Origin of the sequence: Pantoea sp. BAV 3049 (assembly GCF_009765445.1) — a bacterium.
Taxonomy (GTDB): domain Bacteria; phylum Pseudomonadota; class Gammaproteobacteria; order Enterobacterales; family Enterobacteriaceae; genus Erwinia.
In genome coordinates this window covers 1,402,675-1,444,996 of record NZ_WHOY01000031.1, presented here as the reverse complement: position 1 = coordinate 1,444,996, position 42,322 = coordinate 1,402,675, and the positions used below count along the sequence as shown (strand labels likewise).

The following is a 42,322-nucleotide window of genomic DNA, read 5'->3' as shown; positions in this document are numbered from 1 at the left end:
GCAGGGCGAAGTGGTCTGGCGCGGGCGCTTCTCCACGTGGGGAGAAACAGAGCGGGAAACTTCAACAGGCTTCCGGTCGGTACAGCAGAACCTGCGGTTTCAGGGCCAGTACCTGGACAGGGAGACCGGGCTTCACTACAATCTGTTCCGGTATTATGACCCGGTGGCGGGCAGGTTTACCCAGCTTGATCCTATTGGGTTGGCGGGGGGATTAAATGAGTATGCTTATGCACCGAACCCGTTAAACTGGGTTGATCCGCTGGGGTTGAGTAAGTGTTCCAGTTCTGAAACTCAGAAGTTATATCGTGGAGTTAGTGCAAAACATCCTGAATTAGAAAATGCAAGAAAGGGTATTGTTAAACCAGCAAACCCGCACGCCGATTTAACACCTGAACAGCATGCCGAAGGTGGATTAACAGGTGAAAGCCAATTTGTATCATGGACTCCCGATAAAGAAATGGCTTTAGGACATGCTAATAAAGACGGTCCGGGAGGCGTTCTTTTAAGCGTTCCTGTCGGTGCCCCTCCTCAGGGAGCTTCATGGTCTTGGGGATGGACTCATATGAATGATTGGGGCGAAGTCGAAATGTTACAATTAGGTACGCGGACAGGTGCAGTTGTTACTGTGTTATGAGGTGTAACTATATGAATCATCTAGGTTACCTAAAATCTGCTTTGCCAAAAAAAAGAGAGAGATGGTCTCAGGATTTAAATAAGATTCTCATGTCTGATAGCTTGAAAATTGGTATTCCTTATGATGAAGATTTGAATTTATTATTGCTTAAATACAAAAAAAGAAGTCTTTCAAATGAAAGTTTTGGAAGTGATATTTTTGGTCTTAATGCTTTAATAAAAAATCTATCCTCTTGCTCTGGAAATCATAAAGCTAAAATATATCCTTTGAAGAATGATTTTTTTTCTGGCGAGTGCGTGATTATGGAGAATGAAATTATTGGTTGTGCTTTTATTAAACGAGGCCGTTCTTCTTCTAAAGAAGGGCTTTGGATAAATGGAAATAAGATCGATTAGGAATAGTCATTTTTTGAAATATGCCGGAAGTGATCCCTATGATCCTTCCGACTTTATTTTTATCCGCTGACCTGACTCAGCAGTGCCTGCACCTTCAGCCGGGTCTGCTCAATCTCCCGCCGCTGCTGTTCAAGCCGCGCCTGCTCGTGTCTCAGTCGCGTCTCCTCGCGGCTGTCGGGGATCAGCTCCAGACAGCCGTCCAGCACCTTCAGGCTCACGCCGGTGCCCACCTTAAATCCCGCCTCGGCCAGCCATTTACTCTCAGAAGAGATTTAAGGGTTTCACAAGGAAATGGAAAATGGGCTTCATCATTACAAAGTGAACTTGGTAACATAAGAGATGACTTGGAAATCGCTGATTTTGATAATAAAACTATTGCCGAAGTATTAGAGCAACAATACAGTATGTTTGATAAGTTTGGTGTTCCCTACAATAAGATATAGAAGATATGAAAATTGACATTGTGAAATTTCATGCGGATTTTAAATTAGAAGCTAACAACCCTGGTTCTTCGAATGAAGAAATTATTGATTTGAAAACTCATTTCAATGGTATCGCTATCCCCAATGATTATATAGATTTTATATCTGAAGTTTCTGATGCCGAGATATTAGTGCAGGGGGGATCATATATAAGAATATGGGGTGCATCAGGATGCATTGAGATGAATGATTCTTATTTTATTTAAAAATACATACCTGATGCATTAGCGATAGGTGATGATGAAGGAGGGCAGGCCATATTCTATGCTAAAGGAAATAATGGCTATGGTCTTTACAGAGTGGGTTTTGGCAATCTGGATATTGCTGATGCTGTTTTTATTTCTGATTCACTTTACAGTCTATTAATTGAAGGGAAAGGTGCGGATGAATTGATTTAAAATCTCTCAATACAGTCAGAAAAATTTCAACATCGGCCCAGCACAGCAGGATGATATTAAAGCGGTTGTAAATTGAACTTATTTTATGCTTCGCACTGCGTTTTAAAAGTGAGAAATTGGTTAAGTAGATCCTGCATCGCCACGGCAAAGAAGCGGAAACCGTCTCGTTCCTGTGGAGCGGGCTGCGGATGGTGGGCGAAAGCAGCAGCGCAACCCCGGAACGTAACACGCAGTACCTCTACAGTGAGGGAAGCTGGGAACCGCTGGCACGTGTCGACAGCATCGGTGAACAGTCTGATATATTCTGGTATCACACCGGGCTGAACGGCCTGCCGCAGCGCATGACCAACGAGCAGGGCGAAGTGGTCTGGCGCGGGCGCTTCTCCACGTGGGGAGAAACAGAGCGGGAAACCTCAACAGGCTTCCGGTCGGTATAGCAGAACCTGCGCTTGCAGGGGCAATACCTGAACAGAGACTAATTTGCTTTAGCGAATTTGAACATCGCTTCAGCAATGGCCCCGAAGGGGTGAGGCACCGCAGGTGCCGAATCAACCGGGCTTCACTACAATCTGTTCCGGTATTACGACCCTGTGGCGGGCAGGTTTACCCAGCTTGATCCTATTGGGTTGGCGGGGGGATTAAACCCGTATGCTTATGCGCCGAATCCGTTGAACTGGGTTGATCCGCTGGGGTTGAGTAAGTGTTCCTCTGGCACATCATTAACGGTTAATAAGCCTAATATTCTGAAAAATCCAAACTTAACGAATGCTGAGAGGAATTACCTTGAAAGACAGTTTATGAAAAAGCAAAATGCTCTAACCCGTGCAGCCCATCGCGGAGAGTTGATTTGGTCACCGGGTACTCATGATGTAAGGATATCTTCAGTACAAAGCTCTTACAGACAAGCAGTTTCTGCGCGATACGAAAGAATTTTTGGTAAGTCTCCGGATTTAACGACGTTGAAAGCTGATCATCCTGTCGATCTAATTGTTGGTGGTTAGCCAACTCCAATGACCTACCCCCAGAATTCGATACAACCATCAGTTAGTAATGTCGGTTGATTGACCCGCTCCCCGTGATAGTAAAATATGATGATATCATGGCGGAACGGCTCTCTTATAATAAGCCCTGCTTATTGTACTCATTGTCGCGGCCAAAATAACTCATAGAATAAACTGCTGCACCCGTCGCAATTCTTCGATCATAAATTCCACCGCTGGTGATACCGGGTAAGCGGCATGGGTAACGACATAATGTTGTACCGTCCAGACCGGTGAATGTGGAATACGCACCAGCGGGAAACGCGCCAGCATCAGTTCAGCATAATGATTAGGTAAAATGCCCACCACATCACCTGAGGCAACCAGCATCGCTACAGCTTCAATGCCTACCGCTTCCGGGCCTCTGGCAAAGTGAAACTGGGCGAGCGCCTGTTCGACAAAAGGCTGCTGCGCTCTCCATACCAGCGGAAGCTGTCGGAAACGCACTTCGTTGCCTGCCAGGGTGTAAATACTGTGGATCTCCTCGTATAGCTCGACATAGCGCAGCGACGGGCTTTTCTGATACTCCATAACGCCTTTCACCGCCATATCCAGCCTGCGATCCAGCAGCGCCTGAATCAGTTGCGTTCCCGCCATAATGCTTAGCGTCAGATGGACATCCGGCGCCAGCGCCTGCATGTTGCGCAGCGCCTGCGGCAGATGCGACTGCGTATGACCAATCACATTATCGGTAATCCCCATCACCAGCGAGCCTGAGATCACGCCGCGGCTGGCATCCAGCGCTGGGAAAATGCGATCCAGTGCATTGAGCGCCTCTCTGGCGTAGAGCAGGGTTGACTGCCCGGCTTGGGTGAGTTCGAACCCTTTTGGCCCGCGCGTACATAAGGACGTGCCGAGCGTCTCTTCAATCGCTTTGATCTGGCGGCTAATAGTGGATTTGGTCATATTGAGACTCTTTTCAGCAGCAGAAAATCCGCCAGACTGGGCCACTGCACAGAATATTCTCAGGGCGCGTAAATCTTTTTCATTTAAGGTTCGTGATTTCATTGTTGTTATTTCCGTAACCGTGGTTGCAAAGATGATCGGTTTTTTCCGCAGCGGGAGTCTAATAGGCTGCTATCTGTACCACACATTGCCAATACCGGGGAACTACCATGTCTTTGCCACTGACCGTTGCACCGCAAACTAATCATAAATCTTTATTGTTTTCAGAACTTGCGCTCGATCTTGATAACCTCAGCGCCCATTTTGCCGTACTTGGCATGCCTTACGGCGCAGCTTATACCCCGCAGGATTATAACAACGACCAGGTACGGGCGCCGACGGCGATCCGCCAGGCTTCCGATCGGGTGATCCGGGGCCCTGAACGTTTCGATTTTGATATTGATGGCCCTCTGCTACAGGGGCGCGACGACATTCGCTTCGTCGACTGTGGCGATGTGCCAGCCGATTTGACCGAGCCGCGCGGCCATTTTGTCAGGGCGGAACAGGCGGTGCGTAAGATCCTGGCGGCGGGCGCGATCCCCATCGTGCTCGGCGGCGATCACGGCATTACCAATCCGATTCTGCGGGCGTTTGACGAGCAGGGACCGATCACCATCGTCCATCTCGATGCGCACCTGGACTGGCGTGATGAGGTCAACGGCGTGAACGATGGTCTGTCCAGCCCGATGCGTCGTGCTTCTGAGCTCCCCTTCGTGAAAGACATTATCCAGATTGGCATGCGAGCTTCAGGCAGTGCCCGTCAGGAAGAGGCCGATTACGCCCGTACCTGGGGCGCACGCATTATTACCGCCTATGAACTGCACGATCGCGGAATGGATGCCGTCCTGGAGCAAATCCCTGCTGGCGGCCGCTATTACCTGACTATTGATGCCGATGGTTTCGATCCGTCAGTGATGCCCGCCGTAGCCGGACCTGCGCCGGGGGGCGTGACTTTTGTTCAGGCCCGAAAACTGATTCATGGGTTAGTGAAGAAAGGACGGGTTGTCGGCATGGATATCGTTGAGATCCAGCCGGAAAAAGATGTTCACCAGATCTCCTGTATGACTGCAGGCCGTCTGGTACTGAATTTCATCGGTGCGGCAATTCGCGCCGGTTACTGTGACAGCAATGGTTAATTTTTCGGAGGATGTATGACATTTCGTTCGCTGTTGTTAGGTACGTCTCTAACCCTGGCGCTGTTTTCCGGCGCTACTCAGGCTGCCGATCCCATTCGCGTGGCGATCGATCCAACATTTCCTCCTATGGAGTATATGAACAACAACCAGCGCACCGGTTTTGATATCGACCTGGCCGAAGCGTTGGCGAAGAAAATCGGACGCCCGCTGGTTTATACCGATATGGACTTCAAAGCGATGATCCCATCGGTGCTGTCGGGGCGTCAGGACATCGTGTTGTCCGCCATCTATATCACCGACGACCGCAAAAAAGTGGTGGATTTCACCGATCCTTACTTCACCGCCGGACTGGTGGTGATGGTGAAAAAAGGGGATAAGCGGATTACATCACCGAAGGATATAGCCGGCAAGCGGGTTGCGGTACAGGTTGGCACGAAATCGGTGAATCTGCTCACTGAGCAGTACCCCACCGTGCAGCGAGTTGAGGTTGAGAAGAATGAAGAGATGTTTAACTCGCTCGAAGCGGGGCGCGCCGATGCCGTGGTCTCTGGCAAGCCAGCGGCGCTGCTCTACAGCAAAACGCGCGGCACCACTGAAGTGCTCTCCAAACCGCTGACGAAGGAAGATTACGGTATTGCGGTCAGTAAAAATGAACCAGAGCTGCGTCAGCAGCTGAATACGGCTCTGAAGGCGATTCGCGCCGACGGCACTTATGATGCGTTGATGAAAAAGTGGTTCGGCGCTGGCGCTAAATAATCAGAGGTGACGATGCTTTCGCTTGATTTCACCCCGGCGTTGGCCAGCCTGCCTGAACTGCTCTCCGGCGCGTGGGTCACGATAGAAGTGACCCTCTGCGCCCTGGCGATCAGCTGCTGCCTCGGCACGTTAATTGGTCTTGGAAGGATCTCTTCCCGCCATAAAGCGGTGTGGTGGTTCTGCAACGCCTATGTGGTTCTGGTTCGCGGAACGCCGCTGCTGGTTCAGCTATTTATCCTCTATTTCGGGCTGCCCTATTTCAATATCGTCATTCCGGCTTTTGTCTGCGGCATTATCGGCCTCGGCTGTTATTCCGCAGCTTATGTCTCGGAACTGGTGCGCGGGGCGATCCTCTCGATCGACAGTGGGCAAAGTGAAGCGGCGCGTTCGATGGGGATGTCATCAGGCCAGGCGATGCGGCTGATTATTTTACCGCAGGCGCTGGTGCGCATGGTGCCGCCGTTGGCTAATGAGTTTATCGCCCTGACGAAAAACTCGGCGCTGGTTTCCCTGGTGACCATTCACGATTTGATGCACGAAGGGCAGAAAGTGATCAGCGTTTCTTACCGCTCGCTGGAGGTCTATATCGTGATTGCCTTTATTTATCTGCTGATGACCAGCAGCACCATGTTGCTGCTACGCGCGGTGGAGAAAAAACTTCGGGCGGGAGGCATGGTGCAATGAGTACGGCGATTGTTGAGGCCGTGGCGCTGGAGAAACGCTTCGGCGACCATCAGGTATTGCACGGTGTTTCAATTTCGGTACAGCGCGGCGAAGTGGTGGTGATCATCGGTCCAAGCGGATCGGGGAAAAGTACCTTCCTGCGATGCTGCAACGGTCTGGAGGTGGCGGAAAAAGGCAGCATCCGCCTGTGCGGCCAGATGCTGATGCAGCAGGGAGAACTGCTGGATGAAAATGCCCTGAATCTCTTACGCCGTCAGGTTGGCATGGTTTTTCAGTCGTTTAACCTGTTTCCCCACCTGCGTATTCTCGACAACGTCGCGATTGGGCCGCACAAAATTCTTAAGCAGAGTCGTCAGTACGCCGAAACGCGCGCGCGCGAACTGTTACAGAAAGTCGGCCTGCTGCACAAGGCGGATTCGATGCCGAATAGTTTGTCTGGCGGACAGAAACAGCGTATTGCCATTGCGCGCGCGTTGGCCTTGCAGCCGGAAGTGATGCTGTTTGATGAGCCGACTTCCGCGCTCGATCCTGAGCTGACCGGCGAGGTGTTGCAGGTGATGAAACAGCTGGCTCAGGAAGGCATGACGATGATTATCGTCACGCATGAAATGAGCTTCGCTCGTGAGGTTGCCGATCGGCTGATCGTGATGGAGGAGGGAAGGATTGTTGAACAAGGGGCGACCGCCGATATTTTCCGCCATCCCTGCCATCCGCGTACCCGGGCGCTGTTGCAGCCCATTCTGAATAATGAGGCTTTTTATGAGCAGTAATATGCGCGGTAGTGAGCGCCTTAACCGCGCCTTTAGCGGTATTCCCACCTTTTTACGCGCAGATTATTGCGATGTGCTCAGTGAACTGCGGGCCGATGTGGCGGTTTTTGGCGTGCCCTTTGATGAGGGATCGCCCTGGCAGCCGGGTACGCGCTTTGCGCCGCGCTCGCTGCGCGAGCACTCAATGCGTTTTGCCAGTACCGGCTTTTACGACATCCAGCGCGACCAGCATTTCCTGACGGATGTGATCTCGCAAGGTCGCCTGGTGGATGTCGGCGATGTTGATGTGCTGCCTACCAATGTGATCGGCACCCATGACAATATCAGTACCCTGGTGCAGATGATTCGACAGCGCGGGGCTATTCCTCTGGCGCTGGGCGGCGATCACTCCGTCTCCTATCCGCTAATCCGTGGGGTTCAGGAGCCGGTACATGTGGTGCAGTTCGATGCCCATCTCGATTTTGCGCCCTCCACTCACGGCGTGCATTTCAGTAATGGTCAGCCCTTTCACCATGTCGCGGCGCTGGAGCACGTCCGGAGCCTGACTCAGGTAGGCATTCGCAGCCTGCGGGTGCGGCCCTCGGAGGTCAGTGACGCCAGGCAGCAGGGGAGTCACATCATTCCCATGGAGGCGTTCCGGCAGCAGCCGTTTATTGAACAACTAAAGCATCTACCCGCCGGGGAAAAGTGCTACATCAGTATTGATATTGACGTGCTGGATTTTTCGCTGGTGCCGGGATGCGCTTCAGCTGAACCTAACGGCATGCGCTACGATGAACTGCGCGACGCCCTGCAAGTATTGCTACAGCGCATGGATATTATCGGTCTCGATCTGGTGGAAGTTAATCCGCAGCTGGATGTACCGACCGGCGCCACATCCTATCTGGCGGCGCATCTGCTGGTTGAAACGCTGGGAATGCTTTTCGCGTTGCATCAGCCAGGCTGAGATTGCTTAAGATCTCTCTTACTATAAGGCGACGGAAACAGAAAATGGCATCACCAATAAGCATCATCGGCGGCGGCGTGATTGGCTTAACCACAGCCTGGGCCCTGGTGAAAAAAGGGTATGATGTGCAACTGATAGAAGCCAGCGATAAACCTGGCTCGGGCGCCAGCTTCGCTAACGGCGGCCAACTCTCCTATCGTTACGTGTCACCGCTGGCCGATGCCGGCATCCCGATGCAGGCGCTCGGCTGGCTGATGCAGAATGATGCGCCTTTGCGGCTGAGGCTGCGGATGGAACCGCATCAGTGGCGTTGGCTGTATGACTTTCTTCGGGCCTGTCGCGCTTCGGTTAATCAGCGAAATACCCAACGGTTGCTGGGGCTGGCGATGCACAGCCGGGAAGTGTTGACCGGCTGGCGTGAGCAGGATCGCCTGGCGGATTTCTCCTGGCGGCAAAACGGCAAGCTTGTGGCGTTTCGCCGCCAGGCCATCTTTGACCATGCGCGCCAGCACCTTGCCGATACGCAGGCGCAGCAGGTTCTGGCGGCAGATCAACTGGCGATGCTCGATCCGGCGCTGGCGAATACGCCGTTTGTCGGTGGCATCTACACTGCCGGTGAAGAAGTGGGCGACTGTTATCATTTTTGCCTGGTGCTGGAAGCCCGGTTGCGGGCATCGGGACAGTGCCATTTTATCACTGGCCATCCGGTTAGCCAGATTATCCATCGTGAGAAACAGGTCACGGCGCTACGGATTGCAGGAAGTGAGCTGCCGGTGGATAAGCTGATTATTTGTGCGGGCTATCAGTCTCCGTCCCTGGCGCTGCCTGGTATCCGGCTGGCCGTTTATCCGCTTAAAGGTTACAGCCTAAGTGTGCCGTCGGAGGCAACCAGCATCACTCCGTCCATCAGCCTGACCGATTATGACAAAAAAATTGTTTATGCCCGGCTGGGCCGACAGCTGCGCATTGCCGCCAAGGTGGATATTAATGGTTTTGATAACACCGTTGATGAAAAGCGTATCGCCTCCATTCGTACCGCCGCGAAAGAACTTTTTCCTCACGGCGGCAATTATGAGAATGCCACTGTATGGACGGGGATGCGTCCGGCTACGCCGACCAGCGTGCCGGTTATCAGCGCCACGCCCTACCGAAATTTATGGCTGAATGTCGGCCATGGCGCGCTAGGATTTACTCTCGCCTGCGGCAGCGCGAGTCTGGTTAGCACAATGATTGACAGCGGTGAGACTCCGCTTGATATCAACGATTTTCGCTATAAGTAAGCGCCGCCAGCCACTGCCCGACATCCGTCATAACGGCGAACCTGAAGCGGAGACAACAGATAAAAGCGGTGCCAATACCGCTGCTCTGGTAACTTAAGCGCGTGAACCATGATCGCACGAACGCCAATATTCTCGGCCACCCGATAATAACGCAGAACTGCATCGTGAAGTAAATCCAGATTATCCGTGGCGATTAAAACATTAGCAAATCTTTGTTGATCATTAAGTTAAGCCCATAATAATTAAATGTCTATTCAATTCGTTGGATTAGAGTGCTTAATATTAATTTAAAAGCTTCATTATTATTATCTTTTCGCCAGATGTAATATAGGTCATTATGTAGCTCTGGCGCAGCTTCAATTGGTAAATATGTTATATTCCCCAATTTGAAAATAGAGGCGCTTTGTGGGATAAGTGCAATGCCTAATCCTGCATTGACCAGAGATTGAATATTCACAGTATTCCCTTCAAACATGACATAATTGGGTTTAACATCCGCTAGTTCAAGAGTCTGTGTCAGCAAATCATAAAATGGTTTCCATGCAATTGAATACATTATCATTGGTTGATTATCAAGATGTTGTAAGCGAATTGATGACTGCGACGCGAGCAGATGCTGTGACGGGATCGCCGCAATAAAGGGCTCTCTTAGACAGCGCAAACTTTCGATATTAGAGTGATTAGGGATAATACGGGATATGCCTAAATCAAGTTGCTGCATATACATCGACTCGATTAATTCATAGGTAGGCAATTGCTGCTGTGACACTTTAATAAAAGGGAAGTCATCTTTTAGCCGAGATAATATCTCAGGTACCAGCTGATAGTAAGCATTTGCCACAAATCCCAACGATACTGAACCTTGCTCGCCGTTAGCCATTTTTTTTGTGAACTGCTCAACCTGATGAATATGCTCAAGCAACTTGCTGGCTTCACGATAAAAGCTCTTTCCTGCAGTTGTCAGGGCAACAGAGCGTGTACTACGGTCAATCAGCTTGACATTGAGTTGATACTCCAGCAACTGAATCTGACGGGTCAGTGGCGGCTGACTCATATTCAGAGAATGCGCCGCACGACGAAAATTGAGTTCGGACGCTACCGCGACAAAGTATTTAAGCTGATTAATCGACATCATTTTTATTACCCTGTGATTGGTTTTATTCTTGAAGCGACAAAATCCTTTGATATAGCCATTCTTTATGTCGGATCGATGGGCATTATCGGTGCGCTTTCATATCTGTTTATTGTTGGACCACTGCAACGTCAGGCACTGCCTGCTAGCGACGATGTACCGCGACCCGCCATTCAGCTTAGATAGAGCGTTCCGGCGGCATAAACGTCCGGTGGGTCACCGCTGGGCGCATGGATGAGACCTGGATCAAAATCAGAGGACAGTGGAGATATCTTGTACCGGGCGGCCGATACCGAAGGCCAGACAGTCGACTTTCTGCTGACGGCGAAGCGGGATGCCCCAGCGGCCCTTCGCTTCTTACGTAAGGCCATTCGCCACCACGGTGCACCCGAGATGGTCACTATCGATCAAAGTGGTGACAACACCGCAGCGTTAACCACACTCAATACCGATTAACCTGATGAAGGAACCATCGCCTTCAGGCAGAGTAAATATCTGAACAATCTGATTGAGCACGACCACCGAAACATCACAAGACGAACAAGGCTGATGCTGGGATTCAAATCGTTCCGGCGGGCACAGGTCATTCTGGCAGGAATTGAACTGGAGCACATGATCGCAATATAAACATCCGGGTGGAGACGAGGTGTCTCCTGCAGAGCAGTTTTACCAGTTGACTGTATGAAAACAGGCAACAAAGTTTTGTCAGCCTGCTACCGTTAATGCGACAGTACCCGTTACTTTGATGCTTCCTGTTCAAGCCATTCCAGAAACAGATTTAATGCTGATGACTTATCAACATCGGGTGCGATTAGAGCCACGTATTTGCTTCCTTTAACCTCAACCGGAAAAGGGGCCTGAAGCCTTTTCTCTTTTACATCATGCCCAAGTGTTGGCAATCCACCGATACCTACTCCAACACCATCAATGACCGCCTGAAGACTTATATAATTGTGTTCAAAGCGCTGAAATCGCAGTGGGCGCAAAGCTTCGATTCTGGCTATTTTCATCCATCTTTCCCATTCTCCCACTCGCGTATTTGATGTGACGAACACGTGTGTGGAAAGGTCTTCAGGTTCCGCTAAAGGCTGTCTGGATAAAAGCTTCGGCGAAGCAAGTAAAGTGAGTTGTTCTTCGAATAAAGGTCGCTTGTCAAAATAACGCCATTCTGACTTATCCAGTGGATCTCTTCGAATCAAAACATCAAAGCCAGACAGTCCTTTTATCTCTGAGCTGTTTGATATGGACACCAAGACTTCCACATCAGGATTTCGGCTATGGAATGCCGGTAAGCGCGGTATCAGCCAGTGCATAGCTAGAGTTGTTTGGGCGTTTACTCTTATGACTCTTGTATTTTGTGTTTTTCCGAAGCGAGTAGAAGCATCGCTGATAATGTCGAAAGCGGCACTGATTTCCGCTGCAAATGCACGGGCATGTTCGGCTGCAACACTGCGTTGCCCTTGACGTTCAAATAAAGGTTGCCCTAACCACTCTTCAAGTAATTTGATTTGGCGGCTGACGGCACCGTGGGTGATCCCTAACTCCTTAGCTGCGGCGCTCAGACTGCTTGTGTGTGCTGCCGTCTCGAATAGCCTCAAAGCATTTAACGGCGGTAAGTTTCGTTTTTTCATTGGTGACTTTTAGTCTCATAAGTGGACAGTATTAATCGATATTATGATCTAAACACACGCAGTAGGATGCATGTTTCGAAGTCAAAAATCAGGAAAGTCATGACAATCTATATGTGTGTAGCCTTAATTGCGATGCTCGCCGGAGCAGTGAGTGGGATAGTGGGTACAGGCTCTTCTTTGCTTTTACTGCCTGTCATGGTCAGCGCATTCGGGCCTAAATTGGCCATACCGATAATGGCCATCGCCGCTATTCTTGGGAACCTCTCTCGTATTGTTGCCTGGTGGGGAGAGATCGACTGGCGCGCAACTTTGGCTTATACACTACCCGGCGTGCCAGCAGCCTCGTTAGGCGCACATCTACTCCTCGCTCTGCCTACATGGACGATAGACTGTGCTTTAGGCATTTTTTTCTGGATTATGATCCTGATACGGAGGCTTGTGAAAAATAACCGATGGAGATTATCGCTAAACCAGTTGGGGTTCTGTGGCGGAATAGTCGGTTTTCTGACCGGTCTGGTGCTATCAACAGGCCCGGTGAGTGTACCGATTTTTACGGCATATGGGTTGAGTGGTGGGGCATTTATTGGTACAGAAGCCGCGAGTGCACTTTTTCTGTACATGAGTAAAGTCAGTACTTTTTCGCTTCAGAGGGCTCTTTCAATACATATTGCACTTATGGGACTATTCGTCGGTGGCGGCATTATGCTTGGAACCCTCAGCAGTAAAGCTTTGGTACGAAGATTAACTGTGACACATTTTTCATTCCTGATAGACGGCATTCTCTTGATTTCCGGGGCAGGTTTTTTGTACAGTTCCTGGCATATACAATAATTCTGACCTGCACCCCGTTGATTAATACACCGCGTTGTTGACGTTCAGGCGCTGAAGTACATTCACTAAGAGACCGCAGATTTGACCTCTGATAAAGCTGCCATCTGGCCACCGCTCTCCACAGGGAATGACAAGAACACGTTTTTCGTGACCCGGACCGCGTTAAGCAGGTCAGCGATAAACGGACATATTGGCTAAGTTGAAAAATGGACCTTTTTGAACGGTGCATTATTCAAAAGAAGTCCGGCATTAGTATCAATGCCGGATTGCCGTAACGCCTTAAGGTTCATTACCCGAGACGTTATAGTCAGACCAACAGTACTTTTGTAGCTAATGGCTTATAAGCTGGAAAATCGGTGTAACCTCGTTCGTCTCCGCCAAAAAAGGCGTCACGGTTGTACGCAGCAAGGGGAAATGCATGACGGATACGATCCGGAAGGTCTGGATTTGAGGTGAACAGACGACCAAAAGCAATCAGGTCGGCCTCATTTTTTTGCAACGTTTCCTCGGCATCCTCCGGCTTAAAGCCGCCCGCCGCAATAATTTTCCCCTGATAAAAAGCGCGTAAATCGCGGCTGGCGACCGGCTCAGCATAATGGCCCGCTTCCCTGTCATCCGGTCCCACGATGCGGGGCTCAATGATATGCAGATAGGCCAGTTCTGAATGATTCAGCTGCTCTGCAAGATAACGGAAGGTGGCCGAAGGATCGCTGTCATGCATATCACCATATATACCGCTTGGAGAGATGCGTACAGCAACACGTCCCGGACCCCAGACATCCGTCAGGACGTCAACGGACTCAAGCAGAAAGCGCGCCCTGTTTTCAAGTGAACCGCCATAGCTGTCGGTGCGCTGGTTACTGCCGTCCAGAAGAAACTGTTCGGGCAAATAACCATTCGCTGCATGGAGCTCTACACCATCAAATCCTGCGGCTTTTGCCCGAATGGCTGCCTGGCGTAATTCATCCATGAGTTGCTGAATTTCATCCAGTTCAAGCGCGCGTGGGGCCGGGAAAAGTTTACCCTCATAGGCTCCCTGCTCATTTCTGACCACACCATAGGTGTCTCTCGCGATGAGTGCGGAAGGCGCTATGGGCTGACGTCCTGATGACAGTTCAGGCAGAGACTGACGACCCGGGTGCCAGAGCTGCAGCACGATTTGACTACCGCGGGCGTGTACGGCCTCCACCAGATGCTGCCATCCCGCCTGCTGCTCATCAGTAAAGATACCCGGTGCGTCTTCATAAGCATTTGCAAAGGGTGAAACCGCCGTGGCCTCCGCGATAAGAAGCCCGCCGCGACTTGCACGCTGGCGGTAATATTCAGTCATAAGGTCCCCAGGGATGCCGCCCTGCACGGTTCTCATGCGAGTGGTGGGTGCCATGACGACACGATGATCCAGCTGCAGTTTTCCTGCGATGACAGGCGAGAATAACGTTTTCATCCTGTGTTCTCCACGGTGAGCCAGAGCCCACACAAACGAGGCTCTTTCTCTGTATTAAAATGAATTCAGTAATACTGAAATCCGGAATGTCTGTCCGGGATTTACTGCTGGGCCATGGTGTGCGCAACCTGGGCCGCACTGATGCCTTCCAGCGCCAGGCCATAACCCAGGCCTTCATCGACCAGACGCTTCAGACGCTGAGTCAGTGCAATCCGGGTATAGCGCGAGGTCAGTGGGGGAAGGGCCGCGATCCCGTCGGCAATTTCATGGGCGCGGGCCAGGAGCTTATCCGCTGGCACAATTTCGTTAACCACACCCCATTCCTTTGCCGTTTCCGCATCCAGCACCTGACGGGTCAGCAGAAAGTGGCGGCCGCGTATTGAGCCAATGACTTCCGGCCACAGAATGTGAACGCCGTCAGCGGGGACAATCCCAAATTCGAAATGCGGCTTGTCCTGGAAAACGGTTTCCGGGGTGGCCAGAATGGTATCGGTTAGCAGGGCATACTCGCTGTGAAGCAGTACCGGGCCGTTCAGCGCGGTAATCATCGGAACTTCAATATCCAGAATGTTGCTCAGCACTTTTCTGCCTTCGCGCAAAATTTTGTCGAAACCTGTTGGAGTAAAAAAATCAAATCCTTCCGGGCTGATTGCATCCATAAAGGCATCACCCGAACCGGTAAGGATAATCACACGGTTATCACGGTCTTCACCGATGGCATGGAACAACTCAACGAACTGCTCATGGGTATGCCCATCGAAAATCAGTTTTTCACCGTCAGTGTGGAGTTTCACTTCCAGTGCCCCATTTGCTTTACGGGAAAGAAGGGCGTTTGGGAAAGCAGTACGATAAGTTTCAAATGTTGACATGGTGGCGATCCTTGTTGTTACCAGTCCGGAGTGGCTGGCCATGAAACAACAATATTCCATTCCCTTAAGGTTGGGATCGCCTAAAAATCAGATAACAAATATTCCTCTGTGGAATGGCTATTTCTCCTTTTCCGCCATGACAGATTCGACAAAACCCGCAAATTGCCGCGCCTTGGCGCTGGCCAGACGGCCGCCAGGGAAAACGGCCCACAGGTCGATAGAGGGCAGTTGCCATGACCTCAGCACCTTCCGGACAGTCCCGTTCCTTAATTCGTCTGCAAACATCCAGTCGGAGGCAATGCACAACCCCATATGACTCAGTACGGCAGCTCGCTGTCCTTCAGCGGCGCTGACGCGAATGCGGCCGCTTACGGCGGCGGAAACAACCGCACCCTGGCGTGTGAATGTCCAGACGCTGGGCTGTGGGGTGTAGAGAATGGCTTCATGTTCTGCGAGCTCGGCCGGGGTTTCTGGCTCACCTTTTTTTGAGAGATAGCCCGGCGTGGCAATCACCGAGCGGGGGCCCGTTGCCAGCTTTCGCGCTACGACACCCGAGTCGGGCAAATTCCCCATGCGCAGTGAGACATCGACACCTTCAGCAATAAGATCGATCACTCTGTCATCAAGAATCACGTCGACATCCAGTTCCGGGTGCTCATTAAGGAACGCCGGGAGCTGAGGAATGATATGGAGCCGGGCAAAAGTGGTTGCGGCTGAAATCCGCAGTTTTCCGGATAACCCTTTTCCTGCGCCTCTGGCGGCCAGCTCGGCCTCGTCGGCTTCCTGCAGGGCTGCCCGTGCCCGCTCGTAATAGCGCTGTCCGGCCTCGGTGGGTGTCAGACCGTGGGTTGAACGGGTCAGCAAACGGGTCTGTAATCGTGACTCCAGCTGGGCAACCGTTTTAGATACCGAAGGCTGACCGACATTAAGTTGTCGGGCTGCAGCAGAAAAAGAGCCTGTATCGACTACCCGAATATAGGTTGCCATTGCCTGAAATCGATCCATGTTATTCCTCTTAAGAATAGATGTTATCCCACCAGCTTACCTACCATTCCTTAGAGGGGCCAGCCATCATTGTTTTCAGCTAGTCAGGGCTGGCCTGACAAAAATTCAGCAGGAAAATGACCATGATTGAAATTTATGCATTCGCCACGCCCAACAGCATCAAAGTGCCTGTCGCGCTGGAAGAACTCGGTCTGAAGTATGTTTTGCATGCGGTGAATGTGCGTAAAGGAGAACAGAAAACGGCCAAATTTCTCGCCCTGAACCCCAATGGCAAAGTCCCCGTGCTTGTCGATACCAGCGCTTCATCTGAGCCGTTGGTTCTGACAGAGTCTGCGGCAATCCTCATTTATCTGGCTGAAAAAACCGGAAAGCTTCTACCCGCTTCAGGCACGGCAAGATCCCGGGTGTTTGAGCAGCTTTTCTTTCATGCTTCAGGACTGGGGCCCGCTTTTGGGCAGGCAGGATTCTTTCAGCGTCAGGCATCTGAACCACAGCCGCTTGCGATTGAGCGCTTCACTACAGAAGCGGACCGCACCTTGCATGTACTGGACAACGTTCTGGCTAAACACCCTTTCGTTGCCGGGGAGGCGTTCACCATTGCAGATATTGCACACTTTGGCTGGATCTGGCGTCGGGAATTCGCTGGGGTAAGCCTTGAGAGCGCCCCGCATGTGGCTCGCTGGTTTAATGAGGTAGTTGATCGGCCAGCCGTTCAGCGTGCGGTTCAGCGCGTCAACGCGCTTGTTCCATAGTCAGTATTGCTTGCCTTTTACAACCAAAGCAAAAAGAGATGCCACCTTTTTTACGACGCATCCCTGACCAGCAAAACCTGTCCTGAACTCTTGCAGGATATGCCAGAAGTGATTAACCGGAGTAAATTATGAAAAGAACCTTTTTAATTACGGGTGCAAGTAAAGGTATCGGGCTGGCATTGGCTAACAGACTGACCGGTGCGGGTCATCATGTTGTAGGGATCGCTCGGGGAGCTTCGGAGTATTTCCCCGGTACTTTAATCAGCGCAGATCTTGCCGACATTCAGCAGACACAAAGAACCTTTGAGGAGTTAAGCCAGCAATACGCATTTGATGGGATCGTCAACAATGTGGGGCTGGTTAAGCCGCAGCGTCTCGGTCAGATCGATTTAACCTCTTTCGAAGAGGTTCTGCGCGTTAATCTCTACCCGGCAATACAGGGAACCCAGGCCATACTCCCCGGCATGAAAGACCGGCGCTGGGGAAGGATAGTCAATATCTCCAGCCTAACGGTACTCGGAAGTGTAGAACGCACCGCTTATGCTGCTGCAAAAGCCTCACTGATTAGCTTTACCCGTAACTGGGCACTTGAACTCGCTCAGACAGGCATAACAGTGAATGGGGTTGCGCCGGGGCCGACTGAAACGGAGCTGTTTCGGGCGAACAATCCACCGGGGAGCGTGGGTGAAGAGAGATATCTTAAAAGTGTGCCAATGAAGCGATTTGGCAAACCAGACGAAATCGCGGCAACCATTGCTTTTCTGATGTCAGAGGATGCGGCCTTTATGACCGGGCAGACCCTGTATGTGGATGGCGGCGCATCGACAGGGAACTTAATTTTCTGAAGACATGGCGTGTGTAGTTTCGCTATACGCATGGATGGGGATATGATCAAATCCTTCAGGCACAAAGGTCTTGAACAGTTTTTCTACACTGGCTCAACTGCGGGGATTCAGGAAAAGCATGCTGTAAAACTGAATCTGCAACTCACCACGCTAAATGCAGCCAAACGTTTTTGATGGCGAAGACACCGTTCTTGTCGCTTATCAGGATTACCACTGAGGTAATAAGATGACCAAAATGTTTAACCCGGCTCATCCTGGCTTAGTGGTTGGTGAGTATCTGCGTGAGGTCACAGTGACTGAGGCAGCGAAAGCACCCGGTGTTACACGCGCGATAATGCAAAAAGGGCATCCTGAGAGATGCCCTTTTATTGACGAGATCTGTAGCCCTTACTTCGCCAGCTTATCTTCGGTACGCAGATCAAAGTCAGACGCATCATGACGTTCGCGCAGCTGCTCTGAAGGCTCACCCCAGGTGCGGTTGACGATGCGGCCGCGCTGGACGGCAGGACGTTGGGCAATTTCATCGGCCCAGCGCTGCAGGTTTTTATAGGAGCCAGCATCCAGGAACTCGGCGGCGTTATACACCTGTCCTTTAATCAACGCGCCATACCATGGCCAGATTGCAATATCAGCAATGGTGTATTCTTCCCCTGCGATATAACGGTGCTCCGCCAGCTGGCGATCCAGCACGTCTAACTGACGCTTGGCTTCCATGGTGAAGCGATCGATGGCGTACTCAATTTTCTCCGGAGCGTAGTTATAGAAGTGCCCGAATCCACCGCCCAGATATGGCGCGGAACCCTGCAGCCAGAACAACCAGTTCAGCGTTTCGGTGCGGCCAGCCGGATCTTTCGGCAGGAAGTGACTATATTTTTCTGCCAGATAGAGCAGGATCGCGCCGGATTCAAACACGCGGGTCGGTGGCGTGGTCGACACATCCAGCAGTGCCGGGATCTTGGAATTAGGGTTCACATCAACGAAGCCGGACGAGAACTGATCGCCCTCGCTGATGCGGATCAGATGCGCGTCATACTCTGCACCTGCGTTCAGCGCCAGCAGCTCTTCCAGCAGGATGGTGACCTTCTGGCCGTTTGGCGTGCCCATTGAGTAGAGCTGCAAAGGGTGAATGCCTGTCGGCAGAGTCGCTTCGTGACGGGCTCCGGCGGTCGGACGGTTGATGCTGCCCCATGTACCGCCCGTGCCTTTGTTCTCTGTCCAGACTTTGGCTGGCTGATAGTCATTGTTGCTCATAACCGAAGTTTCCCTTTTTCATAGTGTGGCGCGGTACCGCAAAGGATGCCGCGCTGTGGTGGACTAAAAATAGCGTCGATCTCCGCAAAAAACCAAAAGCGGTTGTTACATTGAATGTCAGGTATAGCATTGCAGGGGCTGCCGCGTTTATCCTCAAAGAGCAATGCCGACTCAACAAACCCGGAGAAACCGCATGGACGAGCATTATCTGGCTGACCTGATGGCCGCCGGACTGATCCTGACCGACGATGGCCGTGTCTGCTGCTACTGGCAGCCCTCAATGCCGGACTATCATGATAGTGAATGGGGCAAGCCGGTGGTGGATGACCGGCGGCTGTTTGAGAAAGTGTGCCTGGAAGGGTTTCATTCCGGCATGTCCTGGCAGCTGATTTATAACAAGCGTGAGAATTTCCGCCGCGCTTTTCAGGATTTCGACTTCCATAAGGTCGCGCAGTTTACCGAAGATGATGTTGCCCGCCTGATGGAGGACAAAAGCATCGTGCGTAATCGCGCCAAAATTCTCTCCACCATCAATAACGCAAAGCGTGCCATCGAGCTGGTCGATGAAGCCGGATCGCTGGCTGCCTGGTTCTGGCAGTTTGAGCCTGCAGAGCAGGAACGTCCTGCCATTGTCGATCTGGAATACTGGAAAAATACCAAAACGTCGCCCGAAGCGGTGAAGATGTCAAAGGCGTTGAAGAAGCGGGGCTGGACGTGGGTTGGCCCGGTCACGACCTATTCACTGATGCAGGCGTTGGGGCTGATTAACGATCATATTGCAGGCTGCCAGTGCCGGGATAAATTTGAAGAAGCACGGCGCACTCTTCAGCGCCCGGTTTGACTCAAATTCTCCAGAGGCAATGCCAGTGTAGAAATGGAAACCCCGCCGCAAAATTGCTGCAAACGCCCCGGGCAAAGCATCCTGCTTTTCGGCCTGTCTTTGCTTTCTGCGTATTACACGGCGTTGCGGATTGTGTATGACGCCCGGATCGGCGAAAATGCCCGCCATTGAAGATTAATCGTCTGTGATTGCCACTACGCCAGGGCGTAACGGCGGCACAGCTCCAGATAGAGTTTGTTCATGTCTAATGCACCCTTTATGCAGGAGGTGGCTCGTCGCCGCACCTTCGCTATTATTTCCCACCCGGATGCCGGTAAAACGACGATCACCGAGAAGGTGTTACTGTTCGGACAGGCTATCCAGACTGCCGGTACGGTAAAAGGCCGCGGCTCCAGCCAGCATGCGAAATCCGACTGGATGGAGATGGAAAAGCAACGTGGTATCTCCATCACCACCTCGGTGATGCAGTTCCCGTATCGTGAATGCCTGGTTAACCTGCTGGATACTCCCGGGCACGAAGACTTCTCCGAAGATACCTACCGTACTTTGACGGCGGTCGACTGCTGTCTGATGGTGATTGATGCCGCCAAAGGCGTTGAGGATCGTACCCGCAAGCTGATGGAAGTGACCCGTCTGCGTGACACGCCGATCCTGACTTTTATGAACAAACTTGACCGCGATATCCGCGATCCGATGGAAGTGCTGGATGAAGTGGAAAGCGAGCTGAAAATTGCCTGCGCACCGATCACCTGGCCAATCGGCTGCGGCAAGTTGTTCAAAGGGGTTTACCACCTCTATAAAGATGAAACCTACCTGTATCAGTCCGGTAAAGGCCACACCATTCAGGAAGTTCGCGTGGTGAAAGGGCTGGATAACCCCGATCTGGACGCAGCCATCGGTGAAGACCTGGCTGCCCAGCTGCGTGAAGAGCTGGAGCTGGTGCAGGGTGCTTCTCATGAATTTGAGAAAGAAGCATTCCTTGCCGGTCAACTGACCCCGGTCTTCTTCGGTACCGCGCTGGGCAACTTCGGCGTTGACCATATGCTGGATGGCCTGGTGGAGTGGGCGCCGTCTCCAATGCCGCGTCAGACAGATCTGCGCACCGTGACCGCCGCCGATGAGAAATTTACCGGCTTTGTCTTCAAGATCCAGGCAAACATGGACCCGAAACACCGCGACCGCGTGGCCTTTATGCGCGTGGTATCCGGCAAGTACGAAAAAGGCATGAAGCTGCGTCAGGTCCGGCTGGGCAAAGATGTGGTGATTGCCGATGCGCTGACCTTTATGGCCGGTGACCGTTCGCACGTTGAAGAAGCCTATCCTGGCGACATCATCGGGCTGCATAACCACGGCACCATCCAGATTGGGGATACCTTCACCCAGGGCGAGAACATGAAGTTCACCGGTATTCCGAACTTCGCGCCAGAGCTTTTCCGTCGTATTCGCCTGCGTGACCCGCTGAAGCAGAAACAGCTGCTGAAAGGGCTGGTCCAGCTCTCTGAAGAGGGCGCGGTACAGGTGTTCCGTCCGGTTCACAATAACGATCTGATTGTGGGCGCGGTGGGTGTGTTGCAGTTCGACGTGGTGGTTGCCCGTCTGAAGAGCGAGTACAACGTTGAAGCCATCTATGAAGCAATTAACGTCTCCACCGCCCGCTGGGTCGAATGCAGCGACGTGAAGAAGTTCGATGAGTTCCAGCGTAAGAACGAAGTTAACCTGGCGCTGGATGGCGGCGATAACCTGACTTATATCGCACCAACCATGGTAAACCTGAACATTACCCAGGAGCGTTATCCTGACGTGGTTTTCCGGAAAACCCGCGAACATTAATGCATTAGCAAAGTTCAGCTATACTCAGAAGCGGTGCCGGTTGCACCGCTTTTTTTTTGCCATAATTCTTCATTTTTTTGCCGCTTTCCCGCTTACAGACTCCTCTTAAAAAACTTCTGGTTTGGCCATTTATCCATCATATCAACCACAAGCAGCGGTGAAATCCTGATTACCGTCTATATTTATTTTTACAGGACGCAAAATATGCGGCGCGGTAGCTGCAACGTCTTACCACTACAGTCACGCCGTTTGTGACTGAAAGCTCACAGTTGTGAGTGCATCAACATGAAGAAGGATACAAATCGATGAACAAGACTAAGATTGCAAAAACTCTGATGGCTGTACTGGTTGGTTCTGCACTGATGGGTGGCTCTGCAATGGCGGATGACTCCACGTCAACAAAAGCGCAAAACACTACCGACAGCGCGGGTTCAAAAATCGATAGTTCTATGAAAAAAGTCGGTGGATACATGGATGACAGCGGCGTGACCGCCAAGGTGAAAGCGGCCCTGGTGGACAACGACGCGATTAAAAGCACTGATATATCAGTTAAAACTCACAGCGGCGTCGTGACGCTTAGTGGTTTTGTTCCGTCGCAGGACCAGGCCGAACTGGCGGTTGCAGCGGCGAAAAAAGTTGAGGGTGTTAAATCAGTCAGCGACAAACTGCACGTTAAAGACAGCACTAAAGCCAGCGTAAGTGGTTATGCCGGAGATGCGGCTACGACCAGCGAAATTAAAGCTAAACTGTTAGCGGATGACATCGTTCCGTCACGAAATGTGAAGGTTGAAACCACCAACGGTGTGGTTCAGCTGTCCGGTACGGTGAAATCCCAGGCACAGTCTGAACGTGCCGAAGGGATCGCCAAAGCGATTGATGGCGTGAAAAGCGTTAAAAACGATCTCACTGTGAAATCTTAACGCTGATGCGGGCCGCCCGGTTGTTGACGGTGCGGCTCCGTGTTGACTGTTTAAGACTATAAAGTCAGGCCTTAAACGGCTGGAGTTAATAATACAAGCAGTTCGATTTTCACTATAGGGTAAGGAGAGGCTTATGTTTCGTTGGGGTATTATTTTTCTGATTATCGCGCTCATCGCAGCAGCGTTAGGATTTGGTGGTCTTGCTGGTACGGCCGCATGGGCAGCTAAAATTGTCTTTGTTGTGGGTATCATTATCTTCCTGATCAGCCTGTTTACCGGCAGGAAGAAATTATAGAGCCTGCCAACAGTTAAGACCCGTGTGAACGGGTATTAAGCGGCGGGCTGTATGGCCCGCCAGCAGTATCCTTCCTCCCTTGTTGTTGTTTGTAACAAAGTGACAACAATAAGAGCAACAAGCGCCAAACAGTTTTACCGCTTTAGGCGTATCCTCAGTCCATTCATTCTCCTGAGGATACCGATTTTGGGCCGACGCATTCCCATCACCCTCGGCAATATTGAGCCGCTGGCGTTAACTCCTTTTCGTCCGGGTAAACTGGCCCTGGTCTGCGAAGGCGGTGGGCAGCGCGGTATCTTCACCGCTGGCGTACTGGATGAATTTCAGCGGGCTGGTTTCAATCCCTTCGATCTGATGCTGGGCACTTCTGCCGGAGCACAAAATCTCTCTGCTTATGTCTGCGGCCAGGCCGGTTATGCCCGGCGGGTGATCACACGTTATACCACCAGTAAACTGTTCTTTGATCCTCTGCGCTTTGTGCGCGGAGGACATCTGATCGATCTGGACTGGCTGGTGGACGTGACCGCAAAAGAGTTTCCGCTGGCGATGGCGGCAGGGGAGAAGATGTTTTCCTCGGGTCGTGAATTCTACATGTGTGCCTGCCGCAGCGACGACTACTCACCGGGGTACTTCTCGCCAACGGCGGCAAACTGGCTGAATATCATTAAAGCCTCCAGCGCGATTCCTGGTATGTACCGGCCAGGTGTCGATCTGGATGGGATCAGCTATCTGGATGGCGGCATCAGCGATGCAATTCCGGTGCGTGAAGCCGCCCGGCGTGGCGCTGAAACCATCGTGGTGATCCGCACGGTGCCTTCGCAGATGACGTATACGCCGCAGTGGCTGAAGCGTATTGAGCGCTGGCTCGGTGAAAGTGCGCTGCAACCATTGGTCAACATCATGCATCTGCATGAAGATAGTTATCGCCAGACGCAGGAATTTATCGAGAAGCCGCCCGGCAAGCTGAATATTATTGAAATTTTCCCACCTCATGCGCTGGCAAGCATGGCGCTGGGCAGTCGCGTTACCTCGCTGAACCAGGATTATCATCTTGGCCGCCGCTGTGGCCGTTATTTCCTCGCCACTCTCGGCCAGTGGCTGCAGGAGAGTGACGCACTGGTCAGTCAGCAACCTGTGGTTCCTGCCGCACCGGTGGCGAATGAACCGGATCATCAGGGGATCATCCTCGACCCGCTGGCAGAAAATGACGCCGATTACGATAAAGGCTCGCTGGCATGACACCCTCTTTCGTCGACACGCACTGTCATTTTGACTTCGAGCCGTTCTGTGGCGATGAAGAACAAAGCCTGCGGCTGGCGGCGGAGGCCGGTGTGGAGAAAATCATTGTCGTGGGTGTCGCGGCGGATCGTTTTAAAGGCGTGATGGCGCTGGCTGAACGCTGGCCGCCACTGTATGCCGCGTTGGGCACTCACCCGATGGCCATAGCGCAGCATGATGACTCGCACCTCGAGCTGCTTGAACGTTTTCTGAAGCAGCAGCCGGAAAAGTTGGTGGCGATTGGCGAAATCGGTCTGGATCTCTATATCGACAACCCGCAATTTGATAAGCAGCAGGCGGTGCTGGATGCGCAGCTGCGGCTGGCCCGGGACTACAATTTGCCCGTTATCCTCCACTCCCGACGGACTCATGACAAGCTGGCAATGCATCTGCGTAAACTCGATCTTCCCCGGCGCGGCGTGGTGCATGGTTTTGCCGGTAGTGAGCAGCAGGCACTGGCCTTTATCCGTGCGGGCTATGCCATTGGCGTCGGCGGCACCATCACCTATGAGCGCGCCACTAAAACCCGCAATGCCATTGCCCGCCTGCCGCTGAGCTCGCTGCTGCTGGAAACGGATTCACCAGATATGCCGCTACAGGGCTTCCAGGGCCAGCCAAACCGCCCTGAGCGGCTCAGAAATGTCTGGCAGAGCCTGTGTGACATCCGGGAAGAATCCCCGCAGGAAATTGCTGAAACCCTTCGTGAAAATACCCGTCAGCTGTTTCGTCTCTGACTGGCTAAACTCTTAAATACCTCTTCCATCCTGAAACGGACTGCCATCGCAGGGCATACTGTAACGTGCCTCAGTTATGCTGGACGTGAAATGTTAAAATTATAACATTTTTGCCGATTTATCCTGGTTCGCCTGTCTGTCAGGAAGGAGTGATGGCCGTCGCAGAGGTCGCTTATGTGATATTGGTCACTCATAGTGTACAATTTCTGCAATTGCATATTCATGTGTGTGAAATTTATCACAGATAACAACCTGTCCGGGCTGTTATTATTTTAACATTCTTCTGTGGAGAGCATTATGACCGACTTAACCGCCGCTGCCATCCGGGCGCTGAAACTGATGGACCTGACCACGCTGAACGATGACGACACCGATGCGAAGGTGATCTCCCTCTGCCATCAGGCCAAATCTCCGGCAGGCAACACTGCCGCCATCTGCATCTATCCGCGCTTTATCCCGATTGCCCGCAAAACGCTGCGTGAGCAGGGCACGCCGGATATCCGCATCGCCACCGTGACCAACTTCCCTCATGGTAATGACGATATCGACATCGCCCTGGCAGAAACTCACGCCGCTATTGCTTACGGTGCCGATGAAGTGGACGTGGTTTTTCCTTACCGCGCTCTGATCGACGGTAACGATGAAGTGGGTTATGAGCTGGTCAGCGCCTGTAAAGAGGCCTGTGCCGATGCTGGTGTGCTGCTGAAGGTGATTATTGAAACCGGCGAGCTGAAAACTGCCGAGCTGATCCGCAAAGCTTCTGAAATTGCTATCGAAGCAGGCGCTGATTTTATCAAAACCTCCACCGGTAAGGTCGCGGTCAACGCCACGCCTGAAGTCGCAGAAATTATGATGAAGGTGATTGCTGAAATGGGCGTTAAGCACCAGGTGGGCTTCAAGCCTGCCGGTGGCGTGAAAACGGCTGAAGATGCTGCGGTGTACCTGAAGCTGGCGGATGAGATCCTCGGCAGCGAATGGGCCGATGCACGCCACTTCCGTTTCGGGGCCTCCAGCCTGTTAGCCAGCCTGTTAAATGCGGCGGGGTTCTCCGGCGCGAAAAGTGATTCAGCTTATTAAACATCGGGGGGCGACGTGTTCCTGCCACAAGAAATTATTCGAAAAAAAAGAGATGGCCAGGCGCTGAGTGAAGAGGAAATCCGTTTTTTTATCAACGGAGTCCGTGATAATTCAGTCTCAGAAGGGCAAATCGCCGCGCTGGCGATGACCATTTATTTCCACGATATGACGCTGGCTGAGCGCGTGGCGTTGACCATGGCGATGCGCGATTCAGGATTGGTGCTGAACTGGCAGAGCCTGGGACTGAACGGCCCGGTGGTGGACAAACACTCCACCGGCGGCGTAGGGGATGTGACCTCGCTGATGCTTGGCCCGATGGTGGCGGCCTGCGGTGGCTATGTTCCGATGATCTCCGGGCGTGGCCTCGGCCATACCGGCGGCACGCTGGACAAGCTTGAAGCAATCCCTGGGTTTGATATCTTTCCGGATGATGAAGCTTTCCGCCGGATGATCAAAGAGGTAGGTATTGCGATTATCGGGCAGACCAACTCGCTGGCTCCGGCCGACAAGCGCTTCTACGCTACCCGCGATATTACCGCCACCGTTGATTCCATTCCGCTGATCACCGCTTCGATCCTCGCTAAAAAGCTGGCTGAGGGGCTGGATGCGCTGGTGATGGATGTGAAAGTGGGATCCGGCGCCTTTATGCCAACTTTTGAACAGTCAGAACAGCTGGCACAGGCGATTGTCGGCGTGGCGAACGGCGCGGGCTGCAAAACCACCGCACTGCTGACCGATATGAACCAGGTGCTGGCCTCCAGCGCCGGTAATGCGCTGGAAGTGCGTGAAGCGGTGCAGTTCCTCACCGGCCAATACCGCAACCCGCGCCTGCTGGAAGTCACGCTGGCGCTGGGTGCTGAAATGCTGGTGTCTGGCGGCCTGGCCGCAGACAGCGATGAAGCGACTAAAAAGCTTCAGGCGGTGCTGGATAACGGCCGTGCGGCGGAAGTGTTCTCGCGCATGGTTAAAGCGCAGAAAGGCCCGGCAGACTTTATCGAAAATATGGATAAATACCTGCCCGCACCGATGCTCAGCAAGGCGGTCTACGCCGATCGGCCGGGCATTGTCAGCGCCATGGATACCCGTGCGCTGGGGATGGCAGTTGTTGCTATGGGCGGCGGTCGTCGTCGCGCCAGCGATACCATTGACTACAGCGTCGGTTTCAGTGAAATGGCTCAGTCGGGCGATTATGTCGATAACCAGCGACCGCTGGCAGTGATCCATGCCGCCACGGAATCCGGCTGGCAGGAAGCGGCTGCGGCGGTCAGGCAGGCCATCACGCTCAGTGAAGAAGCGCCCGCTGCCACGCCAGTTATCTATCGCAGAATCGCCGGATAAACGTCATACTGTTCTGAACGATTAAATTTAAGCTCATCGCGTTCAAGACGCAGGAGACCAGGATGAAACGTGCATTTATCATGGTGCTCGATTCCTTCGGAATTGGGTCCAGTAAAGACGCTGACAAGTTCGGCGATGCCGGGTCGGATACGCTGGGGCATATTGCCGAAGCGTGCTTCAAAGGGGAAGCCGACAAAGGACGTAAAGGGCCGCTGCATCTGCCCAACCTCACCGCATTGGGGTTAGGCAAGGCCGCGGAAGAATCCACCGGGAAGTTCCCGCCGGGTCTGGATAAGAATGCTGAGATTATTGGGGCTTACGCCTACGCCAGTGAACTGTCATCCGGCAAAGACACACCGTCAGGCCACTGGGAAATAGCCGGTGTGCCGGTGCTGTTTGACTGGGGTTACTTCACCGATAAAGAGAACAGCTTCCAGCAGGCATTGCTGGATGAACTGGTGGAAAAGGCCGATCTGCCGGGCTATCTGGGCAACTGCCACTCTTCCGGGACGGTGATCCTCGACCAGTTGGGTGAAGAGCATATGAAAACCGGCAAGCCGATTTTCTACACCTCTGCCGACTCGGTATTCCAGATTGCCTGTCATGAAGAGACGTTCGGCCTTGAGCGCCTCTACCAGCTGTGTGAAATCGCCCGTGAAGCGCTGACTGAAGGCGGCTACAACATTGGCCGTGTGATTGCGCGTCCGTTTGTTGGCGATAAAGCAGGGCATTTTGAACGGACCGGCAATCGCCACGATCTGGCTGTTGAACCCCCGGCACCGACCATCCTTAAAAAGCTGGTGGATGAGCAGCAGGGCGAAGTGGTTTCCGTGGGTAAAATCGCGGATATCTATGCCCACGTTGGCATCACCAAAAAGGTGAAAGCGACCGGACTGGATGCGCTGTTTGACGCCACTGTTCAGGAGATGGAGGTCGCACCGGATAACAGCATCGTGTTCACCAACTTTGTCGACTTTGACTCCACCTGGGGGCATCGCCGCGACGTTCCCGGCTACGCTGGTGGCCTGGAGCTGTTTGACCGTCGCCTGCCGGAGTTGATGGCGCAGGTGAAAGAGGGCGATATCCTGATCCTCACCGCAGACCACGGTTGCGATCCAACCTGGCAGGGCACCGAGCACACCCGTGAGCATATCCCCGTGCTGATCTACGGCCCTGGCGTGAAGCCTGGCTCGCTGGGTTACCGCGACACCTTCGCGGATATCGGCCAGACGGTGGCGAAGTATTTTGGCCTTTCCGATATGGAATACGGCAAAAGCATGCTGTAATCAGCGCAACGTACTGATCAAATAAGGATAAAACATGGCAACCCCTCATATTAATGCCGAAATGGGTGACTTCGCTGACGTGGTACTGATGCCGGGCGACCCGCTGCGTGCAAAATATATCGCGGAAACCTTCCTGCAGGACGCGGTTGAAGTTAACAACGTGCGCGGCATGTTGGGTTACACCGGCACTTATAAAGGCCGCAAAATCTCCGTGATGGGCCACGGAATGGGCATCCCTTCCTGCTCTATCTACACCAAAGAGCTGATCACCGACTTCGGTGTGAAGAAGATCATTCGTGTCGGCTCATGCGGTGCGGTGCGTGCCGATGTGAAACTGCGTGATGTGGTGATCGGTATGGGCGCTTCCACGGATTCAAAAGTGAACCGTATGCGCTTCAAAGATCACGATTTCGCGGCAATTGCTGATTTCGATATGGTGCGTAACGCAGTAGATGCGGCGAAGGCGCTGGGCGTGAAGGCCCGCGTGGGTAATATCTTCTCTGCCGATCTGTTCTATACGCCAGATCCGCAGATGTTCGACGTGATGGAGAAGTACGGCATTCTGGGTGTGGAGATGGAAGCCGCCGGTATTTATGGCGTGGCGGCAGAGTACGGGGCGAAAGCGCTGGCCATCTGCACCGTGTCAGATCATATCCGTAGCGGTGAGCAGACCACGGCGGCAGAGCGCCAGAACACATTCAACGAGATGATCGAAATCGCGCTGGAATCTGTCCTGCTGGGCGACAAAGAGTAATCTGTTACGCCTTTTCTGGCCGGTATACTCCGGCCAGTTTTCCCTTCTTCCTGGGGCCACGCTGATGGCCGATCAGGGTTTCCCTGGCTCTGCTGGCGTGCTTTCGCTGCTTTCGTCATCGTCTTCCTTCACCGGATTACTGGCGGTCAGCAGGAAGGGTGACTGCTGCCAGCGGGTGCGGCGATCGCGTAGCAGGGTGCGGCTGAGGATAATGCCGATGGCCAGTGCCAGCAGCATCATCAGGCGCAGGATGTTGGTGGTGTTATCCACCTGCTTGGATTCCGTCACCAGCACGTGGGTATCCAGCGTAACGCGCAGGAAGCCACGTGGACCATCCGGGCTGTCCAGCTGCTGTACCAGCTGGTGGTTGAAGTAGCTGCCCGCCCGATGACCATCCAGCGCCAGCCTGTCGCGCACGTTAATCGTCTCGCCGCTGTGGGCCAGCAGCGTGCCATCATCGTCATAAATCGAGGCATCCAGAATGCGGCTCTCTTTGGTCAGCTGCGTCAGAATATCTTCAATTTTCTGGCGGTTATCATCGCTGTTCTCCATCAGCGGTGTCAGGCTGAAGGCCACCTGACGGGTCAGGGTGCGGGCCAGCTCTTCCACCTGCTCGGAACGCGCCATCTGGTGGCCCAGACTGAACCACGAAGCTCCCTGCATCAGCACCACCAGCAGGGCCAGGCAGATCAGCACGATTGCCGTGCGGTGCAGACGAAATTTTAGTTTGGCCTTTGCCATCTTTACCCTTCACACTTTATGAACGAACCACCGTCCGTATCGACGCTTTATGTTGCCAGAAGCGGGCCTGACAGGGTAGCCTCTTGCGTGGTTAATATGTCCCTACAGGAGCTGTAATGCCAAATAGTCTGACCTGGTGCGACCTGCCTTCCGATGTCTCTCTCTGGCCGGGTTTGCCCCTCTCTCTCAGCGGCGATGAAGTGATGCCGCTGGACTACCGCGCTGGCCGCACCGGCTGGCTTCTGTACGGGCGCAGCCTGGATAAAAGCGTCCTCACCGGGCTGCAGCATCAGCTGGGCGCGGCGATGGTCATCGTCAGCGCATGGCGGGTGGAGGACTATCAGGTGGTACGCCTGGCCGGTTCCCTGACGCCGCGTGCCAGCAAACTGGCCCACGAAGCCGGGCTGGATGTGGCACCGCTGGGGCGTATCCCGCATCTGAAAACGCCGGGCCTGCTGGTGATGGATATGGATTCCACCGCCATCGAAATCGAATGCATTGATGAAATTGCCAAACTGGCTGGCAGCGGCGAGCTGGTGGCGGAAGTGACCGAGCGGGCGATGCGGGGCGAGCTCGACTTTGCCGCCAGCCTGCGTCAGCGCGTGGCAACGCTGAAAGATGCCGATGCCACTATTCTGCAGCAGGTTCGCGACAAACTGCCATTGATGCCGGGTCTGAGTTCGCTGGTGCCTAAATTGCAGGCGCTGGGCTGGCATGTGGCTATCGCTTCCGGCGGTTTTACTTATTTTGCAGAATACCTGCGTGATACCCTTCATTTGTCCGCGATTGCCGCCAACGTGCTGGAAATTCGCGATGGTAAACTGACCGGTGAAGTGCTGGGCGATATCGTTGATGCAAAATACAAAGCGGACATGCTGCGTGCTCTGGCGGAACGCTTTGAAATCGCGCCGGAGCAAACTGTCGCTATCGGCGATGGTGCCAACGATCTGCCGATGATCCAGGCCTCTGCGCTGGGCATTGCTTATCATGCCAAGCCTAAAGTCAATGAAAAAACCGAAGTCATTATCCGTCACGCCGATCTGATGGGGGTGTTCTGCATCCTCAGCGGCAGCCTGATCCATGAAGAGCGTTAAGGGGTAGTTTTGGCCAAAGCGGTAAAGCGTGCCTTTGTTTGTAATGAATGCGGCGCAGATTATCCACGCTGGCAGGGGCAGTGCAGCGCCTGTCACGCCTGGAACACCATCACCGAAGTCAGGCTGGCGGCTTCGCCAACCGTGGCCCGCAACGAGCGGCTTTCAGGCTATGCGGGCAGTGCGGGCACCAGTCGCGTGCAGAAGCTGTCGGATATCAGCCTGGAAGCGCTGCCCCGTTTCTCCACCGGGTTTAAAGAGTTTGACCGGGTACTGGGCGGCGGTGTGGTACCCGGCAGTGCTATTCTGATCGGGGGCAATCCCGGCGCAGGAAAAAGTACTCTGCTGCTGCAAACCTTGTGCAAACTTGCTGAAGGAATGAAGACGCTTTACGTCACCGGCGAAGAGTCGTTGCAGCAGGTGGCGATGCGTGCGCACCGTCTTGGCCTGCCGACTGAAAACCTCAATATGCTTTCGGAAACCAGCATCGAGCAGATCTGCCTGATTGCTGAGCAGGAAGAACCGAAGTTGATGGTGATCGATTCGATTCAGGTGATGCACATGGCAGACATCCAGTCCTCGCCGGGCAGCGTGGCGCAGGTTCGTGAAACCGCAGCTTATCTGACCCGCTTCGCCAAAACGCGCGGCGTGGCAATCGTCATGGTGGGGCATGTTACCAAAGATGGCTCGCTGGCCGGGCCGAAAGTACTGGAACACTGTATCGACTGTTCTGTGTTACTGGATGGCGATGCCGATTCGCGCTTTCGCACGCTGCGCAGCCATAAAAACCGTTTTGGTGCCGTTAACGAGCTGGGCGTGTTTGCCATGACCGAGCAGGGCCTGCGTGAAGTCAGCAACCCCTCGGCTATTTTCCTCAGCCGGGGCGAAGAGGTGACCTCCGGAAGTTCGGTGATGGTTCTGTGGGAAGGCACGCGGCCGCTGCTGGTGGAGATTCAGGCGCTGGTGGACCATTCGATGATGGGCAATCCAAGGCGCGTTGCGGTGGGGCTGGAGCAGAACCGTCTCGCGATCCTGCTGGCGGTGCTGCACCGTCACGGCGGCCTGCAGATGGCAGACCAGGACGTCTTCGTCAACGTGGTGGGTGGCGTGAAGGTGACCGAAACCAGTGCGGACCTGGCGTTGATGCTGTCGATGGTGTCGAGCCTGCGTGACCGGCCATTGCCGCAGGATCTGGTGGTCTTTGGCGAAGTGGGGCTGGCGGGAGAAATTCGTCCGGTGCCGAGCGGGCAGGAACGTATTTCCGAAGCGGCAAAACATGGTTTCCGCCGGGCGATTGTGCCAGCGGCCAACGTACCGAAAAAAGTGTCGGAACACATGAAAGTGTATGGCGTGAAAAAGCTGGCCGACGCGCTGGCGATTCTGGAAGATCTCTGACCATTTATCGTTGAATGGATTGTAATCGCAACGGCGGAATTTATGCCGCCCGTTATGCCGGAGGCATTTGATGTCGTCATTCGATTATCTGAAAACCGCAATACGCCAGCAGGGCTGCACGCTGCAGCAGGTGGCTGATGCCAGCGGCATGACCAAGGGCTACCTCAGCCAGCTGCTCAATGCCAAAATCAAAAGCCCCAGTGCGCAAAAGCTGGAAGCGCTGCACCGTTTTCTCGGGCTGGAGTTCCCGCGCCGTGAGAAGACCATTGGCGTGGTGTTTGGCAAGTTTTATCCGCTGCATACCGGCCATATTTACCTTATCCAGCGTGCCTGCAGCCAGGTTGACGAGCTGCATATCATCATGGGCTACGATGAACCGCGCGATCTGCAGCTGTTTGAAGACAGCGCAATGTCGCAGCAGCCCACCGTCAGCGACCGCCTGCGCTGGCTGCTGCAGACCTTCAAATACCAGAAAAATATCCGTATTCACTCGTTTAACGAGGAGGGGATGGAGCCTTACCCGCATGGTTGGGACGTGTGGAGTCGCGGCATTAACGAATTTATGGGCAACCACGGCATCGTGCCGAACCGGGTTTACACCAGTGAAGAGCTGGATGCGCCGCAGTATCAGCAGCATCTGGGGATTGAAGCGGTACTGATCGACCCACGGCGCTCATTTATGAACATCAGTGGTGCTCAGATCCGCCAGGATCCGTTCCGCTACTGGGAATATATCCCGACGGAAGTGAAGCCGTTCTTCGTGCGTACGGTGGCGATCCTCGGCGGGGAGTCCAGCGGCAAGTCAACGCTGGTGAACAAGCTGGCGAACATTTTTAATACCACCAGTGCGTGGGAATTTGGCCGCGATTATGTCTTCTCGCATCTCGGCGGTGACGAGATGGCTCTGCAATATTCCGACTACGATAAAATCGCGCTTGGTCAGGCACAATATATTGATTTTGCAGTTAAATATGCGAATAAAGTGGCATTTATCGACACCGACTTTGTCACCACCCAGGCTTTCTGCAAAAAATATGAAGGACGCGAACATCCCTTCGTGCAGGCGCTGATCGACGAGTATCGCTTCGATTTGGTGATCCTGGTAGAGAACAACGTTCCCTGGGTTGCAGACGGTTTGCGCAGCCTTGGCAGCTCGGTGGATCGCAAAGAGTTCCAGGCGCTGCTGGTCTCAATGCTGGAAGAGAACAATATCCGGTATATGCATGTCGAGCAGGATAACTACGATGAGCGCTTCCTGCGCTGTGTTGAGCTGGTGAAGGACATGTTGGGCGCGTAAGCAGATGGGCAGCAGCACAGGCTCCGTATCACGGAGCCTGATAACAAACACGTTGTTATGCCAGCGTGCGTAACGCCCTTACGCTACGTTCGCGGACAAACAGCGCCAGCATCGCCATACCGACCAGAGCCAGCACGCTGGCAAGCAGGAACGCTGAAGAATAGCCTCCGCCATACTGGATCAGGAAGCCGGTGATCCCCGGTGAGAGGATCCCCGCCAGGTTTGCCAACAGATGCACAAAGCCGCCAGCGGTGCCGATGCGCTCAGCCGGGACAATATCCTGCAACAGTGACCAGCACGCCTGCGGCGTCATATAGGCGAAGACGCTGGCCAGCGTAATCAGCGACACGGCCGCGGTGACGCTGCTGGCCCAGGCCGTCAGCATGACGCACACAGCAGCCACCGCCAGCCCAGAGAAGATCACCAGCTTACGTGACTGCAGGAAATTTCCCGTCCTGCGGAACAGCGCATCGGAGACCAGCCCTCCACCGATAAAGCCAATCGTTGCCCCCAGCCAGGGCAGGATGCCAATCAGGCTCATGCTTTTGATATCCAGATGCTGAAAATCGGTCAGATAACTTGGCAGCCAGGAGAGGAAAAAATACTGGATGTAGTTGAAGCAAAAGAAGGCAGCCGCCACGCCCAATACCGGCAGTGAGAAGACATAGCTCCAGAGTTTTGTTGGCTGAGCCGCTGTCGCTCCCGGGGCGCGCGTGGCAGGGCGCTGAGCTTTGATCATCTGGCATTCGCTCTCGCTGACGCGGGGATGCTGTTCCGGTTTATCCCTGAATAGCCACAACCAGAAGCCCAGCCAGACAAAGCCCAGCACGGCAATGACGATAAATGACACCCGCCAGCCAAAATTCAGGCCAACCAGACCGACAACGGGTGCCGCGACCGCCGCCCCCAATGGCTGACCCGCATTGGTAAAACCGACTGCGCGTCCGACTTCTTTGCGTGGGAACCAGTTTGAAATGGATTTATTGGTGGTGGTTCCCATTGGACCTTCACCAATGCCGAACAGCACGCGGACAATCAGCAAATGTGTAAAGTTACCTGCCAGCGCGGTTGCGCCACAAAACAGTGACCAGATGGCTGCCGCCCAGCCGAAGACTTTGCGCGGGCCAAAGCGGTCGGCTCCCCAGCCGCCGAGGAAACAGAAAAGGCAGTAGCCAATAAAAAAGCAGCTGAACAGAATTCCCATCTGCGCATCATCGATGTTCAGATCTTTTTTTACCAGAGGAGCCATCACCGACAGGGCAGCCCTGTCCAGATAGTTCAGCATCCCGGCGAAGAACAGCAGCAGCGCAACGACGCTTCGGGTGTTTTTAAACATGATGAATTCCCTCCACATCGATGCGCAGATGGCTGACGGTGTGTTTTTTCATGGTCTCAGCATCGGGCTTAAAGCCGAGACCCGGTTCATCTGGTAACGTCAGCGTGGGGGCAAAATCTAACTGCGGATAAAGCAGGGTAGAGAAACGGATGTAAGGCACTTCCAGCAGGATTTCCGGCGGCAGGGTTGCGACGAGATGCGCGGTCGCCAGTAATCCGGCACCGTAATAGAAGCAGTGCGGTACCACCTTTACGCCGCAGGCTCTGGCCCGTTCAAAAACGCGCAGCGAAGCGGTGATACCGCCCACTTTTGTCACGCTTGGCTGAATCACATCAACGGCTCCTTGCGCAAACAGCTCCTCAAAGCCCCACTCGCCAGCAGCATTTTCCCCGGCGGCAAGCGGTGTCCCTTCGCGGCGGACTGTTGCCAGTCCAGCGGCATCTTCCGGCGGCCAGACCGGCTCTTCCAGCCAGCCCAGCTTCAGCTCTGCCAGCTGGCGGGCACGGTGGCAGGCCTCAGTCACCGTCCACGGGCAGTTCACATCCACCATCAGCGTCGCTTCTGCCGGTAACGCGGTGCGTGCGGCGGCGATTGCAGCATATTCCGTTTCATGCAGCTTCAGCGTATGGAAACCTGCCTGCCAGGCGCGACTGACCTGACGGGCGACTTCCTCCGGATGGTTGTTATAGCTCACCAGGCTCGCATACAGCTCAATCTGCTGACGTTTTGCGCCAAGCAATTGCCACAGTGGCTGCTCCTGCTGCTGGCCAAGGAGATCCCACAGCGCAATATCAATGGCGGAAAGGCCGAAGCGCACCGGGCCTGTCCTGCCAAAGGCGTGCAGGGCCGTTTCGGCTTCTGCCATCAATGTCGTCAGGGCTGCGCGGCTGTCCGGCAAGGTTTTACCGAGAAAACAGGGGATGACCACATCCTGCAGGGCCTGTGCAGTCACGGGATTACACAAATGACCAAAACCTTCTCCCCAGCCCTGCAGGCCAGTGTCGGTTTCCACCCTGACCAGCAGGGTTTCCATCTGTTTGAGTGCCGCCGATGCGGCGTTCCAGGCTTTTTCCTCTGGCGCGGCAGGGCCACGATCGCTTGCAAAAGGAATGCTGAGGCGGATTACCTCTATCTGACTGATTTTCATGCCAAAGACCTCAATGTGTAGGGCGGTCAGCGGCTGGAGTTATGAGAAGAGGCCGTTCTGACCATTAAGATAAGACTTCGCCAGTTCAGTATAAAAAGTGCGGCGGGGGCGGGCATCGTTCAGGCGCACAAGGATAGGGCAGGAAGGAGGAGGTTATTTTGGCATCTGGATAAGCGGCTGCGTGGCAGCTCACAAAATTGCGGCAGGAACGGCGGGTGACGACGCACCCGCCCGACAATCAGTAAACCATCACCACTTTACCGCGCATATGCCCTTCCAGCACCAGCTGGTGAGCTTCGGTCAGGGTTTCCACGCTCAGGCCCTGCAGGGTTTTGCTCAGGGAGGTAGAAATTTTCCCGGTATCCAGCAGCTTCGCGGTGGCCTCCAGAATCTCACCCTGGCGGGCAATATCCGGCGTGCCGTACATGCTGCGGGTGTACATAAATTCAAAATGCAGCGAGGCGCTTTTCAGCTTTAGTTGGTCCATGCTCAGCGGCTTTTCGTTTTCCACGATGGTGCAGATATGCCCCTGCGGTGCGACCAGCTTCGCCATTGTTTCCCAGTGGCCGTCGGTATCGTTCAGGCAGAAAATGTAATCGACCTGCTTCAGGCCGTGCTTCTCCAGTTCTGCTGGCATATCTTTATAATTGATCACGATATCTGCGCCGCGATCCTTGCACCATTGCACAGAGTCCGGACGGGAAGCGGTGGCGATCACTTTGACCTTGCTGTGCAGTCTGGCAAACGGGATTGCCAGCGAACCGACGCCGCCCGCGCCGCCCACAATCAGCAGCGTTTTGCCTTCTTCCGCTTCGTCGATGTGCAGGCGGTCAAACAGACCTTCCCAGGCTGTCAGGGCCGTCAGCGGAATAGCCGCAGATTCAGCCCAGTCCAGCGAGGAGGGTTTATGCCCGGTAATACGTGCGTCAATCAGCTGATGGGTGCTGTTGCTGCCCGGACGGGTGATATCCCCGGCGTAATACACTTCGTCACCGACTTTAAAACCGCTGACTTTACTGCCCACATCCAGCACCACACCGCTGGCATCCCAGCCGAGAATACGCGGCTGCTGGAGTCCGTTCTTTTGTGCACCTTTGTGCACTTTGGTATCCACTGGATTGACCGAGGCAGCCTTTACCTCTACCAGCAGGTCGTATTCACCAGGGGCTTGTTTTTCAGGCTGAATTTCAAAAAATTCATCCGGTTTATCTGGATTGATAGCAATCGCTCTGATTGTCATAGCGCATCTCCTTTAAGTTGTGTTATTCAGTGTAGAAGGTAAGCAGGCTAATGATAAGTCGCACAATAACTAACGAAGTGTTCGTTTCAGGTGAACAATCATGTTTAAACAGCTGCAGGATATGGCTCTCTTTGCGATGGTGGCCGAATGCGGCAGTTTCACTGCTGCTGCGAAGCGCTCCGGATTGCCAAAATCCAGTGTCAGCCAGCGTATCAGCCAGCTTGAACAAACACTGGGGTTACGTCTGATCAACCGCACCACCCGTCAGCTCAACCTGACGTTTGCCGGGGAGCGGTACCTGGTTCATTGCCAGGAGATGGTGCAGGCCAGTGAAAGAGCAAGCCTGGCTATTCAACGCCTGCGGGATAATCCCAGCGGGCGACTGAGAATTACGTCACCGGCGGGGATTGGGGCCACGCTGCTGGCGCGACTGAACGCGGCTTTTCAGCAGGAGTATCCGGACGTCACTTTGGAAGTCTCGGTTTCTGATGAGGTTCGTGATCTGGTGCAGGAGGGATATGATGTGGCCCTGCGTACCGGTCAGCCGCAAGACTCTTCACTGATTGGCCGGCGGATTGGCTACTGCGAGCGCCTGCTGGTGGCTTCAGCAGGCTACCTGGCGCAGCATGAGGAGATCGTTCATCCGCAGCAGCTGGCGGAACACCGCTGTATTGCGCACCGGGCGTGGAGCGAATGGCTGCTGAAAAAAGATGAGGAGTATTACCGCTGGATGCTGCCGCCCATCCATATGACCGATAATCTGGTCTATGCGCGTGAGTGCGCGCTGGAGGATGCGGGGATCACGCTGCTGCCACGCTTCCTGACGGACGAGTTACTCTCGGATGGGCCATTGATGGAGGTATTGCCGGACTGGAAGATTGCGGGCAACGAGCTGTGGCTGGTCTATCCGAGCCGCAAACTGAATTCGCCTGCGCTTTCGCACTTTGTTGACTACGCGCTACAGTCGCCGGTGTTTCGGGAGTTCTATCAGTAACAAATAAAACAGCGACTGCACGGTAAACCCAGGCCGTTCATAAAGACGCAAACAGCGCCGTCCCTGGTTGCCAGACTTGCACCCTCCATGGCGCGAGACGCTTTAATCACGGCCTGGTTTCCCGTGCTTTGAGTATCGGCGACAGCCTTACTTAGTCATACGCTTGTACTTGATGCGTTTTGGCTCCAGCGCTTCGGCGCCCAGCGTACGCTTCTTGTACTCTTCGTATTCGGTAAAGTTACCTTCGAAGAACTCGATGTTGCCTTCATCCTGGTAGTCCAGAATGTGGGTGGCGATACGGTCGAGGAACCAGCGGTCATGCGAGATAACCATCGCGCAGCCCGGGAACTCCAGCAGGGCGTTTTCCAGCGCACGCAGGGTTTCGATATCCAGGTCGTTGGTCGGTTCATCGAGCAGCAGCATGTTGCCGCCCACCTGCAGCAGCTTGGCCAGATGCAGACGGCCACGCTCGCCACCGGACAGTTCACCAACACGTTTGCCCTGATCAACACCTTTAAAGTTGAAGCGGCCAACGTAGGCACGGCTTGGCATCTCGGTGTTGCCGATACGCATGATGTCCTGGCCGCCGGAAACTTCTTCCCAGACGGTTTTAGCGTTATCCATGCTGTCGCGGAACTGATCGACCGAGGCCAGCTTGACGGTATCACCCAGCACAATGCTGCCGGAGTCAGGCTGTTCCTGGCCGGACATCATGCGGAACAGCGTGGATTTACCCGCGCCGTTCGGGCCGATAATCCCGACGATTGCCCCTTTCGGTACTGAGAAGGAGAGATCGTCGATCAGCAGGCGGTCACCATAAGATTTACGCAGGTTGCTGACTTCCACCACTTTGTCGCCCAGGCGTGCTCCCGGTGGAATAAACAGTTCGTTGGTTTCGTTACGTTTTTGGTAGTCGGTGTTGTTCAGCTCTTCAAAGCGGGCCAGACGAGCCTTGCCTTTAGATTGACGGCCTTTGGCACCAGACCGCACCCACTCCAGCTCTTTCTCGATGGATTTACGGCGGGCCGCTTCGCTCGAGGCTTCCTGTGCCAGGCGGGCATCTTTCTGCTCCAGCCAGGAGGAGTAGTTGCCTTCCCATGGAATACCTTCACCACGGTCAAGCTCCAGGATCCAGCCAGCGACGTTATCAAGGAAGTAACGGTCGTGGGTAATCGCCACCACTGTGCCCTCGAAGTCGTGCAGGAAGCGCTCCAGCCAGGCCACAGATTCTGCATCCAGGTGGTTGGTCGGTTCGTCCAGCAGCAGCATGTCTGGTTTTTCCAGCAGCAGGCGGCAAAGCGCCACGCGACGACGTTCACCACCGGAGAGGTTAGCGATTTTCGCGTCCCAGTCAGGCAGGCGCAGTGCATCGGCAGCACGCTCCAGCTGGGTGTTGAGGTTATGACCGTCGTGCGCCTGAATAATCTCTTCGAGCCTGCCCTGTTCTGCGGCCAGCTTGTCGAAATCAGCGTCTTCTTCTGCGTACAGTGCGTATACTTCATCAAGACGTTTCAGGGCGCCGACCACTTCTGCCAGCGCTTCTTCCACCGACTCACGGACGGTGTGCTCCAGGTTCAGCTGCGGCTCCTGCGGCAGGTAGCCGATTTTGATGCCTGGCTGCGGGCGCGCTTCCCCTTCGATATCTTTATCGATACCGGCCATGATGCGCAGCAGGGTGGATTTACCTGCGCCATTCAGACCCAGAACGCCGATCTTGGCACCCGGGAAAAAGCTCAGGGAGATATTTTTCAGGATATGACGCTTCGGCGGAACCACTTTGCCGACGCGATGCATGCTATAGACGAATTGAGCCACGTAGGATGAGCCTCTTGGTGTCTGGTGTTAATTGGGGCATTCGCTGCCCACTCAGATGACGAAGTTTAGCTGGTTTCCTCTGTTAATCACAGCCGTACAGGGTGTTAATCACCTTACTCCCCTGCGGATTATCCTGATATCAACGCTTTTGCGCGATAACTGTTTGATTTTCGACCGGTGGACATTATGCTGATTTTTTGCCTTACAAAGCAGGGAGATAACGATGAAAGTTCTGATCGCGGCGGAAGAGAACGCCTGGGGCGGGATGATTCAGCAGTTCCGCCAGACGCTGCCGGACGTTGAATTTACCGCTTCCGCCGGACATGCGGCCGAAAGCCTGGCGGGGTATGACGCGCTGATCCCTGGCATGGCAAAAGTCCCCCCAGCCCTGTTGAAAACAGCCGATAAGCTGAAGCTGATTCAGCAGGCGGGAGCCGGGCTGGAGAGCGTGGATATCGCCAGTGCGAAAGCGCAGGGGATCCAGGTGGCCAACGTGCCCTCTGACCGTTCCGGCAACGCGGATTCCGTGGCCGAACTGGGGATCTGGATGATGATCGGCCTGGCGCGCAAGGCCAGTGAACTGCCGCAGATGATGGCCACCCGCCAGCTTGGTCTGCCGGTGGGGATGGGGCTGATGGGCAAAACGGTCGGGCTGGTGGGGTTGGGCGGTATCGGTAAAGCGCTGGCGAAGCGGCTGGTCCCTTTTGGCGTGAAGCTGATCGGCGTGAAGCGTACCGCCGACCAGCGTTTTGCTAAAGAACACCAGCTGGACTGGCTGGGCAATATGAAGCACCTGCCTGCACTGCTGAGTGAGGCGGATTTTGTGATACTGAGCCTGCCGGATAACAACGACACCCGCAATATCATTGATGAAACGGCGCTGGCGCAAATGAAACAGGGCAGTTTTCTGATTAACGTGGGGCGGGGTGGGCTGATTGAGAAACAGGCGCTGCTGGCGGCGCTGGAGGTTGGTCATCTGGCCGGAGCCGGGCTGGACGTGTTCTGGCAGGAGCCTCCGGATCCGGAAGACGCCCTGTTCCAGTACAACGTGGTGGCAACGCCGCACATTGGCGGCGTCACGGATAATTCACTGAACGGCAATGTGGCGGGCGTTTGCGAGAACCTGCGCCGCCTGCGCGACGGCGAAGAGATCCTTAACCGTTGGGCCTGACGTGCCCATCAGGCTCAGGAAGGTACGCGACGGTTAAGAGTTGGGCCTGACGTATCCTCCCGGCTCAGGAGTGTAAGTGGTCCATTCCCAACTGTGCCAGGTGCTGCGCCAGCTTTTTCGGCGCGGCTTCATCGCTGATAAGTCGATCAAACACGCTGAGTTCGCCGATGCGGGCGGGCAGGACTTTACCGAACTTGCTGCTGTCGGCCACCAGAATTTTCTGGCGGGCGCGCTGCAGCGCCTGGTGCTTCATCGGCAGTTCGTTAAGGTTGTAGCAGGTAGCGCCCTGTTCAACATCAATGCCTGCAGCGGAGATAAACGCCTTGCCCGGACAGAGGCTGTCCATCACTGAACCCTGTCCCAGCGGGGTGAAAATCGCATTATCCGCGTGAAATTCCCCGCCGTTCAGGATCACCTTACAGGCGGGTTTTTCTTTCAGGGCAAGGAAGGTGTTCATCGCGCAGCAGATAGCGATAAATTCCAGTTCGCCGTCGATGGCATCCACGACCCATGGCA

At 54.0% G+C, this 42,322-nt stretch carries 41 protein-coding genes and 5 pseudogenes (1 of these 46 cut by a window edge); 31 read left to right on the top strand and 15 right to left on the bottom strand.

The window, feature by feature from the left end; all coding sequences use genetic code 11:
- Nucleotides 1-634: RHS repeat-associated core domain-containing protein (locus GSQ70_RS25965; protein WP_158785255.1), on the top strand; the 634-nt coding region annotated here is incomplete at its 5' end.
- A gap of 11 nt (nt 635-645) precedes the next feature.
- Nucleotides 646-1,029 carry a hypothetical protein gene (locus tag GSQ70_RS07440; protein WP_158781960.1) on the top strand — a complete coding sequence of 128 codons (384 nt, stop codon included), beginning with the start codon at nt 646-648 and terminating at the stop codon, nt 1,027-1,029.
- Nucleotides 1,030-1,088: 59 nt separating this feature from the next.
- Here the strand turns inward: GSQ70_RS07440 and GSQ70_RS07435 are convergent, their stop codons facing one another.
- On the bottom strand, nt 1,089-1,301 hold the full coding sequence (locus tag GSQ70_RS07435; RefSeq protein WP_370521106.1) for a growth inhibitor PemK: 213 nt from the start codon (nt 1,299-1,301) through the stop codon (nt 1,089-1,091).
- 176 nt (nt 1,302-1,477) lie between these two features.
- Between GSQ70_RS07435 and GSQ70_RS25960 the strand changes: the two genes are divergently transcribed.
- Nucleotides 1,478-1,717 (top strand): hypothetical protein, encoded by a 240-nt coding sequence (locus GSQ70_RS25960; RefSeq protein ID WP_233268255.1) that lies wholly within the window; start codon nt 1,478-1,480, stop codon nt 1,715-1,717.
- A 341-nt stretch (nt 1,718-2,058) separates the two neighbouring features.
- Nucleotides 2,059-2,910, top strand: a pseudogene (locus tag GSQ70_RS25955) (RHS repeat-associated core domain-containing protein); the annotation flags it as partial.
- Between the two features lie 162 nt (nt 2,911-3,072).
- Here GSQ70_RS25955 and GSQ70_RS07420 read toward each other — a convergent pair.
- Nucleotides 3,073-3,957, bottom strand: a complete 885-nt coding sequence (locus tag GSQ70_RS07420) for a LysR family transcriptional regulator (RefSeq protein WP_158781958.1) — start codon at nt 3,955-3,957, stop codon at nt 3,073-3,075.
- Between the two features lie 107 nt (nt 3,958-4,064).
- On the opposite strand from GSQ70_RS07420, the gene GSQ70_RS07415 reads away from it, so the two are divergent.
- From GSQ70_RS07415 to GSQ70_RS07390, 6 genes are read left to right on the top strand one after another with little or no spacing between them, the layout of a single operon-like run.
- Nucleotides 4,065-5,030, top strand: a complete 966-nt coding sequence (locus tag GSQ70_RS07415) for an agmatinase (protein WP_158781957.1) — start codon at nt 4,065-4,067, stop codon at nt 5,028-5,030.
- Between the two features lie 15 nt (nt 5,031-5,045).
- On the top strand, nt 5,046-5,786 hold the full coding sequence (locus GSQ70_RS07410; RefSeq protein WP_158781956.1) for a transporter substrate-binding domain-containing protein: 741 nt from the start codon (nt 5,046-5,048) through the stop codon (nt 5,784-5,786).
- 12 nt (nt 5,787-5,798) lie between these two features.
- A complete protein-coding gene (locus tag GSQ70_RS07405) occupies nt 5,799-6,470 on the top strand; it encodes an amino acid ABC transporter permease (protein ID WP_158781955.1) in 672 nt (223 codons plus the stop codon).
- Entirely contained in the window at nt 6,467-7,240 is a 774-nt protein-coding gene (locus GSQ70_RS07400) for an amino acid ABC transporter ATP-binding protein (RefSeq protein WP_158781954.1), read from the top strand. The genes GSQ70_RS07405 and GSQ70_RS07400 overlap by 4 nt, the downstream gene beginning before the upstream one ends.
- Complete coding sequence (locus GSQ70_RS07395) at nt 7,230-8,186, top strand: agmatinase (RefSeq protein ID WP_158781953.1); 957 nt, start codon at nt 7,230-7,232, stop codon at nt 8,184-8,186. The genes GSQ70_RS07400 and GSQ70_RS07395 overlap by 11 nt, the downstream gene beginning before the upstream one ends.
- Nucleotides 8,187-8,230: 44 nt before the next feature.
- A complete protein-coding gene (locus tag GSQ70_RS07390; RefSeq protein WP_158781952.1) occupies nt 8,231-9,466 on the top strand; it encodes a D-amino acid dehydrogenase in 1,236 nt (411 codons plus the stop codon).
- Here GSQ70_RS07390 and GSQ70_RS25950 read toward each other — a convergent pair.
- Together GSQ70_RS25950 and GSQ70_RS07380 are read right to left on the bottom strand one after the other, a co-directional pair.
- Nucleotides 9,457-9,642 (bottom strand): annotated as a pseudogene (locus GSQ70_RS25950) (hypothetical protein); the annotation flags it as partial. The gene GSQ70_RS07390 and the pseudogene GSQ70_RS25950 overlap by 10 nt on opposite strands.
- A gap of 74 nt (nt 9,643-9,716) precedes the next feature.
- A complete protein-coding gene (locus tag GSQ70_RS07380; RefSeq protein ID WP_158781951.1) occupies nt 9,717-10,601 on the bottom strand; it encodes a LysR family transcriptional regulator in 885 nt (294 codons plus the stop codon).
- A 12-nt stretch (nt 10,602-10,613) separates the two neighbouring features.
- Between GSQ70_RS07380 and GSQ70_RS25945 the strand changes: the two are divergent.
- A pseudogene (locus GSQ70_RS25945) lies at nt 10,614-10,784 on the top strand (hypothetical protein); the annotation flags it as partial.
- Nucleotides 10,777-11,283: pseudogene (locus tag GSQ70_RS07375) on the top strand (IS6 family transposase); the annotation flags it as partial. The pseudogenes GSQ70_RS25945 and GSQ70_RS07375, both read left to right, overlap by 8 nt.
- Before the next feature lie 52 nt (nt 11,284-11,335).
- Here the strand turns inward: GSQ70_RS07375 and GSQ70_RS07370 are convergent.
- Nucleotides 11,336-12,229: a LysR substrate-binding domain-containing protein gene (locus GSQ70_RS07370; protein ID WP_158781950.1), complete on the bottom strand. Its 894-nt coding sequence runs from the start codon at nt 12,227-12,229 to the stop codon at nt 11,336-11,338.
- 99 nt (nt 12,230-12,328) lie between these two features.
- Between GSQ70_RS07370 and GSQ70_RS07365 the strand changes: the two genes are divergently transcribed.
- Entirely contained in the window at nt 12,329-13,060 is a 732-nt protein-coding gene (locus GSQ70_RS07365) for a sulfite exporter TauE/SafE family protein (protein ID WP_158781949.1), read from the top strand.
- 307 nt (nt 13,061-13,367) lie between these two features.
- On the opposite strand, the gene GSQ70_RS07360 is transcribed toward GSQ70_RS07365, so the two are convergent.
- From GSQ70_RS07360 to GSQ70_RS07350, 3 genes are all read right to left on the bottom strand, one after another.
- Nucleotides 13,368-14,504, bottom strand: coding sequence for an alkene reductase (locus GSQ70_RS07360; protein ID WP_158781948.1), 1,137 nt, complete (start codon nt 14,502-14,504; stop codon nt 13,368-13,370).
- A gap of 101 nt (nt 14,505-14,605) precedes the next feature.
- Nucleotides 14,606-15,373, bottom strand: coding sequence for an enoyl-CoA hydratase/isomerase family protein (locus GSQ70_RS07355; RefSeq protein ID WP_158781947.1), 768 nt, complete (start codon nt 15,371-15,373; stop codon nt 14,606-14,608).
- Nucleotides 15,374-15,490: 117 nt separating this feature from the next.
- A complete protein-coding gene (locus GSQ70_RS07350) occupies nt 15,491-16,378 on the bottom strand; it encodes a LysR family transcriptional regulator (protein WP_158781946.1) in 888 nt (295 codons plus the stop codon).
- A gap of 122 nt (nt 16,379-16,500) precedes the next feature.
- Between GSQ70_RS07350 and GSQ70_RS07345 the strand changes: the two genes are divergently transcribed.
- The 3 genes and pseudogenes from GSQ70_RS07345 to GSQ70_RS07335 all read left to right on the top strand — a co-directional run.
- A complete protein-coding gene (locus tag GSQ70_RS07345) occupies nt 16,501-17,130 on the top strand; it encodes a glutathione S-transferase family protein (RefSeq protein WP_158781945.1) in 630 nt (209 codons plus the stop codon).
- Nucleotides 17,131-17,258: 128 nt separating this feature from the next.
- On the top strand, nt 17,259-17,975 hold the full coding sequence (locus GSQ70_RS07340; protein ID WP_199257232.1) for an SDR family oxidoreductase: 717 nt from the start codon (nt 17,259-17,261) through the stop codon (nt 17,973-17,975).
- A 42-nt stretch (nt 17,976-18,017) separates the two neighbouring features.
- Nucleotides 18,018-18,143, top strand: a pseudogene (locus GSQ70_RS07335) (type II toxin-antitoxin system RelE/ParE family toxin); the annotation flags it as partial.
- A 219-nt stretch (nt 18,144-18,362) separates the two neighbouring features.
- Here GSQ70_RS07335 and yghU read toward each other — a convergent pair.
- Entirely contained in the window at nt 18,363-19,226 is an 864-nt protein-coding gene (yghU, locus tag GSQ70_RS07330) for a glutathione-dependent disulfide-bond oxidoreductase (protein ID WP_158781943.1), read from the bottom strand.
- A gap of 193 nt (nt 19,227-19,419) precedes the next feature.
- Here yghU and GSQ70_RS07325 point away from each other — a divergent pair, with 193 nt between their 5' ends.
- The 10 genes from GSQ70_RS07325 to deoD all read left to right on the top strand — a co-directional run bounded on the left by GSQ70_RS07325 (nt 19,420) and on the right by deoD (nt 29,579).
- Nucleotides 19,420-20,067, top strand: a complete 648-nt coding sequence (locus GSQ70_RS07325) for a DNA-3-methyladenine glycosylase I (protein ID WP_158781942.1) — start codon at nt 19,420-19,422, stop codon at nt 20,065-20,067.
- Nucleotides 20,068-20,307: 240 nt separating this feature from the next.
- A complete protein-coding gene (prfC, locus tag GSQ70_RS07320) occupies nt 20,308-21,897 on the top strand; it encodes a peptide chain release factor 3 (RefSeq protein ID WP_158781941.1) in 1,590 nt (529 codons plus the stop codon).
- 305 nt (nt 21,898-22,202) lie between these two features.
- The gene (osmY, locus tag GSQ70_RS07315; RefSeq protein WP_158781940.1) at nt 22,203-22,817 is read left to right on the top strand and encodes a molecular chaperone OsmY; all 615 of its coding nucleotides are present in this window, start codon (nt 22,203-22,205) and stop codon (nt 22,815-22,817) included.
- Nucleotides 22,818-22,950: 133 nt separating this feature from the next.
- Nucleotides 22,951-23,112: a DUF1328 domain-containing protein gene (locus GSQ70_RS07310; protein ID WP_013200641.1), complete on the top strand. Its 162-nt coding sequence runs from the start codon at nt 22,951-22,953 to the stop codon at nt 23,110-23,112.
- A gap of 186 nt (nt 23,113-23,298) precedes the next feature.
- The gene (locus GSQ70_RS07305; RefSeq protein WP_158781939.1) at nt 23,299-24,351 is read left to right on the top strand and encodes a patatin family protein; all 1,053 of its coding nucleotides are present in this window, start codon (nt 23,299-23,301) and stop codon (nt 24,349-24,351) included.
- Nucleotides 24,348-25,124: a TatD family hydrolase gene (locus tag GSQ70_RS07300; protein ID WP_158781938.1), complete on the top strand. Its 777-nt coding sequence runs from the start codon at nt 24,348-24,350 to the stop codon at nt 25,122-25,124. The genes GSQ70_RS07305 and GSQ70_RS07300 overlap by 4 nt, the downstream gene beginning before the upstream one ends.
- Before the next feature lie 297 nt (nt 25,125-25,421).
- Nucleotides 25,422-26,201 carry a deoxyribose-phosphate aldolase gene (gene deoC / locus GSQ70_RS07295; RefSeq protein WP_158781937.1) on the top strand — a complete coding sequence of 260 codons (780 nt, stop codon included), beginning with the start codon at nt 25,422-25,424 and terminating at the stop codon, nt 26,199-26,201.
- A 15-nt stretch (nt 26,202-26,216) separates the two neighbouring features.
- Nucleotides 26,217-27,539, top strand: coding sequence for a thymidine phosphorylase (deoA, locus tag GSQ70_RS07290; protein ID WP_158781936.1), 1,323 nt, complete (start codon nt 26,217-26,219; stop codon nt 27,537-27,539).
- Nucleotides 27,540-27,601: 62 nt separating this feature from the next.
- Nucleotides 27,602-28,825, top strand: a complete 1,224-nt coding sequence (gene deoB, locus GSQ70_RS07285) for a phosphopentomutase (RefSeq protein ID WP_158781935.1) — start codon at nt 27,602-27,604, stop codon at nt 28,823-28,825.
- A 34-nt stretch (nt 28,826-28,859) separates the two neighbouring features.
- Nucleotides 28,860-29,579 carry a purine-nucleoside phosphorylase gene (gene deoD / locus GSQ70_RS07280; RefSeq protein ID WP_158781934.1) on the top strand — a complete coding sequence of 240 codons (720 nt, stop codon included), beginning with the start codon at nt 28,860-28,862 and terminating at the stop codon, nt 29,577-29,579.
- 72 nt (nt 29,580-29,651) lie between these two features.
- Here the strand turns inward: deoD and GSQ70_RS07275 are convergent, their stop codons facing one another.
- Complete coding sequence (locus GSQ70_RS07275; protein ID WP_158781933.1) at nt 29,652-30,320, bottom strand: YtjB family periplasmic protein; 669 nt, start codon at nt 30,318-30,320, stop codon at nt 29,652-29,654.
- 116 nt (nt 30,321-30,436) lie between these two features.
- Here GSQ70_RS07275 and serB point away from each other — a divergent pair, with 116 nt between their 5' ends.
- The 3 genes from serB (at nt 30,437) to nadR (ending at nt 34,103) form a co-directional block, all read left to right on the top strand.
- Nucleotides 30,437-31,414, top strand: coding sequence for a phosphoserine phosphatase (gene serB, locus GSQ70_RS07270; protein ID WP_158781932.1), 978 nt, complete (start codon nt 30,437-30,439; stop codon nt 31,412-31,414).
- 9 nt (nt 31,415-31,423) lie between these two features.
- Nucleotides 31,424-32,806 (top strand): DNA repair protein RadA, encoded by a 1,383-nt coding sequence (gene radA / locus GSQ70_RS07265; RefSeq protein ID WP_158781931.1) that lies wholly within the window; start codon nt 31,424-31,426, stop codon nt 32,804-32,806.
- Nucleotides 32,807-32,876: 70 nt separating this feature from the next.
- On the top strand, nt 32,877-34,103 hold the full coding sequence (gene nadR / locus GSQ70_RS07260) for a multifunctional transcriptional regulator/nicotinamide-nucleotide adenylyltransferase/ribosylnicotinamide kinase NadR (RefSeq protein ID WP_158781930.1): 1,227 nt from the start codon (nt 32,877-32,879) through the stop codon (nt 34,101-34,103).
- A 55-nt stretch (nt 34,104-34,158) separates the two neighbouring features.
- On the opposite strand, the gene GSQ70_RS07255 is transcribed toward nadR, so the two are convergent.
- The 3 genes from GSQ70_RS07255 to GSQ70_RS07245 all read right to left on the bottom strand — a co-directional run bounded on the left by GSQ70_RS07255 (nt 34,159) and on the right by GSQ70_RS07245 (nt 37,826).
- Nucleotides 34,159-35,439 carry an MFS transporter gene (locus GSQ70_RS07255; RefSeq protein ID WP_158781929.1) on the bottom strand — a complete coding sequence of 427 codons (1,281 nt, stop codon included), beginning with the start codon at nt 35,437-35,439 and terminating at the stop codon, nt 34,159-34,161.
- Entirely contained in the window at nt 35,432-36,586 is a 1,155-nt protein-coding gene (locus GSQ70_RS07250; RefSeq protein WP_158781928.1) for a mandelate racemase/muconate lactonizing enzyme family protein, read from the bottom strand. The genes GSQ70_RS07255 and GSQ70_RS07250 overlap by 8 nt, the downstream gene beginning before the upstream one ends.
- Nucleotides 36,587-36,824: 238 nt before the next feature.
- On the bottom strand, nt 36,825-37,826 hold the full coding sequence (locus GSQ70_RS07245) for a zinc-binding alcohol dehydrogenase family protein (RefSeq protein ID WP_158781927.1): 1,002 nt from the start codon (nt 37,824-37,826) through the stop codon (nt 36,825-36,827).
- A 97-nt stretch (nt 37,827-37,923) separates the two neighbouring features.
- Here GSQ70_RS07245 and GSQ70_RS07240 point away from each other — a divergent pair, with 97 nt between their 5' ends.
- On the top strand, nt 37,924-38,820 hold the full coding sequence (locus GSQ70_RS07240) for a LysR family transcriptional regulator (protein WP_158785253.1): 897 nt from the start codon (nt 37,924-37,926) through the stop codon (nt 38,818-38,820).
- Nucleotides 38,821-38,967: 147 nt separating this feature from the next.
- Here GSQ70_RS07240 and ettA read toward each other — a convergent pair whose 3' ends face one another.
- Entirely contained in the window at nt 38,968-40,635 is a 1,668-nt protein-coding gene (gene ettA / locus GSQ70_RS07235) for an energy-dependent translational throttle protein EttA (protein WP_158781926.1), read from the bottom strand.
- Between the two features lie 223 nt (nt 40,636-40,858).
- Between ettA and GSQ70_RS07230 the strand changes: the two genes are divergently transcribed.
- Nucleotides 40,859-41,806: a 2-hydroxyacid dehydrogenase gene (locus tag GSQ70_RS07230; protein ID WP_158781925.1), complete on the top strand. Its 948-nt coding sequence runs from the start codon at nt 40,859-40,861 to the stop codon at nt 41,804-41,806.
- Between the two features lie 64 nt (nt 41,807-41,870).
- Here the strand turns inward: GSQ70_RS07230 and deoR are convergent, their stop codons facing one another.
- Nucleotides 41,871-42,322, bottom strand: partial view of a DNA-binding transcriptional repressor DeoR gene (gene deoR / locus GSQ70_RS07225; protein ID WP_158781924.1) — the 3' portion only. The gene runs 313 nt beyond the window's last position; the window shows 452 of its 765 coding nt (coding positions 314-765); the start codon falls outside the window, past its right edge; the stop codon is at nt 41,871-41,873.

Bases quoted from the DNA above. Each gene is read 5' to 3' on its own strand.
- GSQ70_RS07340 (WP_199257232.1), top strand. From the start codon at position 17,259: ATGAAAAGAACCTTTTTAATTACGGGTGCAAGTAAAGGTATCGGGCTG.
- GSQ70_RS07275 (WP_158781933.1), bottom strand. From the start codon at position 30,320: ATGGCAAAGGCCAAACTAAAATTTCGTCTGCACCGCACGGCAATCGTG.
- nadR (WP_158781930.1), top strand. From the start codon at position 32,877: ATGTCGTCATTCGATTATCTGAAAACCGCAATACGCCAGCAGGGCTGC.
- GSQ70_RS07400 (WP_158781954.1), top strand. From the start codon at position 6,467: ATGAGTACGGCGATTGTTGAGGCCGTGGCGCTGGAGAAACGCTTCGGC.
- GSQ70_RS07345 (WP_158781945.1), top strand. From the start codon at position 16,501: ATGATTGAAATTTATGCATTCGCCACGCCCAACAGCATCAAAGTGCCT.
- GSQ70_RS07245 (WP_158781927.1), bottom strand. From the start codon at position 37,826: ATGACAATCAGAGCGATTGCTATCAATCCAGATAAACCGGATGAATTT.
- GSQ70_RS07390 (WP_158781952.1), top strand. From the start codon at position 8,231: ATGGCATCACCAATAAGCATCATCGGCGGCGGCGTGATTGGCTTAACC.
- GSQ70_RS07370 (WP_158781950.1), bottom strand. From the start codon at position 12,229: ATGAAAAAACGAAACTTACCGCCGTTAAATGCTTTGAGGCTATTCGAG.
- GSQ70_RS07250 (WP_158781928.1), bottom strand. From the start codon at position 36,586: ATGAAAATCAGTCAGATAGAGGTAATCCGCCTCAGCATTCCTTTTGCA.
- GSQ70_RS07310 (WP_013200641.1), top strand. From the start codon at position 22,951: ATGTTTCGTTGGGGTATTATTTTTCTGATTATCGCGCTCATCGCAGCA.
- GSQ70_RS07230 (WP_158781925.1), top strand. From the start codon at position 40,859: ATGAAAGTTCTGATCGCGGCGGAAGAGAACGCCTGGGGCGGGATGATT.
- serB (WP_158781932.1), top strand. From the start codon at position 30,437: ATGCCAAATAGTCTGACCTGGTGCGACCTGCCTTCCGATGTCTCTCTC.
- GSQ70_RS07325 (WP_158781942.1), top strand. From the start codon at position 19,420: ATGGACGAGCATTATCTGGCTGACCTGATGGCCGCCGGACTGATCCTG.
- deoB (WP_158781935.1), top strand. From the start codon at position 27,602: ATGAAACGTGCATTTATCATGGTGCTCGATTCCTTCGGAATTGGGTCC.
- yghU (WP_158781943.1), bottom strand. From the start codon at position 19,226: ATGAGCAACAATGACTATCAGCCAGCCAAAGTCTGGACAGAGAACAAA.
- GSQ70_RS07360 (WP_158781948.1), bottom strand. From the start codon at position 14,504: ATGAAAACGTTATTCTCGCCTGTCATCGCAGGAAAACTGCAGCTGGAT.
- GSQ70_RS25960 (WP_233268255.1), top strand. From the start codon at position 1,478: ATGAAAATTGACATTGTGAAATTTCATGCGGATTTTAAATTAGAAGCT.
- deoC (WP_158781937.1), top strand. From the start codon at position 25,422: ATGACCGACTTAACCGCCGCTGCCATCCGGGCGCTGAAACTGATGGAC.
- GSQ70_RS07410 (WP_158781956.1), top strand. From the start codon at position 5,046: ATGACATTTCGTTCGCTGTTGTTAGGTACGTCTCTAACCCTGGCGCTG.
- GSQ70_RS07395 (WP_158781953.1), top strand. From the start codon at position 7,230: ATGAGCAGTAATATGCGCGGTAGTGAGCGCCTTAACCGCGCCTTTAGC.
- GSQ70_RS07420 (WP_158781958.1), bottom strand. From the start codon at position 3,957: ATGAAATCACGAACCTTAAATGAAAAAGATTTACGCGCCCTGAGAATA.
- osmY (WP_158781940.1), top strand. From the start codon at position 22,203: ATGAACAAGACTAAGATTGCAAAAACTCTGATGGCTGTACTGGTTGGT.
- prfC (WP_158781941.1), top strand. From the start codon at position 20,308: ATGTCTAATGCACCCTTTATGCAGGAGGTGGCTCGTCGCCGCACCTTC.
- GSQ70_RS07350 (WP_158781946.1), bottom strand. From the start codon at position 16,378: ATGGATCGATTTCAGGCAATGGCAACCTATATTCGGGTAGTCGATACA.
- GSQ70_RS07380 (WP_158781951.1), bottom strand. From the start codon at position 10,601: ATGATGTCGATTAATCAGCTTAAATACTTTGTCGCGGTAGCGTCCGAA.
- GSQ70_RS07255 (WP_158781929.1), bottom strand. From the start codon at position 35,439: ATGTTTAAAAACACCCGAAGCGTCGTTGCGCTGCTGCTGTTCTTCGCC.
- GSQ70_RS07355 (WP_158781947.1), bottom strand. From the start codon at position 15,373: ATGTCAACATTTGAAACTTATCGTACTGCTTTCCCAAACGCCCTTCTT.
- GSQ70_RS07405 (WP_158781955.1), top strand. From the start codon at position 5,799: ATGCTTTCGCTTGATTTCACCCCGGCGTTGGCCAGCCTGCCTGAACTG.
- deoD (WP_158781934.1), top strand. From the start codon at position 28,860: ATGGCAACCCCTCATATTAATGCCGAAATGGGTGACTTCGCTGACGTG.
- GSQ70_RS07300 (WP_158781938.1), top strand. From the start codon at position 24,348: ATGACACCCTCTTTCGTCGACACGCACTGTCATTTTGACTTCGAGCCG.
- GSQ70_RS07415 (WP_158781957.1), top strand. From the start codon at position 4,065: ATGTCTTTGCCACTGACCGTTGCACCGCAAACTAATCATAAATCTTTA.
- GSQ70_RS07365 (WP_158781949.1), top strand. From the start codon at position 12,329: ATGACAATCTATATGTGTGTAGCCTTAATTGCGATGCTCGCCGGAGCA.
- GSQ70_RS07440 (WP_158781960.1), top strand. From the start codon at position 646: ATGAATCATCTAGGTTACCTAAAATCTGCTTTGCCAAAAAAAAGAGAG.